Source organism: Roseobacter sp. TSBP12 (assembly GCF_009129705.1).
GTDB classification, from domain to species: Bacteria; Pseudomonadota; Alphaproteobacteria; order Rhodobacterales; family Rhodobacteraceae; genus Celeribacter; species Celeribacter baekdonensis_A.
In genome coordinates this window covers 1-57671 of sequence record NZ_PYIB01000056.1, presented here as the reverse complement: position 1 = coordinate 57671, position 57671 = coordinate 1, and the positions used below count along the sequence as shown (strand labels likewise).

The following is a 57671-nucleotide window of genomic DNA, read 5'->3' as shown; positions in this document are numbered from 1 at the left end:
AATGCGCTCAACAGAATCCCACACACCGGCAAGACCGCGCGGCCATGTGGTGACCATGGTCAGCGTGCGTTTGCCCTGTGCATACATCGGCGCGGCCAGTGTAGCGGCTGCGGCGGCGGATGCGCCCCCAAGAGCAGAAGTTTTCAAAAAAGAACGACGATCCATAGATGGTTTCCTCCCAAAATAGTCTATGGCGAATGGTAAGGGCCTTCAGACAGCATCAGGATCGGCACTCGCGGCTGACCGCGACACTCCCCCGTTTACCCCCCTCGCGCCCCAGATCCGGCCGAAACCGAACCGAGCTTGTTGGGCGACGTTAACGCCGTCACTCATGCGTTTGAATACCCAACTCTACGCAGCTAAGGTGGTTTTATGACGCGTCATCACCGGTTCAGCGCAATTTTCGTGCGGCCAAGCCAGAAAAAGCCTGATGATTGACCTGTCCCCTCGCCCCGCTATCCTTTGATTCGTTGCATGACCGCCCCTTGGCCCTCTTAGCCCTTTTTAGGACCTCCTTCTCAATGCCCCGCCTGATCCCCGAACTCACCTATGCGCGCAAATTGTTTTTGCTGGCGACCCTGCCGTTGTTGATGGCGGTATCGGCGATTGCTGTTTTGGTGGCGGATCAATCGCGCAACATGGCGGATCACGAGATTTCCGAACTGGAGGCACAACTGATTTCGGCCAAGCGGCAGGAGTTGCAAAACTACCTGCAATTGGCCCGCGCGGCCATCACTGCAGAATACAATCCCGCACCGCCCGATGACGAAGAGGCCAAGCTCAAAGTTACGCAAATTCTGTCGGCCATGACCTATGGCATCGACGGCTATTTCTTTGTCTATGACTATGATGGCACCAATCTTGTTGCTCCGCGCGACACACGGTTGATCACTCAAAACTGGACCGGATTGGCCGACAGCATTGGCACGCCCGTGGTCGATGAACTCATCACTCTGGCGCAACAAGGCGGTGGGTATCACAGCTATCTTTGGCCGAAACCTTCGACCGGAAAAGAGGCACAGATGATCAGCTACGTGGTCGGACTGCAAGACTGGCAATGGGCGATTGGCACCGGCGTGTTCATCGACGATGTGCTGACGTCAGTCGCCGCCGCGCGTGCCGAGGTCGAGGCGCGCATCCGCCGCACCTTCGTCTATATCGGCGCAATCACCATGGCCGCCACGCTTTTGGTGTTTATGTCGGGCGTCACGATCACCATTCGCGAACGCCGTTTGGCCGATGCCAAACTCAAAGAACTGACCCAGCGCATTTTCGACACCCAAGAAGAAGAACGCGGTCGGGTGGCGCGCGAATTGCATGACGGGATCAGCCAGATTTTGGTTGGCGTGCGCTATGCGTTGGAATTGGCGCGGCGGCAATTGGCCAAGGACGACCCGAACGCCCCCGTCAGTTTGGATCGCGGCGTCGAGATGTTGGGCGGGGCAATCACCGAAGTGCGCCGCATCTCGCGCGATCTGCGCCCCGGCGTCTTGGACGATCTGGGGCTTGGGCCGGCGCTCAAGGCCCTCACAGAAGAGTTCCAAACCCGCACCGGCATCAAAACCGAATTGGAAACCGTGGTGTTTCGCAACCGCTTGGACGAAGAGGCCCGCATCGCCCTGTTCCGCATTGCCCAAGAGGCGCTGACCAATATCGAACGCCACGCCGAGGCCACCGAGGTCACGATCAAACTGGCCGGGCACCGCACCGGGGCGACCTTGTTGATCTCCGATGACGGGCGCGGCTTTGACATGGCGGAGCGGGCCAAAGCCGGACGCGGGCTGGGCCTGCGCAATATGGCCGAGCGGATGGAGCAGCTTGGCGGCACGCTGACCATCTACAGCCTCTCGCCCGGCACCGCCATTGACGCCACCGTGCCGCTGAAGCATATCCTGACGCCCGCAGGATCAAGTCGTCCCCCAGCCCCAGTAGGAAGTGCCCGATGAGTGAAACACCGACCCGCGTCTTGATTGTCGACGACCATCCGATGGTGGCCGAAGGCATCCGCGCCCTTTTGGAAACCTTTGACGATCTCGATGTTGTTGGCACTCTCTGCAATGGCCAGGAGGCGGTGGATCAGGTGATGAACTTGGCCCCCGATGTGATCTTGCTCGATCTCAACATGCCCTGCATGGGGGGGCTGACGGCAACTGAACTGTTGCTGGAGCGTCGTCCAGAGACCCGTATCCTGATCCTCACCATGCATGATGGCCCCGAATACATCGGCGCGGCGCTGTCACATGGCGCGATGGGATATGTGCTCAAAGACGTACCGACCGAGGACGTGAAAGAGGCGATTGACGCGGTGATGAACGGTGAGAAATACCTTTGCACCGGGGCGCAGGCGGCGATCAAACCGACGAAAATTCGCGACGGGCGCGAACCGTTGACCGACCGCGAACAAACCATCCTGTTGGAACTGGCCCAAGGCAAATCCAACAAGGACGTGGCCATAGCCCTCGACATTTCCGTGCGCACGGTCGAAACCCACCGCAAAAACATCAAACGCAAACTGGGCATTTCCTCCACCGCGGGGCTGACGCGCTACGCGATGGAGCATGGGGTGTTGCAGGGCACGGGCCGGTTTTAAAGGGCCTATATCCCCGCCCCGGTCGTCAGGCCGACAACCAGCCTTCAAGTTTGGTTTTATCCGGCAATCCGCCCGCATGGACCAGCGTGCCGTCAATCTCGATCCCCGGCGTCGACATGACCCCGGCCATGGCGATGGATTTCGGGTCGGTGATTTTCTCGACCTCGACCTCAAGGCCCAATTTGGCCGCCGCATCGCGGACCATATCGACCGTGGTTTCACAGCGTTTGCAGCCGGGACCATAGACTTTTACGGATGTCATCAGATGTCTCCTTTCAGAAGATCAGCTTAGAAAATCAGATTGAACAGGAACCCCACGGCCAAAATACCGCTGCCGACGATACCGATAAAGACGGCGATGAGGCGATAGGTCAGCACCTGTTTGAGAATGATCATTTCAGGCAGCGAGAGCGCGATGACGCTCATCATAAAGGCCAAGACCGTGCCAAGCGCCGCGCCTTTGCCCAACAAGGCCTCGACAATCGGGATCACCCCGGCGGCATTCGTATACATCGGAATGCCCATGATCACGGCGGCGGGCACGGACCACCACGCCTCGGCGCCCATGATTTTCACCATGAAATCTTCGGGCACATAGCCATGGATCAACGCGCCCATCGCGATGCCCAATAAGATCCAAAGCCAGACCTTGCCAAAAATCTCCCGCACGGCTTGGGTCCCCGCCCGGTAGCGTTCGATCATCGTCATGCTTTCGCCCGCGATCTGGGTCGGAGCCGACGCGCCGGAATGAATGTCGCGCACCCAATCCTGCAACCAACCTTCGAGGTGCAATTTGCCGATGACAAACCCCGCGACAATGGCGATGCCCAGCCCAAAGGCCAGATAGGTCGCCGCCACTTGCCAGCCGACCAAGCCAAACAACAGCACAAGCGCCACCTCATTGACCATTGGTGCCGCGATCAGGAAGGAAAAGGTCACGCCCAAAGGCACGCCTGCGGACACGAATCCGATGAACAGCGGCACGGCAGAGCAAGAGCAGAATGGCGTCAAAATACCAAGCCCCGCCGAAAAGATATTGCCCACGCCCTCGCGTTTGCCGGACAGAAGCGCGCGGGTTTTCTCCGGCGAGAAAAAGCTGCGCACCACGCCCATGGCAAAGACGATCAGTGTCAAAAGCATCATCACTTTCGGCACATCATAAAGGAAAAACGCGATGGCTTCGCCGGTGTGGCTGTGACGCGCCACCGGCAACAGACCCGTGATCCACTCGGCCAGTGGGGCGAGCTGATGATAGAGTATCCACCACAGTGCGACCGCAGCGACAACGCCCAAATGCCAGAGCCAATCCGGGCGTGGCGGGTGCGACGGGTGTGTAAGATCTGAATTCATGCTGCACTCCTTTGAGCGCTCTGCGCGGCGTGACACACCGCATCCAGAACCGCCCTGACCTCGGGCGACAGGTCCGGGTTAACGCGATAGCGCACCCATTGCGCATCGCGCCGATCCAAAACCAGCCCCGCTTGTTTGAGCACCTGCATGTGTCGCGACATCCGGCTTTGCGTCGCCCCAACACGCCGCATCAATTCACAGACACAGTGCTCGCCGCCATCCGACAACAGGCGTATCGCCTCAAGGCGGGTGGGGTCTGCGAGAGCGGAGAGGATGGGCAGAATCATGAAAGCACTCCTTTATGCGCATAAGCGCATATCCGGTCGCCTCTCGCCTTGATCTGGATCACATCAGGACATTCAGACCGAACATTCAGAACGGTCTCTTGGACACATAAAAACGCGCACCCCTAAAGGGATGCGCGTCCATCATTTCAGAATGGATCAAGCGGGTTAAAGCAGACCCAAAACCCGGTTGCGTTGGGCGGTGTAAACGCTGTCCGAGCGCCCCGTCCAACCCGAAATCTCCCCCATCGCGGATTCATAGGCCGCGCGGGTTTCGGCGAAAATTTCGTCGCCCATATATTGGTCCAACACCTCTTTCGAGGCCGCGCCGTAAGCGTCCCAGACATCGTCGGAGAATTCCTTGATCTGGGTGCCGCCGCTGATCAACCGCCCCAACGCCGGGCCGTTGTTGGCGATGAACAAGGCGTAGTCGAACTGGTGACATTCGGCGGCGGCCACGTCGAGAATGCGCTGCTCGGCGGGGCTCAGGCTGTCGAACACCTCAAGATTGGTGTTGACCGACAGGGCAGAGCCCGGCTCGTGAAAGCCCGCCGGATAGAAGAACTGACAGACCTCTTGCAGGCCGAGTTTTTCGTCCGACCACGGCCCGACCCATTCGGTGCCGTCCAATGCGCCCGAGGAGAGCGCTTGGTAAATCTCGCCCGCCGCCATGACTTGAACCGAGGCACCGAGTTTGCCAACCACTTCGCCGCCCAAACCCGGCATGCGGAATTTCAGACCCTGAAAATCGGCAACCGATTTGATTTCTTTGCGGAACCAACCGCCACCTTGCGCGCCGGTTTGACCCGCAATCGAAGTGTGCAAACCAAAGACATCGCCCAACTGTTGGTGCAAATCCTTGCCGCCCATGCCGTAATACCAGCTCATCATTTCCGGCGCGGTCATGCCGAAAGGGGCCGTGGTGTAATAGGCCCAAGCCGGATGCTGACCGGTGAAATAGTAGTCTGCGGCGTGGTACATATCGGCCTGACCGGCGGTCACGGCGTCAAACACTTCAAGCCCGCCAACAAGCTCGCCCGCCGCACGTGCGTCGATCGCCAGCGAGCCACCCGACATGGTTTGCACGTTGTCGACAAAGCGTTCGACCGCATCCCACACCCCCGCCAGACCGCGCGGCCAGGAACACACCATGGTCAATGTGCGCGGTGCACCTTGGGCCACCGCCGGAGCGGCCAGACCGGCGGCGGCGGCAGACGCCCCACCCAGTGCAGAGGTTTTCAGAAAAGAACGACGATCCATAGGTATATCCTCCAAAAGGCGCGCGGGGGAAAACGCCCCACGTCAAATCGCGGGCAACCTACAAAGGCAGATCGAAAGATTGAAGGGGGCGAGCCGCGACATTTCGCGCGAATGTTGCGCAAGGATGCAGAAGGGGGGATGGATTATTGCGGAGGGGGATAGGGGGCTTGATCCACATATTTGTGTTCGGTAGCATCTACATAATTTTTAAAGGAATAAATCCATGGCGTTTGATTTAAAAAAAGCTCTTAGCCTACCAGACATTCATCGCTCTGTTCACAAACGTGATGAGGTATTGAGGCGCTTCGGGCCGCTTTTCCGCGATCCTTCTAGCCTAATGCATCAAGACTACCTTGATTTCCTGAGTCTTAAGCACAATCACCATTGGTCAGGGTTAGAGCGCCTCGGCCGCACAGCAGCAAATGACATGGACAACCTGCGTTCGGCTATCTCCATTCTTGTTGATGAAACTGCACTGCTTTCGGACAGGTTCGACACGGCTTTGTCCATGGTTGATGGCGTCGGCGCGGCCACACTCACGCCGATGTTGCTCCTAGCGTATCCTGATCGCTATGGCGTTTGGAATGGGACCAGTGAGCCGGAGATGCGTGATCGCGGCATTTGGCCCAGCTTCCCGCCAAACTCATCATTTGGGAAGAAATACGAAATCATCAATACGAAATTGATCGGCTTATCCAAAGATCTAGGCGTTGATCTGTGGACATTGGATGCTCTTTGGTGGGTTAGCAAGTTAGAGCGCCTTAATAATGGTGAAATCAAGGATGCAAGATTCAAGGCAATCTGGAGTATGGCAAACCAAGCCGAGCAAACCGCAAAGCAGTCGTATGGACAGACCATTGAGCGCACAGTTAAAAACAAAGACCTCCGGCTATCCAAAGAGGCCCTTATTACGCATCTAAACGAGTTACTAGACGAAACCGGCAATCATTGCGCAATCACGGGTCTCACTTTGCAGTTCGACGGTTCAGACGACCAGTTGCGACCGTCTCTGGATCGAATTGACAGCAATGGTCATTATGAAACCGGAAATTTACAGGTGGTGGCTCGTTTTATAAACTTCTGGAAGCGAGACACCGACGATATGGAGTTCAAAAGGTTGATCGCCATTGTACGACGTGAATAGCGTATCCCGATTATTAAGAAATCATCCCCAAAAAATAAGGGGCGCGGTTTTCACCGCACCCCCTTTCGATCCTAGGCCTGATACCCTAGAGGAACCGCTTACCCGATCAGCGCGCCGTCTTCACGCCACACGGCAATCACCGAAGAGCGCGGTTTGCCCGCGCCGTCCGGCCAGGAGCCGCCCGGGTGTTGGATGCCCACAAAGGCGACCTTTTTATCCGCAGACCAGCACAGGCCCGTAACCTCAGCGCCGTTCGGAGCGGTGAGGAAACGGCCGATGTCGCCGGTTTCGGTGTTGCCAACCAGCATCTGGTTGTTGCCTTGGCCTTCGAACTCGCCTTCGTTGCTGTCGTCACCATCCGTCTGGATCCAGAGGTAACCGTCGGACGAGAAGGCCATGCCGTCGGGCGAGTTGAACATGTTGCCCGCCGTGACGTTTTTGGAGCCGGCATAGGCGTTGTCGTAGACGCTCGGGTTGCCGGCCATGACGTAGAGGTCCCATGTGAACGCATCTGCACCGTGATCCGCGCCCGCTGGCATCCAGCGCACGATTTGACCAAAGTTGTTGCTCTCACGCGGGTTCGGACCACCGACCGGGGTGTCGTCACCACCGGCGTTCGGTTTCACGCCACGGTTTTTGTTGTTGGTCAGGGCGCAATAGGCCTCCACCTTGGACGGGTGCGCGGCGACCCATTCCGGGCGATCCATCGTGGTCGCGCCGACTTTGGAGCCAGCAATGCGGGAGAAGACAAGGATGTCTTCGATCGACATGCCGGTTGTTTCCGGCGTCAAAGCCAACCATTCGCCCGACATATCGTCGTTGAATTTGGCGACATAGAGCGTGCCGTCAGAAAGGAGGCCCTCGGTGGAACCGCCCTCGGTGTACACGCCATTGGAGACGAATTTATAGATGAATTCGCCACGCTCATCGTCGCCCATATAGACCACGACACGGCCATCGGCGGCCTGAACCATTTCGGCGTTTTCGTGTTTGAAGCGACCCAAAGCGGTGTGTTTGATCGGGGTGGACGCCGGATCAAGCGGGTTGATCTCGGTGACCCAGCCATGACGATGCGGCTCGTTCGGCTCTTTCGAGAGATCGTAACGCGGATCGAATTTTTCATAGGCGTAGCGACCTTCGCCGCCGATGCCGTAGCGTTTGAATTCGTCGGTCACATCATATTCGCCAGTGGCGCCGAAATAACCGTTAAAGTTCTCTTCGCAGGTCAGGTAAGTGCCCCAAAGCGTCTTGCCGGACCCACAGTTGTTCATCGTACCTTTGGGGGACATGCCCTCGGGGTCGGCATTGGTTTTCACCAGATCGGAACCCGCCGCCGGGCCGTCCATGGTCATCTGGGTCTCATGGGTGATGCGGCGGTTGTAGGGGCTGTCCACAACGATCTCATAACCGTTGCCCATGTCCGCCACTTCCATGACGGTCACGCCTTGCATGTTTTTGAGCAACATGACTTCGTCGGCATTTTGCGGCATGCCTTCAGAGGCAGCGGGCAGGTTGATTTTCGGGTTCACATATTCGGAGTTGACCGCGATGATTTGCTTGTCACCATCGGTGAACAGTTCCATGCCATCGGTGTTTTCACCAAAGACGCGGTCGGATTTCGACACGTCAACGCCGGTGTCCGGGGAATAGGCATCTTGCGCGTCCGAGAACAACGCATCGCCCCAACGTGCGAGCACTTTCCACTGATAGCCCTCGGGCACATGGATGGTGTGGTCGGTCGCGATGTCGATCGGTTTAAAGGCAAAGCCCATGCCTTCGGCGCGCGATGCAGTGGTGGAGGACAAAAGACCCGCTCCCATGGCCAAAGCGCCCGACCCAAAGGCCAGTGCACCGCCCAGGAACCCACGACGCGAAATGGCACGCTCGACCACGGCGTCAAAGCCATTGTCCTGCGGGCGCGGGTCGCGCATCTCGTCAAATTCATCCCAAGAGAGATCGGTGAAATCCTGATCATTCATTTTTGGCTCCAGTGCAGTCAATGTTGCTCTATCTGCGCAAACGTCTTGGGGCGTCGAAGACCCCCGCGCTCGCGTCCGGGCCACAGGTGCCGATATTCGGCAACAAAGCGATGACAGCCAGACGACAAAATGATGAAACCGCGCCTTGACCTTACGGCAGCGACCTTAGGCAGATCTGCGCGCCGGGGCCACGCCAACCGGACCTGCCCCCGCCGCGCCCTCGGCCCCATTCAACACATTGCACATGGATTGTTCTTGCCGCACGGCTCAGCTTTCGGCACAATTTGCCCAAGACTACGGACAAGACACGGGATCGGCGTCCAATGGGGTCCCCCCTAAGCCACGGACCGTGACATCGCAGGACTGGGAGGATCCGGCATGTTGGAAACGGCTCTTTTGGAGGACCGGCGCGGCGCGCCTTTGTTGCAGGATAAGTTGACCACAACCCGCGACTGGTCGGTGGTGAACGCGTTTTGCGCCACGACCTATATGCCCTTGTCGACCCGCCCCCTCACCCGCGGCATGGACCCAAATGCCACCATCCGAAATCTCAAAATCGGACAGATCACCTTTAGCCGCTTTTGTTTTGGCACCCCGACAAAAACCGATGATTTTGACCCGAGCTCCGGCAATATCATCGTCGTGAACACGCTGCGTGGCTCGGTGCGTCATCCGCTCAACGGCAATGACGCCGTCGATACCCGTCCGGGCGACAGCTATGTCGTCGATTGCAGCCGCACGAGCTATTGGAACCTTGCCGATGGCAATGATTTACAGCTCAACCTGACCATCCCTCATGCGCTGATGGAGGAAACCGCCGCGCGGTGGTACGGTTTTGTACCCGAGGATGATCTTTGGCAAAATCGGTTGATCTTTGGCGCCGGGCAGTCGGCATGGCTGTCGCTTTTGGATTACGCCACCCGCACCCTTGACGCCAAACATGACGGCATTGCGGATGCATTTATCGAACGGCGCATCGAAGAAACCCTCTGTCTTGATCTGCTGCGCAATTGGGCGGACTGTGCCGGGCTGAATCTGGACACGGGTGCGCGCGCCGCCGCGCCACATTATGTCCGCGAAGCCGAACGGTTGATGCAAGACACTGCCGCCCGCGCACCAACCATTGGCGAGGTTGCCGCCCAGCTTGGCATCACCGCGCGCAGCCTCTCGGACGGGTTTCGGCGGTTTCGTGGCATCACCCCGCATGAGTTCCTCACCGCACAACGGCTGGATGGCCTGCGCCGGGCGCTACAACTGGCCCAGCCGGGCGAAACCGTGACCAGCATTGCCCGCGCGCGGGGCTATGTGAACCTTGGGGCAATGACGGCGCTCTATCGCAAACGGTTCGGGGAAACCCCCGCCAACACGCTGCGCAATCGCCGCACCTGAGTCTGCCCTCCCCCTCTGTGCACTGTCCCTGAGCCGCAGTGTCTGACAAATCGAAACGTTATACTATAACCAAACCGCCTCCCAAACCACCCCGTTTCGGCAGTGCAGCGCAGTCCGCTTCCGATTTCGAACCGGAATTTCCGAACTGGATCAGGCTACGGTATACTGCGGTCTACTCTTCGCTCTCAGTCCAGTTAGGCTCCTGTCCGACACGTGCCGCGCATAGGCGTTCGCTCGTCTCACGCAACGACACTGTCGTAGACTTCTGGAGGAGAAACACAGATGAAAGCACTCGTATATCAAGGCCCAGGCGAGAAAGTCTGGACTGAAAAAGACAAACCCGGCATCGAAAAACCCACCGACGTGATCGTCAAAGTGACCAAGACCACGATCTGCGGCACCGATTTGCACATCCTCAAAGGCGATGTGCCCACCGTGACCCCGGGTCGCACCCTTGGCCACGAAGGCGTGGGCATTGTCGAAGCGGTCGGCGCCGCGGTACAGAATTTCAAACCCGGCGACGCGGTGTTGATCTCTTGCGTCACCTCATGCGGCAAATGCGCCAATTGTAAGCGTCAGCTTTACGCCCATTGCTCGGATGGCGGTTGGATTCTTGGCCATAAGATCGACGGCACACAGGCCGAATATGTCCGCATTCCCCATGGCGACAATTCGCTCTACCCGATCCCGGCAGGTGCCGACGAAGAGGCGCTGGTGATGCTCTCTGACATCATGCCCACAGGCCTTGAGATCGGCGTGCAATATGGCAACGTCAAACCCGGCGACACCATCGCCATCATCGGCGCAGGCCCGGTTGGCATGTCGGTTCTGTTGACGGCACAATTCTATTCACCCGGTCGGATCATCATGGTCGACATGGACCCAGCGCGGTTGGAATTGGCCAAAGAATTCGGCGCCACCGATACGATCCATGTCGGCAGCGAAGATGCGATTGCAAAGATCATGGAGATGACCGGCGGTCTTGGCGTCGATGTCGCCATCGAGGCCGTGGGCGTGCCTGCAACCTTTGATATTTGCCAAAAAATCGTCTCCGCAGGCGGCAACATCGCCAATGTCGGCGTGCATGGCACCTCGGTCGAGCTGCATATCGAAGACCTTTGGATCAAGAACATCAACATCTCGATGGGGCTGGTCAGCACCAACACCACGCCGATGCTGTTGAAAACGCTGGGCACCGGCAAGGTCAATCCGGGGCGGTTGGTGACACACCGCTTCAAACTGGATGAGATCATCGAGGCCTATGAGGTCTTTGGCAACGCCGCGCGTGAAAAGGCGATGAAAATCATCCTCACCGCCTGATTGTCGTGAAACCGCCCCGCCGGGACCGAGACGTTCCGGCGGGGTGCAACACCTGCGGCGCATCGCCTGCCCGCCTTGCCAGCCCCCAAAGCCCCCGGTTAAGATTGCGGTGATTTTACCCAAGAGGCTTTTAGCTCATGCCGATGTTCGCCGCTGTCCGTCATTCCCTACCGCTTTCCCTGCGTGCGCTGTCGCACAGCCTTGCCTTTGGCGCGGCCCTTTGGGTCTTGGCCCCTGCCCCCGCCAGCGCCGATCAGATGTTGGATTTCAGCACCTTGGACGAGATCGAGTCCTTGCTCAGGGGCTTTGGTTCGGTCGAACGCGACACCGATCGCGACGGCATCGCAATGTTTCGCGGCCGGATAGACGGCAAAAAATACAGCCTCTATTTCTACGATTGCGACGGTACAACCGATTGTAAAAGCGCCACGTTTTCCGCCTTTTTCGATGGCGGCGACTACATCACCGATCTCTCTGTGGTGAACGATTTCAACTATGAGTACCGTTTTGGCAAAGCCTCGGTCGATGCGGATGGCGATTTGCTGTTTGATTTTTCCTTTAGCCTGATGGGCGGGATGCCACGCAAAACCCTTGATGACACGATTGATTGGTGGCGGGAGATTTTGAACGATGGCGAGGCCTATTTTGACCCCGACACCCATGACGACTTTATGGCCGCACCACCGCCAGAGCCCGACACTTTGTCCCATGATTTGTGAGCATGATTTCGCAATCCCCGCCTAAACCCGCAAAAGTCGCAACTTTATTTCAACATACCATCGATCTACGACACTTTGTTTAATCAATATGCCGATTTTATGGTTGACGCCCTGCATCCACGACCATAATGTTCGCTGCACAGCAATAAAGGACCCCGAAAGGATCCACGCCATGAACGGCATTCTTGTAGTAGTAGGACAACAGCGCATGGGCCGGTGACGGTTGACCATATAGGTTCCCATGCGCCCCCGCCAAAACGGGGGCTTTTTTATTGCCTGAAACAGATTGATTTGTGAGACGGAGAGTAAGATGACACGTCAAATGACCGGAGCGGAAATGGTGGTTCAGGCCCTGAAGGATCAGGGTGTGGACACGGTATTTGGCTACCCGGGGGGCGCGGTCCTACCCGTCTATGATGCGATTTTTCAGCAAAACGACATCAAACACATCCTGGTGCGCCATGAACAGGCCGCCATCCACGCCGCCGAAGGCTATGCCCGCTCGACCGGCAAACCCGGCGTCGCACTGGTGACCTCGGGCCCCGGCGCGACCAATGCGGTCACCGGGCTGACAGATGCGCTCTTGGACAGCATCCCCTTGGTCGTGTTCTCCGGTCAGGTTCCGACCTTTATGATCGGCACCGACGGGTTCCAAGAGGCCGACACCATCGGCATCACCCGGCCCTGCACCAAACACAACTGGTTGGTCAAAGACACCGACAAACTGGCCGAAACCATCCATCAGGCGTTCCACGTTGCCACATCGGGCCGTCCGGGTCCGGTGCTGATCGACTTGCCGAAAGATGTTCAGTTCGCTGACGGCACCTATGTTGGCCCGGCCAAGGCCAAGGTCAGCCATTACCAGCCCAAGATGAAAGCCTCGATCGAGGACATCAACAACATCGTCCAAATGCTTGAAAAGGCTGAACGTCCGATCTTTTACACCGGCGGTGGCGTGATCAATTCCGGCCCAGCCGCCTCGCAGCTCTTGCGCGAATTGGTCGAGGCCACGGGCTTTCCGATCACCTCCACGTTGATGGGTCTGGGTGCCTATCCGGCGTCGGGCAAAAACTGGCTTGGGATGCTCGGGATGCACGGTCTCTATGAGGCCAATATGGCGATGCATGGCTGTGATCTGATGATCAACATCGGCGCGCGGTTTGACGACCGGATCACCGGACGTATTCAGGATTTCTCCCCGAATTCCAAGAAGATCCACATCGACATTGATCCTTCTTCGATCAACAAGGTCATCCGCGTGGACCTGCCGGTTCTGGGCGATGTTGGGCATGTGTTGGAGGATGTGCTCAAGGTCTGGAAATCGCGCGGCCGCAAGACCGCCATCACCAAAGCGTGGTGGGAACAGATCGACACATGGCGCGAGGTGCGTTGTCTGAGCTACAAGAACTCCGACACGGTGATCAAACCGCAATATGCCCTGCAACGCCTTGAGGCGCTGACCAAGGACATGGACCGTTATATCACCACGGAAGTTGGCCAACACCAAATGTGGGCGGCGCAATTCTTGGGCTTTGAAGATCCGAACCGTTGGATGACCTCGGGCGGTCTGGGCACCATGGGCTACGGCTTCCCGGCCTCCATCGGTGTGCAATTGGCGCATCCTGAAAGCCTCGTGATCAACGTCGCAGGTGAAGCGTCGTGGTTGATGAACATGCAGGAAATGGGCACCGCGATGCAATACCGCGCGCCTGTCAAACAGTTCATCCTCAACAATGAACGCCTTGGCATGGTGCGCCAGTGGCAGCAATTGCTGCACGGCGAACGCTATAGCTCGTCGTGGTCCGAAAGCCTGCCCGATTTTGTGAAATTGGCCGAAGCCTTTGGCGCCAAAGGCATCCGCTGTTCGGACCCTGCCGATCTCGATGACGCGATCATGGAGATGCTGAACTACGATGGCCCGGTGATCTTTGATTGCCTCGTTGAGAAACACGAAAACTGTTTCCCGATGATCCCGTCAGGCAAGGCCCATAACGAAATGCTGATGGGTGAGGCCTCGACCGAGGGCGCGATCATGTCCGACGGCGCGGTTTTGGTGTAACCCGATGAAACGGCTGATGAAAACACTGCGCACCGCCCTCGCCCTCCTGGTGGCGACATGGGGGCTTGCGGGGTGCCTGTCGGGCGAGGCCACCGAGGTCTCGCAAGACGGGTTCACATTTGCCGTTGAGGTCATGGGCGACACTGCCGTGGCCAGAAATTATCACACGGGGCGGCTTAATTTCGCCCAGCTCGAAGAGGCCGCCCGTGCCGCCATTGAAACCGCCTCCGGCTGTGCCGTGCGCACGTTGGCGAAACGCGGTGAGATCAACACATTCGATGCCACGCTCAATTGTGCGGGCTAAGGGAGAGAACACATGTCTGCTCTACGCATCCAACAAGGCTCCACCAGCCATTCCGCCTATGACCTTCGCGACTACCACGCCGAGGTGATTGAAAAACACACGCTGGCCGTTTTGGTCGACAACGAAGCGGGCGTTTTAGCCCGTGTGGTCGGGTTGTTTTCGGGCCGCGGCTATAACATCGAAAGCCTGACCGTAGCCGAGGTCGATCATGCGGGGCATCTGTCGCGCATCACCATTGTCACCACCGGCACCCGCGATGTGATCGAACAAATCAAAGCCCAGGTCGGGCGCATCGTGCCGGTTCATGATGTGCATGACCTGACCGTCGAAGGCCCGTCGATTGAGCGCGAACTGGCACTGTTTAAGGTGCATGGCACCGGTGAAAAACGTATTGAAGCGCTGCGTCTGGCGGAAATTTTCCGCGCCAATGTGGTCGATAGCACCTTGGAGAGCTTTGTCTTTGAAATGACCGGCACCTCGGAGAAAATCGACGCCTTTGCCGATCTGATGCGCCCGCTGGGCCTGATCGAAACCGCGCGCACGGGTGTGGCGGCGTTGGGCCGGGGCGGCAAAGACTAAGCCCCCTCCGCGACGAAAAAACACACAAAAGGGCCCAAAAGGGCCCTTTTCTATGATAAATAGGACCGCGTCAGAAGGATTTGGACAGGCCAATCCGCAGCCCGGCGTCATAAGTGCCTTCGGCCTGTTTGCCCGCATCCACATCAACCGATAGCATCATGCCATTGGCCATTTCGCTGTCAAAACCAACCCCGATCCGTGGCGCAACAAAGCTGCTGCTGCCCTCGGCGCGGGTCTTATGGCTCACTGCCTCAACCGCCCCGCTGAAATAAGGGGTCATGCCGTTCACCTCGGCAAATTCCATCCGCGCCCCCAAAGACAGGCGGGCGTTTTGGATATGCTCGGCGGCAACCGTGCCATAGGCGCGCTGACGTTCGTCAAAGGCGGTCAAACGACCAAAGGGCGACAAGATGCCAGAGGCCAGCGGAACGTCCCCCGACATCGCCAGACCAAGGGCACGACGATTGGCGGTGAAACTTTCGCCGCCGATTTCATACTCAGGCCGGGCGTGGGTCAGGAAACCATCAAGGCGAAGCGTACCGGTCTCAAGCCCAAAATACGGCCCATATGCCAGCGCCTTGCCGGTATCGTCACTGCCATCCACGTCAATTTTATTATAGCCCAGCATCGCGCCGACAAACAGCGTGTCAGACATCATCCGGTCGGCACCGATCACCAGATCATAAGAGGCCCCATCGTCGTCGCCCCAATAGCTGCGGCCTTCGGCATAGCCCCAAACGGTCACGCCTGTGCCCTCGATCGCGCCTGTGGCGAACCCGCCCTTACGGCTAACAGCGACCGTATTGGCATGGCCGCCAAACCGGTTCTGGGCCACCCCATCAAGGGCATTGTGCATGGCAAGGTTTTGGGTTGTGCCCATGATCCGCCCCAAGCTGGCTCCTGCGCCAGCATCCGCGTCAAGCCCGGCCCCCGGAACACAGCTTGCACTGGCGCGCAAGTTGGCCGTGCCAAGTGGCACCGCCTCCGATGGCGCCAAGGTGACACTGAGCGTCACCTCCCCATCCGACTGCGCCACATAGGTATGTGGCAAGGCCGTTTGATACGCCCCCTCCGGTGAGGTCACTGCCAAACTGTATGCGGCTTGCACATTGGCATTTATGCGCTCCAAGGCCTCGACCACGGTGATGGCATCGCCACGCTTCAAATCAAAATGGTAAACGAAATCACCATAGAAGCCGACATTTGTCGCCTCTTCACAGGTGTAAAGCTGACTGGCCTGTACGCCAGCAACCGCTCCAACAGCGATCCCTGTACTCAGTGCCAAAGTTCGAAAAACCGACATAACATCCCCCTCTCGCATGACCTGAACCCCATGCGGGACTCAACTTATTCCTATCTGTAAATGTTAGGCCCGTTCAGCGACGCGGCGTATGCGCTATGTCAATGCGAGCGCAATCAGCGGAAAATCTATAATTTTATGTGGTATTTTGAGATCACAAATGGACAGAACACGCACAATAGACGTTATGGCTCTGCTGTGTCTGTGTCTGTGCCTAAATAGTCCATGTTGCCTATCTCATTGGCGCATGTTTGTCGAAATAACCGCGCACCAAAGCCGGAAACCCTCTGCGCGGATGAATGCCAATGTCATGCCGCCGCCGGATCATCACCGCCAAACTCGGTTCGAGCCGCTCCAACAGCAAGGGCGAAGGCGCGCGCACATCTTGGGTCGAAATGGCGCTGCCGAACAGGAACCTGGGATTGCCAAGATAATTTGGTTCAAACCCGCCGAGATTCATCAATGGCACACGGTCCATCGCCGAAATAAAAGAAAACCCAAGCATTTGACGAAACACGATCCCGCGATAGCGGCGCATAGGCATCGCTTTGCCAAAGCCGACCCTTTCACTGGCGATACGCGAGATAAAGCCCGAGATTTGCATCACACCCATCTGATCCCGCTTGAGCGTGAACAAATGGCAACTCAGCGCGCTGGCGTCAAAATAGGACACCCGATAGTACAGATAGGGCCCGTCTGGCAGTTCCGCAGACGAGACCCCCACCTCGCTCAATGCGCCCAAGAACCCCGAAAGCTCGCGCACCGCAGCCCCTTTTTGAGCTTGCGATGTCAGGCTGTCCAAAGGCTCCAACAGAATCCGCGCATCCACATCAAAATATTGACAGATGCGATATAACACATCCGGGCGCGGGAACGCTTCGGCTTTGAGATAGCGATTGAATTGCGTACGATTGATGCCAAGGTCGCGGCACAGCTGAGAGACGGAGGTGGCGCGTTCCGACAGACGCGTTAAATTTTCTCCGAAAACATGCCTCAGCTGAGCAGGAGATACATCCTGTTTCACGTCATGGCCCCCCTCAGATTGCATTCTGTTGAAAAACAAAGCTGCGCGCTTCTCGGGGCGTGGCGAATACTTTGTATCAAATGAAAAACCGCCCTTATGACACAGAGTATGCGCAAAAATGGGGTTGGTTGATACAGTTTTGTGTAAAATCTTTGGCTACGCTGTCCGCTTGACGCCAAACAGCGTCAGAAGGATCGTATCATGACACATAAAGCCGAATGTTCTGCGCTTTCTGCTCATGATACGAGTATATGCTCAACGGATAACATGAATTCAAAAGGTTTCAATTATGGACGGAATCGTTCTTTGGTCCGATCCTGGCACACATACAGCCGTTATTTGGTGTAGTGATCACGGCGATCTCGCCTATGCCTGTGGATTGGATATTTTGGTTGGAGGGCTCTCGATGCCTGAAACGGGGACGATGGTTTCCATCAAGGCGCGCTATGAAAACGGCATTCGCATTTGCTATCAGATGATGCCCATCCAACGCTTTGCTGCCCCGGAAATTGCAAGTCATTTGCGGGAGTTATCCGAAGACGTCACAGCCGCATAGAGCCTGACCAAAACAGGGGCATCCGCGACGGTTCGCAGGTTTCATTTCGGGCGACCACGGCCGCGCCAACCCGGCGCACGTCCTCTCTCGCCCACCGCAGCGTTGGTCAAGTGCCGCAATTGGGTGAGGCGCACAGGCTGGACAAGGGAACGTCGCCTCAATAGATACAGGGGTGTGCTGTCACAATGAACTGCCGAGGAAGGCCCTTGCCCCCGTTATGAGCAACCCTGTCTTTCAGCTTCTCGAACAGCGTAACTCCTGCCGCGCCTTCCTGCCGGATGCGGTGCCTTTGGCCGATCTGCGTGACATAATTGCCGCCGCGCGGCGCGCCCCGAGTGGCGCGAACCTACAGCCCGGCGGGTTCCATGTGTTGACCGGCGCGCCGCTTGACCGGCTGCGCGCGGCACTTGCCGATGTTGCCCAAAGCCCGCCCGAGCCCTCCGAATACAGTTATTTCCCAAATCCGATGCCACCCCATCTGCGCGCGCGGCAACGCAGGGCCGGGTATGCGCTTTACCATGCCTTGGGGATCGAACGGCGTGACATCGCCGGACGGCAGGCGCAGTTTGCCAAGAACTACCGGTTCTTCGATGCTCCTGTCGGCATCGTTGTGACCATTGATCGCAACATGGGCGCGGGCTGTTTTATGGATCTGGGCATGGCGTTGATGGCCTTGATGCTCCATGCGCACAGCGTGGGCTACGGCACCTGCGGCATCGGGGCGCTGGCCAATCACGGGCGGTTGACGCATCAGACACTCGGTCTGGCGCAGGACGACATCGTGGTCTGCGGGATCGCTCTTGGCCGACCGGATACACAGGCCCCGGTCAATGCTTTCCGGACAGAGCGCGCGACGATTGAAGATTACGCGACATTCCATGGCTTCGAGGAAGATCACCCCGATGAGCGCAGTTGAGGTCTATCTTGGAGACAGGCGGCTTCGGGGCGATACCGAAAGCGATGAGGCGACGGCCCTGCGGCGCTTGTTGACGTGTCTCACCTCCGGTCAATCCTTTCGCGTGCAACCTCGCCCCCCCTTCGTTCTGGAGATCGCGGGCCGGGAGGCCATTGAATGTTGTACCTCAGGCAGCTCGGGACAGCCAAAGGTCATACGGCGCAGCCGAAGCTCATGGACCGCAAGTTTCGCCGTCAACCGTGCACTCTTCGCCTTCGCCTCTTGCGATCGGGCGGCGGTTTTTGGGGCCTTGAGCCATTCCCTGACGCTTTACGGCATCGCTGAATCCCATCACTGCGGGCTTGGTCTTCACCTGCTGCACGGGTTACGACCCAAAGCACAGATCGAACAGCTGAACCGTCATCAGATCAGCGTGATCTATGCGACGCCGACGCAACTGCGGATGCTGAGCGGCCCCCCTGCCCCTTCGGTGCGTGTCGTGCTGTGCGGTGGCGGGCACCTTGATGAGGCGACCCATACGCATGTCGCGCAGATGTTCCCCCGCGCGGAGCTTCGTGCATTCTATGGCGCCTCCGAGACCAGTTTCGTGACTCTGACCGACGCGCAGACACCCGCCGGGTCGGTCGGCCGCGCCTATCCCGGTGTGACGCTCGACATCCGCGCGGCGCAGGACGGTGTGGGCGAGGTTTGGGTGCAAAGCCCCTATCTGTTCGATCATTACGTCGATGGCGACAGTGCCGCAACGCGACGAGATGACGAGGGCATGACAGTCGGAGAGATCGGACGCCTTGACGAGAACGGCTATCTTTTCTTGATGGGGCGGCGTGATCGGATGGTCACAATCGCAGATCGTAACGTCCACCCCGAGGCGCTTGAAACACTCCTGGCCACACTGTTGCCGGACCGCCTGTCGGCCGTGACCACATGGCCCGACGCACGACGCGGGCATGTGCTGGTCGCCTATATCGAAACGGGCGCCACGACTCCCCCCGATGACGCATGGCTGCGCCAGGAAATCACCAACGCCCTCGGCGCGACCATGGTGCCCCGCAAGATCATCCTGACCGCGCAGTTTCCCCTGTTGGCCTCGGGGAAACCGGATCTCGCAGCCATGACGCAGGCCCAGCCATGGCCGTGATCATCGCAGCCCGCCGCACCGCAGTCGTACCCCGTGGGGGGGCATTTTCAACCTTGCAGCCGCATGAGCTCGCCGCACCTGTCATCGCCGCACTGTTGCGCGATACCGGCCTGAATCCCGGTGACATCGGGCAACTCTTTCTGGCAAACGCTCTGGGCGGCGGTGGCAATCCCGCCCGTATGGCCGCGTTGTTTTCGGGTCTTGGGCATGTGTCGGGCCTCAGCATCGACGCCCAATGTGCCGGGGGGCTTGATGCGATTGCGATGGCCGCGGCTTGGGTCGATGCCGGGTTTGCCCGCGCCGTCATCGCTGGAGGAAGCGAAAGCTTCTCGCAGCGCCCGCTGCGCGCAACGCAACCCGGTCAGGACGGTGCGCCGAGATTTTACACCCGCCCTCCCTTCAGCCCATTTCCCGAACAGGACCCGGACCTGACCGTTGCTGCGGACCATCTTGCGCGCAATTTGGGCCTTTCGCGGCAGGAACAGGATGATTTTGCCATCGAAAGCCATCGCAAGGCCTTGGCGGCGCGGGATGTTCTGAGGACCGAAATTGTTTCGCTCCAAGACGTTGACCAGGACGCCTTTACGCGCAGATTGACCTTAAAAACCGCAAGTCGTTCCAAAAGCTTATCTGGTTCGGTCAGTGCCGCCGCAACGGCGGTGGAGGCGGACGGGGCGGCTTTTTGTCTTGTCGTTTCCGATGACATGCGTGCCTTGGCGGATCATGCGGTGTCCATCCGCGCCCATGCCAGCGTCGGTGCGGATTCGGCAGTGCCCGGAATGGCTCCCGTCGCCGCAATCAAACGCGTGCTTGCCGCCTCCACACTGACGCCGAATGATCTGAACACCATCGAAGTGATGGAGGCCTATGCCGCGCAAGCCATCGCTTGCATCAGACTGGGCCACCTGCCCGAAGACAGAACCAATGTGTCAGGCGGCGCCCTGTCGCGCGGTCATCCGATTGGAGCCTCCGGTGCCATCTTGGTCTGCCGCGCCTTCCATGAGCTGACGCGACGCCCCGGCCCGGCCCTGTGCACAATCGCCGCGGCGGGTGGGATCGGCTCTGCACTGGTCTTGGAGACATCTGTGTAACGCTCCGCCGCCCTCCCCCCTCTGCGGTCATCGCGAACACTGGCCCAAAAAGTGCGAAGGAAACCCGGGTAAACTCAGCATTTCCTGAGCCACGTCAAGCACCCTGTCTCTCTCATACCAAACGGCCAATAAGAACAAACACGCCTGTGAATTTTACAAAAAACTCGAAAAGCAAGGTAGACAAAGGCGCGGCCTAAGGCCACCAATTCAATCGCATCGGAAAGCTGAGTGACAGCACCGGATTTGTGCATCTGTCATTTGCGAAACGCGTGGGGAAGAGCTTTGAGCAACCAATTGAAAGATTCTGCGATCATTCAAGCCTTCAAACACATGCAGGTCGCGCTTATGATTTTAGGATCAGAAGGTCAAATATTGCATAGCAATCACAAGACCGATCACTTGTTCGGTTATGACGAGGGCGAGTTGATAGCACGCAACATATGTGATGTTTTATGCGTTGAATCCTTGGCTGAGTTGAATGCTTTCATCGAACCTCCCGCCGTGGATACCCTCATTAAAAAAATAGCGGGACGCCATAAAAACGGGGATCTGCTCACTCTCTCGGTCCATGTCACGATATGGATTGATGCCGATCAGGGTCCACAGCATGCACTGGTTTTGAGAGATATTTCAAACGAATTGAAAAGCGAAAAATTGGTCAGGGACGAGTTGACGCGAGCGAACAATGCCATCGTTGGGGCTTATATTGGCGTTTTCGAATACAATCCCGTTGAGGACACCGTGATTGTGTCGGATATCTGGCGAGAGTTGCTGGAGTTGGGCCCCTCGGACGATGTGGACGTTCAGGTGGAATGGCGCGGGCGCGTGCATCCTGACGACCTGAATGCCGCACTGGAGCCAATCCGCCTTTGTCTCGAAGACACACACGAACGTGCCCGTTGCGAATATCGATTACGGTCGCGGGATGGATCGCAATGGCGTTGGATACGCACCGATATTGCAGTTTCGCAACGGGATGAAGCTGGTCAGCCTGTTCGTTTGAGTGGTGCAATGACGGATATTTCTGACATCAAGGCCACTGAAAGCGCTCTGCGATCGAGTGTCGAACAGTTCAGAGCCTCTTTCGAAAGCCCGGTCATTGGGAAAATCATTGTCGGCTTGGAAGGTGAGATCCTGCGTGTCAATGAGGCTGTGTGTAATCTTTTAGGGTATTCCACGGAGGAGCTTCAGGCCACCGATTTCCAGACATTGACGTATCCTGACGATCTGGAAGAGGACCTTCGTTTGTTTGCCCAATTGAAGGCCGGTAAAATTGCGCATTACGAGATGGAAAAGCGCTACATCCGTGCGAACGGTGCCATTATGTGGGGGCACTTAACCGTGAACATGATCAAAGACGCGGATGGCCATCCAGAATATTGCGTCTCCCAAATCATAGATATCACCGAACGACGGCGGCTGAGTGAACTTAAAAGCAGGTTCGTGTCAACTGTCAGTCATGAACTCAGAACGCCTCTGACCTCGGTTCTTGGCTCTTTGATGCTGCTGTCTTCCCTGGACGACGAACTCCTGTCGGATGAGGTTCAGCGGTTGTTGTTCATTGCGCAAAGAAACGGCGAGCGCCTGCGCGATCTGGTCAATAACATTCTGGATTTCGAAAAGTTTTCTGCCAAGCAAATGCGGTTCACCTTATCGCAAAAGCAACTCGTCTTGCTGGTTGAGGAAGCCGTTATGGCAAATTTGGTTGCGGCAGATATATCCGGTGTGCGGTGCAACGTCATCTGCCCGGACCGGACGGTGCGCGGTTTTGTTGATCCTAAACGATTTGAACAGGTGATGGCCAACCTCCTGTCGAACGCTACAAAATTTGCCGCCAAAGGGAGTTCAATTGACATTTCTGTTATAGAGCACAGCGAAGCCGTGCGTATTACAGTCACCAATAGAGGCGATGGCATTCCGGCCCCCATGCAGGCTCATATGTTCGAGCCTTTTTTCCAAGCCTCTCCCGGAACGACACAGACCAACGGTGGGACCGGTCTGGGCCTCAGCATCACCAAACAAATTGTTGAGCAGACGGGAGGGGAAATCGGCTTTGAAAGCATTCCAGACGAGACCACCACATTTTGGTTTACAGTTCCGACAGAGGACCCAGGCGGGAGTTCAACCCACTGATTTGTTTCGGATCACTTTTGAAAACCGTAGGCTGAGTAAATATTGATCGGTCTCGGCCCGTTCTGTTTCTCTTCAACGCGGGCCTCGGCACGCGCAATGGCGCGTTCAAAAGTCTGTTGGATCAAGAGCGCCACACTGGTGTTGGGGTGCAGCGGGCTTCCGGCGGACACTTCGATGTCAAGAGGATCACCATTGTCGTATTCGGAGTTCTTTTCGTCGAGAATGGTCTGAATGTTGGCTTCCAACTCTTCGGAGCTTTCAAAGCGCAGCCCGTTGGAGACAACAATATAGGCGCCGTGGCCGACATAAGACATCAGATGGCGGGTCGCGCCCAACACATTGGAAATCGCATCTATCACCTCCGTGAGCGCATATGAGAACTCTGCCACCGAGGCGCGGGAATGGATGGCTTCGATTTGGTGTATTTTGACAGCAAAGATATGTGAGCCCCCAAGACCCGCTCTCGAAAGCTGTTTCAGGTAATTTTCCAAGGCTCTTTCATCGACAAGGTTTTTGATACCCTCAATCATCACGGCTTCAGAAAGAGGGGATAGGGTATCGCCCCCAGCCGAGGGAGGCTGCGGCAAACGCTCGCCACTCGTGTGCAGGTTGCTTTTCCGGGCGACGAGGAGTTCCTTTGCCAGTCGCAAACGCGTCCGCAATTCAACGATGTCGAACGGTTTGCTGGCGTAATCTGTGGCCCCGGCTTCAAAGGCACGATCAATGTACTCCCGCTCCTTCATCGCAGTCAGCATGACTATCGGAACCTTGCGATAGGAGGGGATTGCACGGATATGAGTGCAAAGTTCGATACCATCCATCTCAGGCATGTTGATATCCAGAAGGAGACATTCGAATGGTGTCTCACTGTTTTTCAAAATATCCAACGCGGCGGCCCCGGAAGGTGCCGTCGACATTTTGGAAAACCCCGCCTTTAGCGCAATCATCGGAAGAAGTTCAAGTATGTACGGGTCGTCATCGACAGCCAGAATTCGCATGTATGCCTCTAAAGTTGAAATATGACAACCGTCGTTAACTCATACAGCGTATAGGATGATGGAAAACAACCCGGTTAAACCATTAGGGCACACCCAAATCGAATGCAACCAAATGCGATGACACTCAAAAACCCGCAGATAATGCGGTTCTCATTTCTTAAATCATCTTGAATACACAGTCCAACGTGATTTCTGCCTGTCATGCGTCCCCGGACATCAATATTGGCAATGCAAGAAATCGGTTGCAAATGGTTTCTTCAAAGCTCGCCGTATTGCGCAAAGTTTGGCGCAGTACTTGGGTGTTGAACAGGGTCCTTCGGTCAGCCTAAAGCGTCACGCCTTTCACCTGAGACAGGGGAAAGGGCGATGCTGCCAGACATATCAATGTTGTGGGCGTTTTACGCGCCACAACCGCCCGCCTGCCCATTTGATGAGCGGATGTTCGCAAGTCAGACATAGCGGGCGAACGCCTCCGACAGGGCGCTTCCCGATAGCCCAGCCCCCAGCAGAGCGGAAAGAAGCAATCGGGTTTTCACGGCGGACAGATCACCCGCCAGCAATGCGCCATGTTCAACCAGCGTCACCCCGCCACTGTCTTTGCCATAGACCGCGCGAGTACGCCCCTCTTGGCAACGGGACGCGACGGCGACGACACAGCCTTTTGCAACCAGACGCGCGACCTCTCCGGCAAAGCCTTTCGGCGCATTGCCGCGCCCAAAGGCGGACAGGACAATCCCTGAGGCACCATGATCCGCCGCCAGCCCCATCAGCCGTGGCGTACTGCCAAGACCGAGGCCAATCAATTCAACATCCGGGTCGAGCTTGGGCGTATCAAACGCCACACGCGCCTGCGCGGGACGCGTGTAAAGATGCACCTTGCCATGATCCACCTCGCCTAATTTCCCATGGCCAATCGAACGGAACGTATCCACGCGGGAGGTATGGGCCTTTGTCACATAGCGCGCACCATGAATGTCGCCCTCGAAGAGGATGACCGGCCCCACGCCTATCAGCTCTGTGCTGGCAGCGGCACAGATCGCATCGTGGATGTTGCGTGGCCCATCCGTATCCGGTTGACCGGCATGGCGCTGTGCGCCTGTGAACACCACGGGTTTGTCCGTTTTCGTGAGCACCCAAGCAAGGAAAGCGCTTTCTTCCATCGTGTCGGTCCCATGGGTGACGACGACCCCATCCACCGCATCGTCGGAGAGCACGGCATCAATGCGGCGACACAGGTGATGAATCGTGGCAAGGTCGAGCGCATAGCTGCCTGCGGCCTCGAAATTCTCAACCACGACAGAAATGCCATCCAGCGGATCGTGCAGACTGCGCAACAACGCTTCGCCGGTCAGCCCCGCGTTCACGGCACCCGCAGCTTTATCTGCAGAAGAGGCAATGGTTCCGCCGGTGGCGATGAGGGTTACATTTTTCATTGGGCCTTCTCTCGAATGGTGCGTTTCTTCTTTAGCTGGCGCGGCGATTGGTGCGCGCCTTGGACGCCGCCAAATCAACCAATTCATTCCACCGGCGCACGACATAGTTATGTTCGTCCATGGTGGAATTCCAAATCGCGATATGGCGACACCGGTCTTCGCGAGAGCCGCCCGAACGGGTTTCCCCCGCCCGTATCGCCAGACGTCCGGCCACATCCTTAAGACCATGTGCCGCAGGTTGGCCTTCGTACCAATACGCCCAATCGGCCTGTGGCAGATGCGCTTTCACCCGTTCCGGGACGGACATGTAATAGCCCTGTCGCGCCACCACAGCCCCCGCATAGCCATCAAGATACCAGTTCAACCACTCATAGGCGCGGTCGAGTTTTTCCCCCTCCAGCACGCGGGACAGACACATGCCGCCATGCCAGGCGCGGTAGCCTTCGCGCGGATGGGCCTGACGCACGCGGACACCTTGGCGTTTCATTTCGACAATGGTGGGTGACCAGATCGAGGCGAGTTTGAGTTCACACTCCAAAAACCGCTCCACGGGCTCATTCGCACGAAGCCAGAACGGACTCAAATGTCCGCTAAGGATCAGAGACCGGGCATGTTCGCTTAACACATCAATCTCTTCGACACTCATGTTGCCCATATTCTCGAAACTCATCTGCCCCGATGCCGCCAGTGCCATAGCGAGATCGAACAGGCCGATCGCCGGCTCATCCACCAATGCGACTCGACCCGCCCATTTCGGATTCAGCAGTTCCGCCCAACTCACGATGTCGCGGTCGACATCTACGTCAGTGGTTTCAACCGCAAAACTGTCAAAATTGTAAAAGGTGGGCAGCATGGATATCTGCCCTGTCGGACTGTTCGAGAGGGTCATGTCGTGTTGAACGAACAGACGTGAAGCAGGAACATCGCCCAGCGCCTGACGCCCCGGCGCGCCGGGCATCCGTGACAACTCACCCAAATCGTCCCAATGAGTAATCCGGCGGGTATCAATGGCCTGCACCGCACGCCAATACCAGACAATGTCGAGATTGTGAAAACACTGATCATAAACATCATAGCTTGCCGGGTCGAGCGCGGCGGAACGTTGCGCGCTGTTGAAATCCATTTCGATGAATTCAAGAGGGAACCCAAGATCACTCTCGGCGCGGTCTTTCAGAAAGCGCCAAGGCTGGATTTCAGTTGTCAGGATGCGAAGCGGCTCTGTCATTCCGCCGCAGTCCTGGCCTCAGAAATCCCCATGAATGCTGTAAAGGAGCGGCGAATTTGGTCCGGCGCAAGCCCTTCAAGGATAAAGACGATCCGCGACTGGCGTGGTCCCTTTGGCCAATTCGCCATATGGGTCGGAGCATGAACGAGATGTTGAACACCGTGTATCGCAATCGGACTGTCTTCGCCCTCGATCGCTAAAATACCTTTCACTCTGAAAATCCTCTCACCGTGCTTATGCAGTAGAAGTGTAAGCCAAGTCCCGAACATAGTCCAATCGATCTCCTGTTCGATCACCAAGGAAAAGCTGGTGACGCCAAGCGCGTCGTCATAGTGATGCGCGTGGTGGCGGTTGTGTGAATGATCATGGTGGTGGGTATGTTGGTGCTCTGCGTGATCACAGGTGGGGCCGCAAAGGGGATCGCCTCCTCCCTCGCCGGCAAGAGTATTGGCAAAAGCGGTCGAGCCGAACCCCTCAAGGATCACGTCAACAGAAGCCTCTGTCGTCAAAATGAGTGCGCCCGGATTGATCCGCGCGAGACGCCGCCGCAGCGCCTGTTCCATCTCTGGCTCCGTGAGATCCGTCTTGGTCAACACGATCCGGTCCGCCGCCGCAATCTGACGCACGGCCTCTGAGCGATGCTCGACCTGAAGCACAGCGTTGACCGCGTCCACTGTTGTGAGAACGCCGCCATTGGTAAAATGTGACCGCAGCACAGGATGCGCCGTCAGCGTTTGCAAGACGGGATATGGGTCCGCCAGCCCTGTCGTTTCAATCACCACCCGATCAAAGGCGATCTCCCCGCGCGCCCTTAGGCTGTGGAGATTGGACAGTGCATCGGCCACTTCACCCCGAACGGTGCAACAGATACAACCGGATTTCAACACCACCACGGTGTCATCAATGCGATCCAGCAGCGCGTGATCCAACCCAACCTCGCCGAACTCGTTGATCAGCACAGCCGCGCCTTTCATCGAGGGATCGGTAAGCAGGCGTTGCAGAAGCGTCGTTTTGCCAGACCCAAGAAACCCGGTGAGCAGGATGACAGGAGTCATAGGCTTGTCCTCTCTTCCATCCATTCAATAAGATCATCGTCGAGCGGATCAAGATCGCGGCCAGATAAGGCCTCCGCCTCCGACCACAGATGAGACAGGGCCTCAAACACGCTGGAGCCACCGGTGGGGGACGTCATGACATAGGACCGCCCTTGCCAGACATCGAGTTTAAGACGGCGATATGAGAGGACTGCATTGGCAGACTTCAGGCGTCGCAGGCCCTCGGCCCGGCGCGATTGCGTGTCATGATTACGGGTGTAGACACCTGGGCGCACAATCGCGTTGGTCCAGTGATCATCACAGCCAAGAATACCGCAAAGCGAACACATGCCTCTCTCCTTCGTCTCGTTAAATGGCGGACGGTGCCGGGAATTGCCCGTCCGCCAAAGGCACAGCGAGGTTTAGCCGCGCGGGAACTTTTGGTCGTAGTTGTCGGCCATTTCATCCATGGTGACGAATTTCACGCCCTCATGCGAGGCCATATGTTTGAACAAACGTTCCAGCATCAGCAACACTTGCGGACGGCCAGAGACATCCGGGTGAATGGTGATCGGGAAAACGGCGTAATCCATGTTCTCATAGACCCAATCGAACTGGTCCTGCCACATCTGTTCGATGTCGCGGGGATTCACGAAACCGTGGGAGTTCGGGGATTTCTTGATGAACATCATCGGCGGCAGGTCGTCGAGATACCAGTTGGCAGGAATTTCGATCAGATCGGTTTCCTCACCGCGCACCAGCGGCTTCATCCAGTCCTCGGGCGTGCCGGCGTAGTCGATCTTGGTCCATGTGTCGCCCACACGCACGCGGTACGGCTCAAAATCCTTATGCATCAAAGAGTGATCGTACTTGATACCCTTTTTGAGCAGAAGCTCGTTGGACACGGCAGAGAATTCCCACCACGGCGCAACGTAGCCGGTCGGACGCTTGCCCGAAAGTTCGGTGATCAGGTCGATACACTTGTCGAGCACCGCCTCTTCCTGTTCAGGCGTCATGGCGATCGGGTTTTCATGGCTATAGCCGTGGATACCGATCTCGTGACCGCGCTTTGCGACTTCTTTCATCTGTTCGGGAAAGGTCTCTGCGGAGTGGCCAGGAATGAACCAGGTGGTTTTGATCCCGAACTTGTCGAACAGATCGAGAAGACGCATAGAGCCGACTTCGCCTGCGAACAGACCGCGGGAAATGTCATCGGGGCTGTCTTCGCCACCATAGGACCCGAGCCAGCCGGCCACGGCGTCAACATCAATCCCGAAACCGACGAGAATTTCTTTTGCCATTGGATTTGTCTCCTGTTGGGGGGTTAAGCATGAATAAGAGTGACCGAGGCCGGATCGACCCCGAGGGTGATCGGTGCGCCCAGTTCAAGCGCGCGCACTTCGGGACGATCCGCGCTCACTTCGACGGCAATCTCACGGCCCTCTGAAAGACGCACTTTGAGATGACCGACGGCGCCGACCAACTTGCGCTCGGCCAAGTGGCCTTCGAACCGGATTTCGCCCGGCGTATTTTGCGGTGTGATGCGGAAAGCCTCGGCGGGCACGACAGCAAGGGTCTCATTGCCCTGCCCGACGCCCTCGATCAGACCGAAGGGTGTCTCAATCCGGCCAAACCCTTTGTCCGCCGCCCCTTTCGGTGTGCCCTCGAATACCGTGTTCGAGCCAATGAACTCCGCGACAAAGGGCGTTCTCGGCCTGCGATACAAGTCGCGCGGCGGGGAGATCTGTTCCACCACCCCGTTGGACATGACCACGACGCGGTCCGAGAGACCAAGAGCCTCGGATTGCGCATGGGTCACAAAAATAAAGGTGATGCCCAGTTCGCGCTGTAAAAGTTTCAATTCGTTCTGGATGATCCGTCGCAGGTTTGCGTCCAGCGCTCCGAGCGGTTCGTCGAGCAAAAGTATTTCCGGCTCAACGACCAGACCACGCGCCAGCGCGATCCTCTGACGCTGCCCCCCCGATAGTTTATCCGCCTTGCGATCTGCGAAACGTTCGAGATCGAACATATCGAGGATGCGATCCACCTTGCGGTCACGTTCCGTTTTTGGGGTGCCTTTGACATCAAGCCCGAAGGCGACGTTCTCGCGCACCGACATATGCGGGAACAGCGCATAGTTCTGAAAAATCATAGAGGTCGGGCGTTTCTCAGGCGGGACATCTGTCACATTCTGCCCCATCATCAAAACGTCGCCATTGGTGATATGCTCAAACCCTGCGATCATCCGTAAAGTCGTGGATTTGCCGCACCCGCTTGGTCCAAGAAAGGCCACGAATTCGCCCTTCTCCACTTTCAGGTCGAAATCGGAAACAGCAACGGTGCCGTCAGGATAGGTTTTACCAACGGAAATAAGTTCGAGGTCGTGGACCATGGCACTCAACTTTCGGTTTTAAGCATTGGAAATGGGTGGGCGTCCGAAGAGGCATCAGACGCCCACTGTCACATCAGGCGTTCAGGAACTCGTCCCAACGCATGATCAGGTGATCGTACTCATCCGGCCACTGGTGCCAGTAGGCGACGTTGGACGCGCGCTCCTCAAGAGAGCCGCCATCGCGCAGATCGCCCGGATTGATGCCCCGCTCCGCTTCGCCTTTCCACGGCTGGCCCTCATACCAGAAGGCGTATTTGTCAGGGTCCATCGCCTCTTTGATGTTTGTGGACGGCGAATAGTAGCCCTGTTCCGTCACGGCGATGCCCGGTTCCCCCGACAACCAGAAGTTCGCATATGCGATGACCGCCTCGCGGTTCGGCGTCCCCTTGAGCATTGACGGACCGATGGCCCAGCCGCGATACCCTTCTTTTGGTGTCGCGTATTTGGCGGGCTTGCCCTGTGCCTTCACCGCCATGACGGCGGGCTGCCACGCGTCACAGACGACCATTTCCCCCGAAGCCATAAGGTTCACCAACTCACCGAAATCGCCCCAAAGCGCACGGAACTGACCAGCTTTCTTCTTGGCGATAAGAAATTTGGCGGCTTCGTCGATTTCGGATTTCGTCGGGTTGCCGGGGTTTTTCGCCTCAAGCAAACCGAGCGAATTCATTGCGAGGACGGCCTGACCGATGGCGATGAGCGGGTCAACGTTCAGGCCCGACTTCCCTTGCCATTTTTCATCGAACAGCGCGGTCCAGGTGTTGGCCTCCTCGGCGCTCAACACGTCGGGATTATAACCAATGGAGTCGTAGTTGTAGACCGCTGGCACCATGTAGAGCTGTGTCTGCGCCTCGTCCGCCCAAATCTGGCCGGAGATCTGCTCCTGCGGCTGCCATTTCGGATCGGTTTTGGTAAAGGTGTCGCGGATCGACGCCCAGTTCGGAAGCTCCGCTGCCGGAATGGTTTCCACATTGTCGGTCGCGATCAGCGCCGGAAGGCGCTCGCCGATGATTTCCCAGCAATCGTAATCCGAGGAGCCAGACAGGATTTTGGTCTGGGCATCCGGAAATGTGGACGGCGTGCCAGAGGTCGCTCCGACGCCCGTCTGGGCCTTGAACATTTCAAGAATGCGATCCTGAACGGTCGTGGACAGACCGGTGGTGCGCAATTCCAGATCGGAGAGGTTCGCGGCATAAGCCATGCGCGACCAAGGGTGCAAACCGGAACCGAGGGCGGCAGCCCCCGCAGCGGCACCGTATGTCAGAAAGGTACGGCGGTTGGATTTCAAAGTCATAGTGTCTTTCCCTGTTGCTGGCGTATTGACGTTGATCGAAAGAAAACGAGGCGTTATTCGCCTCTTATCATTGGCGACTTCAGTAGCGGCCGGGGGTGAGGCCCCCATCCACCGTCACGACCTGACCGGTGAGGTAGGACGCGTCAGAAGACGCAAGAAACTTGATGACATTGGCGATTTCAGCGGGTTCACCCAGTCGCTTCATCGGGATGTAAGGCGAGGCAATCTCGGCAGCATCCGGCCCGAGGCTATGCCCCGGATTGAGAAGCTGCGCGGTGCGGATGTAACCCGGAGCGACGCCGTTGACGCGTATGCCCTTCTGGGCATATTCCACCGCCAAACCGCGGATCATACCGATCACACCGGATTTCGCGGTCGAGTAATGCACATGCTCGTCCCAACCGTAATTCGTGCCCATGATGGAAGAGAGGCAAATGATTGACGCGCCCTCTTTCATCGCGGGCAAAGCCGGACGGATCACCCGCAACATGCCATAGAGATTGATGTCGAGGGTCTCATGCCAGGTCTCGTCGGTCATCTCCGACATCGGAACCCGCAGGGCGATGCCCGCATTGGCAACGATCACGTCGATCCCGCCGAAACGGCTGTTGAGATCACCGACCAAGGCATCCGCCGCCTCGGTAGAACGCACGTTCAGTGGGTGGAACTCTGCACTGCCGCCGGCATCCTCGATCTCTGCGACGACGGCTTTGCCTTTGTCTTCGAGCACATCGGTCACAACGACATGATCGCCTTGGGCGGCAAAGGCCAGAGCGGTGGCACGGCCAATGCCGATGCCTGCGCCGGTGGTGAGAACAATACGTTTATCCATTTGATTCATATCCGTTTGAAGAGGTCAGAGCATGACGTCGCCGGAGTTCGGCCCGAGCGTTTGTCCAACGAAAAGCGCCGCATCGTCGGAGACGAGGAAAGAGACAACACCGCCCACTTCGGCCGGACTGCCAAAGCGTCCCAAAGGCAATTCGGCGCGCTTGGCGGTTTTCCAGTCTTCGGACAAAGCCTCGACCAGAGGTGTATTGATCGGCCCCGGCGCGACGGCATTGACACGCACGCCCTTGGCGGACACCTCACGGGCAAGAGATTTGGTCATCCCAATCACAGCGGCCTTGGCCCCTGCATAATGGGTCAGTTCAACACCGCCGATCTGGCCAAGCTGCGAGGCGATATTGACGATATGCCCCTGCCCTTTCGCGAGCATCGCGGGCAGGCAGGCACGGGTGCAAAGGTAGTTGCCACGAACATGCACGGCGAAGATTTTGTCGAACATCTCGGGCGTGATCTCGGTGAAAGGTGCTTGGTGGCCGAAGCCCGCGTTGTTGACCAAAATCTCCGGCGCGCCGAAGTCTTCGGTGATTGTGGCGACCATTGCGTTCACCTCAGATTCGTCACTGACATCAGCGGCATAGGCTCCGGCAACACCCCCGGCGGCATGGATTTCTGCGACGGTTGTTTTGGCAACCTCAAGCGAAAGATCGTTGACGGCGATGGTATGCCCGTCGGCGGCGAGACGTTGGGCGATGGCGGCCCCGATGCCGGAGCCTGCTCCGGTGACAAGCGCAATCATCATGCGTCCTCCTGGCCTTTGTAGCGCGAGGCTTTGGACGTAAACCGCTTCATCAACAGGCCGTAGACGACCAAAAGCGTGAAGCTGAAGAGCGTGGTGAGAACACCGAAGGCAAAGAGATTGGGATAGATTTCCACCGAAAAGGTGCCATAGATCGCCAGCGGCAGGGTCAGGTCACGGCCAGCCGTAAACAGCGTTCGCGCAAATTCGTCATAGCTGAGCGTGAAAGAGAACAGCATGGCGGAGAGCACCCCCGGAAAAATGATCGGGAACGTCACACGGCGGAACGTCTGGGCCGGGCTGACACCGAGCGAGAGGGAGGCTTCTTCGACCGTCCGGTCAAACCGATTGAAAATGGCGAGCATGACAAGGAAAGCAAAGGGATAGGTGTAGACGACGTGCAGGACGAAAGACGTCCCCCACCAGGCCCGTCCGAGATCGAGCGTATTGGACAAAAGCGCCATCCCGAGACCGACCAGAACCCCCGGCACCATCATCCCGAGGATGATGAGGTAAAAGGCAGGACCGGAGCCTTTGAATTTTGTGCGAAAGGCTTCGGCGCTCATAACACCAAGAACCGTGGAGACCACCGTGGTCATAAAGGCCAGGACAATAGAGCGGATCAGGCTCTCGCCCACTGGAAGTTGGGACACGCGAGAGGTCTCGGCCAGCCCCAAAAGGTGCTCATACCAGTAGATCGACCAGTCGCGGATCGGAAATTGTGGACCGCCGTCGATGCTTTGAAAGGAGAGGATCGCGAGGACGATCATCGGCCCGTAGAGAAACAGCAAAAAGCATGCCGTATAAAGAGCGAGGGTCGGACGAAGGATACGAGATTCCATGGCTCACATTTCCTTGCGCAGATCGACGAGACGCAAAGCGAGCGCGATCACGGCGGTGATGATGATGGTGAGCACGACACCTGCGACGGCAGCGAAGGCCCATTTGAGCGAGCCGACCTGGCTCACGATGATGTTTCCGAGAAGGTTGACTTTGCGGCCCGAAAGCGATGCGGCGGTCGCGAACTCACCGAGCACCATGACGGAGACAAAGATTGCACCGACAATGACCCCCGGCAGCGACAGCGGAAGAATGATCCGGCGAAAAATGGTGCCGAAGGAGGCGCCGAGATCGCGCGCGGCTTCGATCACGGAGATGTCGATCCGCCCCAGCATGAAGGTGATCGGTCCAACCATGAACACGCAGTAAATCTGGGTCATGCCGACAAGCACGGAAAACTCGGAAAACAAAAGAAAAGTCAGAGGTTCAGAGATGATCCCCAGTTTCATCAGGATCACGTTGATCGCCCCTTCGGTTCCCAACATCGGACGCCACGCGATCACCCGGATCAGGAAAGAGGTCCAGAACGGGATCACACAGGCCACGAGGAGAGCCGTTTGCAGCGTCTTGTTGCGCACGAAAAGCCCGATGAAAAGCGCCACCGGATAGCCGACCACAACGGTCGATATCAAGACGATGAGCCAGATGCGCAGTGTGGTCCAGATCGCACTGAGATAGGTCGCAGAACTCAGGAAGTGCTTCCAGCTTGCAGTGGTCAGGGTCGAATTCACCGAGAATGTCGTCTGGGTCCAGAAGGACACATAGATCACCATGGCCATCGGCAGGACCATGAAGAAAAACATCCACAACAGGCCCGGAGTCAAAAGGCTGATCGCGCGGCGGCGATCCTTTTTCTCGCGTAATTCGGCGGGGGAATGGGGGGTGGCGAAGTGAGTGTCGGTGGACAGGGCTGACATCAGGCGGCTCCGTGAAATTGGCGCAAGGCTTGCGGGGCAAAATGAATATCGTAGCGCTGACCTTCTACCAGATCGGGCAAGCGGGGCTGGCTCAGGTGATCAATGACCTGCAAAAGCGTGCCGTCATCCGCGCGAAAAAAGGACAGCGCGGTCGGCCCGTTGAATTCTCCAGTGAGATATTTCGCGCCCAAAGCGGGACGCCCTTGCGGCGCGGCGCCTTCTGCGCTCACATCCATCTGGTCAAATCGCACAGCGATTGTGCCCGAAGAGAAATCACCGCGACACAGCCCGGCCTCAAAGATGTTCCATGCATTGAGGTGCCGCGCTGCCTCGGCATTCCCAGGTTGATTGAAAAGCATATCTGGGGCGTCGGACTGCATAATGCGTCCGTCTGCAAGGACGGCCACCTTGTCGCCCATGGTGAGAGCTTCTGTTTCGGAGCCGGTCACATGCAGGAAGCTTACGCCGAGACGTTCCCGGATTGCTTTCAACTCGTCGCACATCCGTGCTCGCAAGTTGGCGTCAAGCGCCCCAAGCGGTTCGTCAAGCAGAACAATCCGAGGTTCACACACCAGCGTTCGGGCGAGCGCAACGCGCTGACGCTGCCCGCCTGAAATCGCACTGACCGCCCGGTGACCAAAGCCCGACAGCCCGACAAGCGCCATCATGTCTTCGGTCCGGTCTTTGATTTCGGCCTCTTTGGTCAACGGCGCATGGGCGCGATAACGCAACCCGAACGCCACGTTTTCGGCCACGGTCAGATGTGGAAAAAGAGCGAAGTTCTGGAACACAAACCCAATGTCGCGCAGATGAGAGGGCTGGCCGTCGATCCGGTCGCCATCAATGGAAATCTCTCCCTGATCGGGTTCCTCGAACCCCGCAATCAGGCGCAAGAGAGTCGTCTTTCCCGAACCGGACGCGCCAAGGAGCGACATATATGTGTTTTCCGGGACGACAAAATCCACGCCGCTCAAGGCGACAGTTTCGCCGTATCTGCGGCTTACTCGGCTTAGCGTCAGCACTGATTTTCCCCTGTTTCGATATTTTTGATTTTGTTGATACAAACATCGATTCTTGCGTCCCGTAAAGTAAATAAACGATTTTTGTATTCTAAAAATCGTTTTAATGAACTTCCTTAAATGCGGTAAAACGCATTATTATTGTACTTTTAAAGACTTAAGTCGCATTTGCCTAAATTCATGGCACCCAATTATTTTTGATCTTTGCACACAAAAATAATTTGCTTTCATCACTTCCTCCCACCTCTTATTGTCAGGGAAAGAAACCAGACGAGGCAGAAATGGCCATTTCAGAAGACCCCGCGCCCACCACTGAAGACAACGACAAGCGGGCACCTCTTTTCGAGGTTGCCGCTGAATTCATTCGCCACAACATCGCGCTCGACCACCTCTGCCCTGGTCTGGTTTTGCAAGAGAGCGCCCTGGCCGAGCGACTAGACATGTCGCGTGCCACAGTCAAAAGAGCGCTTGAAATCATCGAAGCCGAAGGGGCAATCCAAAGGTTCTCCGGGCGTGGTTTTCTGGTGGCTGGCAGAGACCTCACGCCAAAACGTGTGGACCTGCGCCAGATCGAACTGGATCACAGCACCCTGTCCGAAAGCGTTGGAAAGCCCAGCTGGCTCCGGATTTACGATGACGTCGCTTATCATGTGACACGGTGTCCTGTGTTTGGACGTTACCGTATTTTCGAAGCGCAGATGGCGGAGGAGTATAACGTCTCCCGCACAATCATCCGCGACGTTCTTGGACGCCTTCAGGAGCGTGGCTTAGTCCAAAAAAACCGCACCTCCCGCTGGGTCGTAGAGCCTCTTACATCAAAGAAAATAAAGGACAAATTTGAACTACGAAGCATCCTTGAAGTGGCCGCACTCAAATCAGCGACGCTTCCGACCGAAAAGCTTCGATCCCTTGCAGAAGAAATCCGCACATTCTCGACACAGTCGACGCTGACGCCGGCTCAGTGGTTTTCTCTTGACCAGCGCTTTTTTGAAATGGTTATTCTAACAACGTCAAACGCGGATCTTTCCGCATTTGCTTCAAGCAACCGCATCGAATTGGAGGCCTGCCAATCCGCGCTCTTTGCCCTGGGTCTGCCGCCGGACACGCAATCGAGTCTGGAACTCGGACAAGTGATTGAACTCTCCCTTTCGGGCTCCATTACCGCCGCTGCAAGCATGCTCGCGATGCATCTCGAAAAGGCGCGCGACCGCACCATTGCACAGCTCAAAATCACCGCCATCATCCCTCCCCCCCGCGACTTCCCGCCCTACCTCCAATTCACCTGAATCGGTCCCCACGGCAACCGGCGGCGTAAATCGGCCAGTGGCGGGCCCGGGCACCACGGAGCGTCCTTTCCCTCCAAAGAAAGGACCGCACCCTCAAAACGTGGGATCAAAGCGCTAGCGCTGAACAGAATTGAGAAGTTCCAATATGTCCGGTGCGACGTTCTCGCTGTCGCGAAAAAAAAACACCGCAAGCGCGCATGTCATCTTTTCGGATACGATCCGCGTTGAGACGCTGAAAGACAATGGGTGTTGAATATATCGGACGGTTTCGGGCGTTGTTCGTCGTCATGAGCAAACCGGTCAGGTAATCGGCCTGCGGAAAAGAGCTGGGATAGAGTGCAATGGATTGAATGCGCGCATTGGGCTGTCCTACGTTTTGAGCATCCAGTATGTATATTCTCTCACCAAGATAAAGCGCGATCCCATTGATTTTGATCGGTCTGCGGGGTTTGTTTTCTGCGCCATACGGACTGGCGAACATGATCGTTTTGACGGCAGTAAAATCGCCATGTCGTTGAATGACTGTATAGGCCCGCCCGATCTTGTTCGGATGTGTGAGCAAGTTGATGTAGGCGTGATAGAAACCACAAATCTCGTCCATGTCCCCATGGGTCCGGTGCATATGGTACAAAATATCCTGAACAGTCCCTTCAAGCTGAGGCGGCAAACCTTCAACTTTTGCCGGAGGGCTCCACCGCTTTTTAAAATCGCGCTGTGGCAGGAACATATCGTCCGGTTCGACCCCGAAATACGAGGCGATGGTTCGAAGAGTGGCAAGTGAAGGGGTGCTTGTCCCGCTCAGATATTTCGTCAACTGTTGGCGATTGATGCCAAGTTTGCCCGCGGCCTGAACGACGCTTGGGAAATACCCGACGACATGCTGCAAATTTTGCACGAACGTGTGATTGTCTTTAGGCATAGTTATGATCTTATTCCATTATATGAACGACAGGAGAGGACATATCATTCCCGCACAGGCGATGGGCGATTTCGGAGTGACGCAGAAGAGCGTCAAAAGACAACAAACCACAGTTCAGAAGATCGCTCCGTCTGATACGGTCCACAGGCAGGCGCTCCAACGCCACGCTTGCCGAAAAGATCGGGCGGCGCCCAAATGCAAAGCTGCCAAGAAGAAACCCGCTGAGATATTGCACCCCTTTCATGTAAGTGGGGTAGAAGATCGTAAAATTCGGCGAGGCTTTTTGATTTCGTACAGTTGGTAGTTCGATACACTGAATCCGGTCCCCATTGAAGGAGAGGAGATGCTGGCTGCGACGGATATGAGCTATTTTCCACGGCTCACCGGCATTCGAGAACCGTTCGATGAAGCGTGCAAAGGTAAGCCCGTCTTTCTGGTAGATCATGGCATAGGAACGCAGCACCTGATTGCCGGTAGAGGGGAGCGCGTAGTAGCGAAAGTAAAGACCGCAATAGGGCCGTAACGCCTGGCTGCTGGAGATCGCCTGATCGGTCAGCTCAGAGGTCAGAGACTGTTGTATGCTGACTTGTTCAAGTTCACGGAATTTGTGCATTTTGCGCGCGAAGTCCGGAGGCGGCAGCGTAAGATCTTCGATCGCAACATCAAAGGCCTCGGCCACTCGGCGCATTGTCCGCAAAGACGGTTGGCTGCTTCCGTTCAAATATTTATTCAACTGCTGACGGTTGATACCGATGTCTCGGGATGCCGTTGCAATGGAAGGCATCAGGCTCACGAGATAGCGAATATTTTCCGTCAGATGTACATCCTGATCCTGTACCTTCTGCTTTTCTTCCATTTGCCCCCCCCTTTTATTCGTCTTTTGTTTCGTATTCTGATTTTCCGTTCACCAGCGGCCGACCCGCCCTGATGTCGTGCAAGCGACGTCTGAACACACAAGATAAAGGCTACAGGAATGTCCAACAGTTCGCTCCAGAGCATCAGTTTTCAATATGAAAATACTTCAAACGCTACTGGTTCGGTTTTGGAGCGACATATTTTGATGGTTTTCCGCGAAGATAGCGCATGGTTTTCTTGCCACAAGGGAATAATTGCACCCGCGTTGCGAGAGCCATTTCTATGCGGAAAAGGTTATATTCAAAGCGGCTGTGACGGCCCTTATGGCGGGCACGCCACCCCCATTCTCTCCTTACTGTTGCGGAAATATGAGGTAGGCCATCCTCCAAGACACATCCATTGGTGTGACCGCAGACATAACATGCGGGGTTTGCCGGAGGCATTTTGACACAATGAGGCCTCTCAAACGCTGGAATGCGGCGGCGATACCTTTGAGATTTTCAGACGCGCTGCGAGGGCCATGATGAGAAGACTCGACAGGCAAATGAAACCGCCGGTCGTCCCCATGGCGACAGCTCCCTTCACTTCCCCCAAACCCGCCAGGGCAGGCAGAGCGAAAAGCGACAGCATGGCAATCATCGGATAGGCAAGTGCGGCGTCAGGATGGGCATCACTTTTTTGCTCTGGATCGACCATACGCAAGAGCACAAGCCCGCTGACATAGACGCCCGTGCCGGTTCCGTACATCAACAACGCCCGCTCCAGCCAAGAGGACGCATGAAACACTTTTGCAGACACCGCCAGAACAAGAAACATCGTTCCGATGAGGCCTGCGGTGGCGATGATCAGAACCGGCTTGAGCATCGGCCCCACCTGTTCGTACGGCAAGGCGGTGATCGCCGCGATCACTGCAATATCTGAGCAATATGCGGTTACGTTGTGGGAACTGTCACGGTCTACATGACGCCCGACAGCCGTGTTGCGCAGGCCCTTCCAAAGCAGCCATGCACAGAGCAAAGCATAAATCCATGGCGGCACCACACTAAGCCCGGCAATGCCGAGCCGCATGCATGTGATCTGGAAGCCCAATCCAAGCAGAGAGGCGAGGAGGATCAGAAACCCGGTGGCAAGCAAGCGCACCCCTTGTGTTTTGCGCCGCTGCGGCATGGATATTCCGTCTTGTTCCATTTTGATGGGGTGAGCTCGGGTCTGGCCGTCCCGGCCTGGACGTCGAAAAATTTTTATAAGAATGAGGCCTGTTACGATGCTCATCACGAGGCCGTAAGTGGCATAGGTAATCGCCAGGGCCTGTGCGAGCGTCCATTCGCTATGCCCCATATCGTGCAGAACCCTGCCAAGCACACCGGAGGTTGCATGACCGCCAAAGAAGCCGGCCGTCATTTCAAGACCAAGGCTGCCATAGGCAGGAAGGTCTTTGTAAAAGAGGCGCAAAACCTCGGCAAGGTAACCGCCGATCATGACTTGCAGCCCGAAAACGGCAATGCCTATGAGCAACATCATCATAACGTTGCGTTTTATACTGCGTGTGGCGGCCGACGGGCGGTTCCCGAGCGGAATACCGGCCAGCAGCGGGACAAGCATCAGCCCTGGCAACAGCATGAAGTACCCCACTGCGGATTGTAACAAGGGCCAGTCCGGAAAAAAATGCTCGGCAAAAAGCCGTATTCCAAGGCCCAGTGCACCGGCCAGAACCGCCGGGGGAACAGCCATGGTCCAACTGGTCGGACCGGCCCGGAGTATCAAGCGCGATAAGATAAGCAAAAGGTTTATGAAAAGTGCGAGCGTCAGTAGCGTCACCAACTTGTCCTCCAAATGTCGTCGTTTGGTAAAGTTTTCCCGAAAAGTGCGTCTCTCGCGTCAGTCGTTCTTGCCTGTGTTTAGATTCTTGCGCTCGTAAGGGGGAATTAGAGTGCGAAATCCCCCCTAAATCGACGCTTTATACCGCCTGCCGATGCAAAAAAACGACCGAAAACAGCGTTGAATCGCAAAGGCATTCGCTCTCAGGCGTCACTCACTGTTGGTCACTAGAGAAATTCCGCCCCCCCTAGGCTTGTGCTCCTCTGTTCGAAACACGTTGATCGATTCCCAAGGAAATTTTCCCTGATGCTTGGAATTTCGCAGTTATTTGGACCTGGCTCAAGTGTCGCGTGTTTGGCAGGCGGCGGCGTGCACGGCGAACTCGGGTGTGAAAGCCAAGCACGGCTGCGGAAGTCAATTTTGACCGGGGCGTCTCGCATGGGGGGAAGGCACGTCACAGCACTTTAGGAAATGCAGAAGCCATAGCGCACTCCACGGGCGCTAAAGGGTGGCTTGAGAAGGGTTAGAGGCGACACGAGGCAGTATCTTACAACACCTTAAGTCTTTTTCTTAGGGCAATTCGGGAGATATGGAATGGCTACTCTTGATATGTGGGCGTGGTATGGGCAAGGCCTCATACCTCAAAACGGCGCGGCTGATCTCGATGGAAGTTTAAACGGGGCAGAATTCACTGCAGGCGTGGATTTCGATTACTACAATTACGGCGACCTTCAGATGGTGGACGCTGACGGAAATGATGCGATCTGGGATGCAGACGTAGACGACGGCACCGTGAGTGGGGGGGATGGTATCATCACTCCTGACGGGGTTCAGCGTCAACTGAATGAAGTCGCCCTCTATGAAAATACAGTTATTACCTATCTTGATTTCAACGGAACGGAACAGACCTGGACGATGACCCTTACGGTCTGGCAGTTGGGAAATGGGGATGCGGTCCTTCGGATCAATGAGAGCATCAACGCTCAATGGCCAGCTGATTTCTATCCCGGAAATATCACCAGCATCACAGTGGGAACATGGGACGGTGTTGAATATGGTGCGGGTTCCGTATCGGCAAATGACGACCAAGCTGTCGTGGTCTGCTTCACCTCCGGCACGCAGTTCAAAACGCCATACGGGGAGGCCATGATTGAGGATATCCAAGTCGGCGACATGATCCTGACGCTGGACCACGGGTATCAACCGGTTCGCTGGATCGGATCTCGGACGCTCTCGGCAACGGAACTTGACATCAGCCCGAACCTGCGTCCGATCAGCATCCGCGCGGGGGCTTTGGGGCACGGTCTGCCGGAACAGGATCTCATCGTCTCACCGCAGCACCGTGTTCTGGTCCGCTCGCAGGTGGCCGAACGGATGTTCGGGACCAAAGAAGTCCTCGTGGCTGCAAAACATCTTGTGACCCTCGATGGCATTGAGGTGGCGGCTGACATGACGGAAGTGACCTATTGGCACTTCCTTTTTGACCAGCATCAGATCGTGTTTTCGAATGGGGCTGCCACCGAGAGCCTGTTCACGGGGGCCGAAGCCTTGAAAGCGGTGAGCCCGGAGGCGCGTGATGAGATTTTAACAATATTTCCGGCCCTGCGTGCCGATCCTGAGGCAGGCACCGCAGCTGTACGTCTTTTGGTGCCTGGGCGTCGGGCACGCAAATTGGCCGAGCGCATTAAGTGCAACGGCAAACTTCTGGTGGCTTAAAAAGGACGGATATGTTCGGCCTTAACTCTTGTGTAAATGGTTTTTTGGTTTCCCCCCCTCTCTTCATGCCCTTGCGAGAGAGGGGATACAGGCCGGGATCGGCAGGCTTTCCGCCGTATTCCCCCAATATGAAGCGGTTACTGGCAGCACTGCTTGGTCCCGGTCTGTATTTATATGTCGTGTGTTGTGCGCCGTGTCCGTAGACGCAGGCCCTCACCTGACCCGGAGCTTGGGGCCTTCCCTCTGCGTTCCGGATCTTCGTTCAAGTCCTAGGACAAGGACATCCGCTTCGAAACAAGGTTCATCGTGTGACGTTTTAACAATCAGGAGCAAAAATGGGACATACAAACACAAACTGGACGCTGCGAAAGCGCCCGTCACAAGAACACATCCCCAGAATGATACGCAAGATATGGCTGGCCCGCGAGTGTTTCGACGAGTCCAAGGCGGGTGTGCAAGAGCACTCCGAACAGCATGTGGCCTTCTGTGGTAAAGAGGTGTGCGTCCTCCATGGGCGGGAGCCTCTTCGTATCCGTTTGCACCCAAGCCTGCCTGCGATCGAAGGAGAAATGCGGGCCATCAACCTGATCCGTCGGGTGTGGTTCGACGTGCCCTTTGAAGTGCCGCCTTCGGTATCGCTTCACCTCCCGGTGCATGTGCCCGGATGCCGGTTGAAAGCAACTGACATCACTGGTGATGGATTCGATATTTCTGCTGAAGTGTCACGTTGTCACGATGTCGAAGAGATCGTGGTCACATGGAAATCCGTCGGTTTTTCTATAGCCATCCCGGATGCGGAGATCGTCGATGCCCGAACCTCTTAGTGGCGCCAGACTGCAGCCGGTTTGCGAAGGAAGTGCCGCAAAAGCGCTTCGTAAATTGCGCTTTGTGCAGTGCGGTAGAGAAATTACAACTTCCGCTTTTCGACGTAATTTGATGAGGCGTCGCTGTGCGCAGCACGAAGGTTACAACACATCCCGCCGTTTTCGATGATCCGGCGTACCGGGTTGAGAGGACGCGGGCAACGAAGTGCTCTGATCGCAAAGTCTAAAAATTAATGAGTAAAGGATATACACATATGCTGAGTGCTGCCCGTACTATTGTCGCCTCTCTAGCTCTGATCGGCCTGTCTGGCTGCGGGTCAGAATTCTTAGTGGATTACACGCCGGTTTCTTCAGAAACGTCCAGAGCATGGACCGTGAAAGCCATTCATGTTGACGTGCCGGAGGCGCTTGAGGTCAATCGGATCAATGTGGTGATCCCGCAAGAAGACATCGTTTGGTACGGCGATGGTGAAGGCGACAAGCGTGTGCAGGTTGCTGCAATTCTCAAAGAAGGGCTTGCGCAGGGGAGCAAGGGGCTTAGAGGACCGGTTCCCGTTGTCTTCGATGTGGAACTGATCAGGTTTCACGCTTTGACACCTAAGGCGTTCCACGTCGCCCCGGACGGCACTGGCGTAGAAAGTGTGCGCTTCAAAATCGAAGTCAGAGACGCCCGTACAAACACTGTTCTGGTGCCCGAACAGATCGTTGCATCGGATGGGCGTGCGCTCACCGCAGTGAACGGGGGCACCTTGGGCTCCGGGGAACGTTTGCGTATCGTCAACAAGATTGCAGAAACAACGCGGGGCTGGCTTGGCACAGGTCCTGACAACCGCGGAGAGTTCTGGCGGATGGGGCGTTAAAACCCCGCATCCCCGGTTTCGCAACATTCAGAACAGAGCGGGAAAAGGGAGGGGCCAAGATGACCGATTTGCTTGGAATTCAAGAGCTTGGCCAACGCTTAGTGACACCTGTCCTGCCGGGGTTGATCTCTGAAGGTGCGATGGTGATGACCCCGACTGGGGCCATCTTGATCGAAGATCTGAGCGAAGGGGATCGTGTCCTCACCTATGATCGGGGCGCAGCCGTCCTGGAAGGCTTCCTTCATGTGACGGTTTGCGCCAATGGCGGGCGGGACGTTCCGATAGAGATCAATCCGTATGGCAAAGGAAGTGTTTGTGTGTCGCCGCATTCGTTACTGCTGGTAGACACGCCGCATTGTCAGAAGATTTTCGGTTCTTCCAAAGCATTGGTCCGCGCAGCGTCTTTGAGCGAAGATCGACTGGCGCGCGGCTCCGATCAGACTGAGTGGCGCTTTATCGCGCTTTGTCTCAATCAGCCGGGGCTGATTTACGTAAACGGCTTGATTATGGAAGCACTCGGAGCGCGGGACAAAACCAGTGGGCCAGACGCTGGACATTTGAAAATGATCCGAAACACTCCCTCGGGCCTTCTGTTTCTCAGCGATGAAGAGGCGCGGTTTTTGTACAAACACGCAGGTGGGGCGGTGAATGCCGTAAAATTCGTCGATCTGGGAACGGGACATGCCCCTGATGTCGAGGCGGTGTCACCCTGCCAGTCTGGGCTCTGACGAATTTTTCTTCGTCGCAGGTGACGCGACGCAAGGACAGGGTCAATAAAGGACAGGCGCAATAAATGATGAATGGGCACCTCGTCTGCTCGTGTTGAATTGGTGCCGCCTGTCAAACCTGATTTAGACATTGGAGGGGAGTGAATGGCATTGGCCGTAGTTCCTGTCGGTTTTGATCTGCCCGACGGTCCGCACCTGAGTGAATTGCGAAAAATTGGTGGGCGGACACTTTTGGAGATTTGCCTGAAAGAGCTGTCTGACGCCGGTCAGACGGAACTTGTTGTCCTCGTTGGGCCTCATTCTGGGGTGGAAATTGGCGGTTACGGGGCAGAAACAGGTTTGCATGAAGTGTCCATCAGGCACGCTATTGAGGCGTTCGGCGCCGAGGTGTCAATTGCATATGCGTCAAGGCTGGAACAGGGTATATCAGAGCTGTCGAACCGGGACATTCTGGTCGTTTGGCCGACTGATCTCTGGAGAGATGAGAGCCCGGAGACCGTTCTCACAGAGGCAGAAATGAAGGACTCCGTACGTTCGGAGACAAACAAACAGACTTGTATCCGGCATGTTGCCGAACTGATGGCATTCCTGTGCCATCCAGTGGTCGTGGTTGAAAATGGCGTGGACTGGGAGATATCTCTACATGCCTGTGCCGTCGAACGGGATGCGTCCAATCACATTGTCCGGATTCTGGACCCGGACATATGTCGCGCGATGCCTGAAACGCTCGATATTATCCGCATGGTGGCGGGCATTCCGGCAGGATCGTTCCGGAAACTCAGGCCGGACAACACGTTCGTCGGTTGGTATGGATCTCAGGCCCTTTTCTACCATCTGCTTTCTGACAATGGAAAAATCATAGCATTTTCTGAGGAGGGAAAATGCTATGACGCGCGGTTCGAAAGCCAATTCAACGCCTATCTCGCCTCTTCGGCCAGCAAAGAATAAATGCGCAAAATGTTGACCCGCGCGGAGGACCTTGGAGGGCTGGGGCAGCATGGCCTCCGGTTCTCACCTGGCGCGCCCATCGCGCACCTGTTGCTGGTGAAAGCTTCAGACGCAACGCTGCCGCTCGCCCGCTTACCCCTTCTTCAATCAATCTCTGGAACCGACCTCTGAGTGCCAATGGCAAAGGTGCTGACATGATCCATCCGCCCAAAACAGATGAATCACATCTGACACCTCATGAGAATCCCCCGCGATTCAAGTTCAAGCCGAAACGCATTAGGGCGCCGTTGCGGCACCGGTTCGCCTCAAATACATGTGGTGTCTTCCGACCCCGCATTACGGTAAGTGCATAATTTCCTGCATTTCACCTCGTTCCCGGCCCAAACCTGCTGATCGTCCATTATATATGATGCGGCAATGCGGTCCGTCATTCCGGACTTTCGCTGCAGGCGCGAAATAAGAGCATGCGCGAATTCACTCCGTACGGGACGAAGCCGCCGCTCGTCCGTCGCTGGAGCCTCCGTTACAGCGCGTACGGACAAGATCGCTCCAACACCCCAGCATGGCCAAAGCGGGACTGCCAAGACGCTACCAGCAGCCCTTATGCTATCTGGGCTTACCACCGTTTCGCCCTCAGCCTGTGCGGCGTTGAGGATTTTCTGGCTGAACGCTGCATCACGGTCCGTCATGAGACGATCCGAGATTGGGTGGCGAAATTTGGCACACAGATTGCGGCCAAGATCCGACGTGAACGCCCCCAGTCCGCCGACAAATGGCACCTGGACGAAGTTGTGGTCACGATCCGTGGGAAAAAGCAGGCTCTGGCGTGCAGTCGATGGCAATGGAGACACCCTCGAAATCCTTATGCAGTCGCGCCGAAACGCTAAAGCCGCCAAACGTTTCTTGCGAAAACTCATGAAGCGTTGGGGCACACCTCGGGTTATCGCAACGGACAAATTGCTCAGCTATGGCGTCGCTACGCGCGAGCTTTGTCCTCGCGTTGATCACGTATCACACAAGGGATTGAACAACCGCGGCGAGGCGTCTCGTCGGCACACCCCTCGACGAGAGGAGATTTTCGGCCGGGTTAAATCAGCAAGACAGGTTCAGATGTTCTTGTCGGTCCATGGTCAAACCGCCGTTCTCTTTCGCCCGAAACGCCACCGTATTCGCAATGAGGCACATCGCCTCTCGGGGCGCTACGTGCAAAGCGCGCAGCCGTAGCCGCCTCATACCAAAGCGACCCCGCTGCGCCCTGCCAAACGGCTGCGCTCCAACAAAGTGGCGATCAGGGTGGCGGCAGCGGAAATATCCATGCCGCCGGTACGTATGTTGGACACGCAATAGCGCTCGGCATCGCGCGTATCGGCGCGCGGGTGCCATGTCACATAGGCCCCAAGCGAGTCGGCCGCCGACAGGCCCGGGCGTTCTCCGATGAGCGTTAGAACGGCCTGCGCCTTGAGCGCCAACGCAATACGATCACCCGCAGCCACCCGCCCGTTGCGCAGCAAAACCGTGCCAACAGTCAGCCCCGCAGGCAGGCATGGTCGCAGCGCCTCGATGAGCGGCACAGCGTTGCGGTTGACCGCCAGTGCCGACAATCCGTCGGCCACAACAAGGCACAGATCGCAACGCAGCGCGCTCTGCAAAAGCCGCGTCTGAGATGTGCCCGAGAGGAGACGGCCAAGGTCCGGACGCGTCAGATATTCTTCGCGCGATGTGACAGCGCTCTCGACCACCAAAGGCCAAGCGCCGTCTTTGAGCGCCCGCGAAAGTGCCGAGACCTCAAAGGCCGAGGAAATCGCATCGCGCGCCCGCGCATGGTCGAGGGAAAACCGTAAAACGGCCTGCGTTGGCAGTCCTGAACCCGCTTGGCCCAGACCAATACGCGCATCCGTAAACCGCTTGAGATTTGTCATCACATCCGCCGTAAGGACGCGGCGCAAAACGGGCCTGTCATCACTCATGCGCCAAACTCCAATAACTTGGCCCCTGCGCCCTGCAACCACGTTTGCGCGCCAGTGACACGTCCCGCACGATCAAGGATGTCGTGTTGCGCCAGCCATGCGGCAAATTCCGGCGCGGGGGTAAGGCCCAGCGTTTCGCGCAACTGCGCAAGATCATGGTGCGCGAGGCTTTGGTAATTCAGCATGACATCGTCGGCCCCCGGAACGGTAATGACAAAGTTCACCCCTGCATTCGCCAGACTGTGCAGCAAAAGATCCATGTCATTTTGGTCGGCCTCGGCATGGTTGGTGTAACAGACATCACAGCCCATCGGCACGCCCAGAAGCTTGCCGCAGAAATGGTCCTCAAGCCCCGCACGGATGATCTGCTTGCCGTCGTAGAGATACTCCGGTCCGATAAAGCCCACGACGGTGTTCACCAGCAAACAGTCAAAGGCGCGGGCAACCGCATAGGCACGTACTTCCATGGTTTGCTGGTCGACGCCGTGGTGACCGTTCGACGACAGGGCCGCGCCCTGCCCCGTCTCAAAATACATCGCGTCTTGGCCCACCGTGCCGCGTCCGAGCGCACGGGCGGCGTCCTGAGCCTCGCGCAGGATCGACAGCGAGACGCCAAAGCCTGCATTGGCCGATTGCGATCCTGCGATGGATTGAAACACCAGATCGACCGGCGCACCAAGGTTGATCGCCTCAATCGCAGTCGTCACATGGCCAAGCACGCAGGATTGAACCGGCAGGTCATAGGTGAGCCGCAGCTCGTCAAGCAACCGCGTGGTGCGAATATAGTCACTGACGCTATCGGTGGCTGGATTAACGCCGATCACAGCATCGCCCGAGCCATAGATCAGCCCATCCACAGCACTGATCGCAATACCCAACGGATCGTCAGTCGGATGGTTGGGCTGATTGCGCGCCGCGATCGTCCCCGGCAGACCCACCGTGGTGCGAAACGCACGCACCACATTGATTTTGCGCGCCACACTGATCAAATCGGCGTTGCGCATGAGTTTGCTGACGGCAGCGACCATGTCTGGCGTCAGGCCCCAAGCGACCGCCGCAATGGCAGGGCCATCTGCGCCCAAAAGCCATTCGCGAAACGCTCCCACAGTCAGGGAGGCGACCGGCGCAAAGGCATCAGAGGCATGTTGGGCCGCAATCAGATCACTCACCTCATCGGCCACTTCGGGCATAAGAGCATCTGCGAGAAAGGCCTTAAGCGGCACATCCGCCAGACAATATTGTGCAGCAATCCGTTCCTCGGCACTGCGCGCAGCAAGCCCCGCCAAAACATCACCCGAACGGTGCGGCGCTGCTCGCGCCAGCAGCATGCGCAGGTCCTCAAAATGCCAGCGCGTGGTGCCGAAAATATGCGAATAGCTCATGCGATGGGCTCCGGTTCCGTTTCAACTGGGCCTTTAAAAAGCGCACGTTGCCCTATGCCCGCGCCCTTCGCCTTGCCCAACCTTCAATCTTGGTCCGCGTCGAGCGTTTGCCATCGTGTCAAATGCACCTCGATGATGTCCTGCAAAGCGCGTGCATCGCCCGTCTCTATCGCATCGACCATGTGCAGGTGGTCAAGGCTGGACTGACGAACTTTGGCCGTCGTGGCCCAATTCGACCAGTCGCCCGGCAGGTCGCGTTCGCGCAACTCATGGATCAAGCTCGCAAGTGTTGAGTTCTGCAGGGGAGCGACCAACGCGCGATGGAACGCATGGTTGAGGCCGCGCATCTGCTGAAATGGCAAGACATCCACACCGGCATCAAAAGCCAGAGCCGCCGCCCGGATGTCAGCGATGTCTGCATCACTGGCATTGGCCACGACCTCTGCCGCGGCGGGCAATTCCAACATCAAACGCACGTCGGTGATTTCCACGCGCGCCTCGATCGAGGGCAGCACCACGCGGAACCCACGATTTGGCGTGTGCTCCACGATGTGCGCATTTGCGAGCGTTGCCAAAGCGGTACGCGCAGCGCTACGTGTGCAGTTGTAGCGGTCCTGCAAGTCGATCTGGCGCAGCCACTCGCCCGGACGTAGCGCGCCCAGAACGATGTCGCTGCGCAGACGCTCGGTCACGTCATCCGGCATATGGTCGATCAAAGAAGGGGCCTCCGCGGTCATATCAGCGCCCTCATCCGTCTACCCCAAACACAACGGCATCTTGCGCCCGCACCCAAATCCGGCCTGCACCGCGCGGCTGTGGTGTGTCGATGCTCAACCGGATCGTGGAGCCTGCCACATGGGCCTCCTGTTCAAAGTGATCCCCAAGGTAGCTTTCGGGACCGAACTCAACCTTGATTTCTGACGCATCATCGGTTGGGACGCAACGGATCAGATGCGGTCGGATGGCCAAAAGCTGCGCGCCCGCAGACAAATCCGCAAGTGGCGTGCGCGCCCGAACGACCTGACCGTCGCCCAAAGTAACGTCGCAGGGGCCGACATGCGACGTGGCGCTACCTGTCACAGCCAACAGATTGGCATTGCCGATAAAGCTTGCGGCAAAGGGATGGATCGGGTCACGGTAGATTTCCTGCGGCGTACCAAGTTGCACAATCTTGCCACCACGCATCACCACGATGCGGTCAGACATGGCCAGCGCCTCGTCTTGATCATGGGTCACGTAGATCGTGGTAAGCCCCAGTTCCTGTTGGATATCCTTGAGCCAGATGCGGGCCTGTTGGCGCAACTGCGCATCGAGGTTGGACAGCGGCTCGTCCAGCAACAACAACGGCGGGCGAAACACAATCGCGCGCGCCAGTGCCACACGCTGTTGCTGTCCACCGGACAATTCACCGGGATAGCGTTTGGCCAGCGATCCCAGCTCGACCAGTTCCAGCGCCTGCGCGATGCGGGCGCGCCGCTCGGCCGCGGGCACTTTGCGCAGTTTCAGCGCCATACCAACGTTGTCTTCGACGGACAGATGCGGCCACAGAGCATAGCTTTGGAACACCACACCAAACCCGCGCGCCTCAGGCGGCAGGAAGGTGCCGGATGCAGCATCCACCAACACCTGCTCGCCAAAGGAAATGCGCCCACCTGTGGGTTGGTCCAGCCCCGCGATCGTCGAAAGTGTCGTAGATTTGCCGCAGCCGGAGGGGCCCAAAAGGGTCAGGAATTCACCGTCTGTGACACTCAGGTTGATGCCGTCGATGGCGAGGGCTGTGCCGTATCGGCGCGAGACGTCTTTGAGCACGAGTTCAGTCATAGATCTTAACCTTGAAAAGGAGACGTGAGAGGATCAGCAGGACAGCGATCATCACGATCTGAAGGGTTGCAAAGGCTGCCAGTTCACCGACATCGCCGTTGGTCCACAAGGACAGCATCGTCACGCCCATGATTTCGAGACCGGGGGCGATCAGGAAAATGGCGATGATGTAGGATTTGAGGTGGAACACAAAGAGCAGGATGAAACTGCCCAGCACCGCGGGTTTGAGCAGGGGTACCATGATCAGACGCATGGAACTGACCCAGTCAGCCCCCACGGTGCGCGCGGCCTTGTCGAGGTCGCGCCCGATCTGGACAATCGCAGGTTGGATCACCCCCAGCGCCAGCGGCAGGGTCGCCATGACATAGGCCACGACCATGATCCCGATATTGCCGCGCAGCCATCCCATCGGCGGCAAAATGATCGCCGCATAAAAGATCCCCAACCCCGTGATCATCCCGGGGATGACACGCGGCGAATAGGCCAGCGCCTCAAGTGTACCGGCGAACTTGAACGACGAGCGTTGGATGACCAACGCCACAGCGACGGCAAGCACGGTTCCAAGCGCCGCTGACAGCAGCGAGATTTGGACCGTGTTGCCAATCGCGCGCAGGTTGGCAGGATTGCCAAACAGGTGCTCGAAATTGGCGAGGGTCAGAACCTTGGTGAACGGCACCAGAGGCGAGAGGAACGAGGTAAAGGCCCGCAACAGGATACCCGCGATCGGCACAACCACCGCGACGAGAAGAATGAGACCCGTCAAGAGTGCCAGAGGCCAACGCAGCGTACCAAGGCTCAGGACCATCGGACGTGATCCTTTGCCTTTGACGGTTTCATAGCGGTGCCCCTGGCGCAACAAGATGCGCTGCACCACAAGCGCGGAGCCCACAAGCAACATCAAAAGAAGCGACGAGGCAGCAACGAGCCCGTGGTTCGGGTTCGAGGCGGCAATCCCTTCGGCGTAAAGAAACGTCGACAGCGTGTCGATCCGCGCCGGCCGCGCCAGAAACAGCGGAATGGACAGGGTCTCGACGGCAATCACCAGATTGAGCGCCGACGAGGTGATGATCGAGGGCACCATGAGCGGCAAAGTGACCCGACGCAGCACTTGCAAAGGCCCCGCACCGACCGTGCGAGCGGCACTTTCCAACGTGGAATCGACAGAGCGAACAGCACCATAGAGACAATAGAGATAGGCCAATGGCGCCTGCGAAATCCCCGCAACAAGCGACATGCCAGCAATGGAATAGAGGTTCCACGGCGCGCCGTCTGTCTGCTGCGCGATGGTCTGCGTGACAAACCCTGATGGGCCGTACATGACCACCCAGCCGAGCGCAAAAATCAGGTGGGACAAATAGAGTGGCCACATCAGGACATCGCCCATAATCTGGCGGCCCGGCAAATCAGTCCGTCCAATGAGTAGCGCCGCGCCGATCCCCAGCACTTCGGCGATGATCACACTGAACAGGGCAAAAATGCCAGTTGTGAGCGCGATGCGCCCAATCCGTTCGGACTGCACAATGTCGCCAATATTGGACAGGGTGAATTGCCAGCCATCTGCGTAAAGCGGGCGATCAACAAAGACCTGAAGCAAGATCGGCAGAGCCGGTGCCAGCATCAGCGCAGCGGTCACGATAAAAATCAACCATTGCGCCAGACGCGCCCGGTCAAAGGACCGCTGAACGCCGCCACCGCGAGATGCTCGGTCCGAGAGGGTCGCATATGTCATGTAATATCCTTTTCGGTGGGGACCGGTCCGCACCCGTTGAGCAAACCGGTCCTGTCCGGCTTACATCTTGAATGCAGCGCCCCAACGGGCATTGAAGGCCTCGAAATTCTCGACCATCTCGGCATCGTAGTCGATCAGGATCAGCTTGTCCTCGGACCCAACGGCCGCGATAACCTCATCCAGCGAATAGGCATTCTCACCCTCGGGCGTGACCCCCGGACGGTAGGCCGTCAGATTGCCGTCCGCGACCGCATATTGGCCGGGTTCGGAGAGGACATAATCAAGGAACACGCGGGCGGCGGCCTGATGAGGCGCATCCTTGGTGATGCCCATACCGCGCAGGAAAACCGGCGTGCCGTCAGAGGGGAATGTCCAGCCCAAAACCTGCTCCAGCGCGGGGTCCATACGGCTCAACACGACCGGTGCGGAGACAAAGAACGAAGAGGCCAGCTCGCCTGTGAGCGTGCGTTCGATCATGCCACCTGCCCCGCCGCCGGGACGGGTCATCGGACCTGCGGAGGCAAACCAGTCCCACGCCGCATCGCCATGGAATTTGGTGAAAGCATAGCCAATCGAACCGCCAAAGGCGTAGCGCCCATCATAGGTCCCAACCTTGCCCTCAAACACCTCAGGATGGGCAACGAGATTGGCAAAATACTCTTTCATTGAGGACACTTGAAGGTCTTCTGACACCGTCAGCTTATTGTAGATCGTGACCATCGGATCGGTCGAAAACGTATAGAGACCTGCCTCTGGATAGGACCATTGCGGCAGGTTGGCCTGTTCGGGCGACGCATAGTCATCCAGCGTTCCCGCATCGACCGCGCGCACCCAATCGGGGATCGAATTCGCGATGATCAGATCGGCGCTCTGTACCCCAGTGCCAGTTTCAGCATCATAGCGCGAAAAGGTCTCGGACGGGCCCATCTCGATCATTTCGACCTCAATATCGGGATAGGCCGCGTTAAAGGCTTCGATGACCGGACCGAGGTTGGAGCTCGACAGGTTGGTGTAGATAAGCAGCGAGCCCTCCGTCTGTGCTTGTGCGATCAGATCGCTGTAGTCGGCGGGGTAGCCTTCGGGCACGGCTTGCGCCTGTGCCGTTTGGGTCATCAGCAACGCGCAGGCGCTGGCAATCCAGAGATGTTTCATTTGGAACTCCTGTTGAGGGTATGAACGGTGCTTGCTTGTTGTTGATCAAGCCAGTTTCGCAAAACATGCGAAGCCGCTTCGGCGCAGGGGGCAAGCGTATGCCCCACACCTGGAATGAGAGTTAGGGTCACAGGCGCACCCAGAGCCGTGAGGCTATCGCGCAGCGCATGGACCTTATCGATGCGCGTCGCTCCAGCGAGGCCTGCTTGTGCCGATCCAAAGCGTGTGCCGGGACCGCGATTGACGACCCCTTTTGCGCGATCCTCGCCGCCGACGAAAAGCGCCGTGCGCAGAGTGATAAGAGCCTCCCTGTCAAGCTCTGCACCCGTGGCCGCCTCAGCACCGTCAAGACCAGGCCACCACGCGACATCCTCGCGCAGCAACGTCACGCCGCCCGGAGCCGCAAGGAGCAACCCGTCCAGTTCGGCGGCGCGAAACAGGGCGTAACGTTGGGCAAACTGCGCCCCGCCGGAAAAGCCAAAGAGCCAAATACAGCGCGGCTTATGGCCCAGACGCCCTAAAGCTTCGGCCAGAATACGGTCCATGAGGTGCAGGTAGTCAGTGCCGCCGCCGATCAGGAATTTATAATCATCACTTGCATCGTGATCGTCAATCTGCGCCGGAAACAGCGGCGCAAGAAGGGACACGGCACCGCCAAGGTCCAGACCTGTGAGCAGGCCATGAACATCCCTGTCACTGCCATGGGCCGCGATCAGCAGCGGGGCCCCCGGAGCCTCGGCGGGCCGCAAGGCATAGCGCCAATCGGTGCCTGACAGAGTGACAGCAGGCAGGCCTTCCAGAGGATCGGGTGAAGGGTTAAGGCTGGTTTTTCCGCGCGCACATGGGTTGGACATCATCGCGAATCCTTCGGTTTAGACGCACCATAGCCTTTGGTCAAAAAAGGCACCATAATCGGCGCTAAAATTGGCGCCAATTTTTGACATGTGATATTTTGCGCCGTATTCGACGCGTTAAATGGCCCCTCAACTGGCATAAGTGACCTTCCCAATCTCACGGGTTTGCGACAGAACTGGCAAGCGGCGGCGTGTACTGGCAACAGTCTCCGCGACAATATCCGCCAAAATCACACAGGGGACATCCCCGGCAGAGGCCAAAACCTCGCCCATCGGGGAAATGATGCGCGACTGCCCGAAGGTCGCGACGCCGTCGCGCATCCCGCATTGCGCAGCGGCCACCACATAGGCACCTGTTTCAATCGCACGCGCCTTAAGCAACACCTCCCAATGCAACGGGCCTGTGATCGGCGAAAAGGAGGCTGGAATCATCAGGACATTGGCCCCCGCCGTCGCCAATGCTCGGAAAAGATAGGCAAATCGCAAATCGTAGCAAATTGACAAGCCAAGCGTATGCCCCGCCGCATCGCAGATCACCGCGCCTTTTTCGCCGGGGGACACGGCGCGACTTTCAATAAAATCCCCTGCCCCGCCGAGAGCCACATCAAAGGTGTGCAACTTATCATAACAGGCGATGATCCGACCCTCGGGCGAAATCACATGCGCGCGGTTCCACACCCGAGTGCCATCTTCAGTACGCACCAGCAAGGAGCCTGTGTGCAGCCAGATGCCCAACTCCGCAGCGAGCGACACGCACAACGCCAGCGTCGTATCTTCGGCCTCGGGCAGGCAGAGGCGCGGATAGGCCATCTGATCTTTCAAAAGAATATTGGCGGCCTCTGGAAGACTGACGACCTGCGCGCCCTGACGGGCCGCATCGCGCACAAGCGCCTCGATGGTGGCGTTGTTCTGTGCCACATCGGCGGTCGAACACAGTTGGAGGGCGGCAAAAACAGTCATTTGGTGCTCCGGTTCAGGAAATCAGCGACAACAGACATGCACAGATCGTGCTCTTCGACATGCGGCATGTGGCTCGACTTGCCGAGGATCAGCCACTGCGCGCCGGGGATGTTGTTGGCATAGGCCTCGGTTGCGCGTGGGGTCGCTTCGTCAAAACGCCCCGTCAGGACCAGAGTCCGGGCCTTAATCAGGTGCAAGCGATCCTCGATGGTCCAGTCTTTAAGCGTGCCGATAACATGGAATTCCGTCGGCCCGTTCATCGTGTGATAAACCGTCGGATCAGCCGCAATCGCATCAAACGTCGCCACCACTTCCGCAGGCCAAGGGTCCATACGACAGACGTGGTTGCGATAAAACACGTCCGTTGCCGCAAGATAGGCGGGATGGTCAAATTCGCCTTTTCCCTCGTAGGCCAACAGCGTTTCATGCAGGCCGTCTGGCAGATCGTGACGCAGGCGCAGGGCTTCCTCGACCCATGTGCGAAACGAGCTGGGCGAATTGGCAATGATGAGCGCCTTAAGCCCTTTCGGGCGCAAAACAGCATGCTCTGCCGCAAGCATTCCGCCCCAACTTTGCCCGAGCAGGCAATAGTCGTCCTGAATGCCCAAATGACACAAAAGGCCATCCAACTCCGCCAGAAACAGCTCAACAGTCCAGAAATCGGGGGAGGCATCCGGCAAATGCGTCGAGCGCCCATTGCCAAGCTGGTCATAAAACACCACAGCGCGCCCGGTTTGCGCGATCGCTTTGTAGGCATCCACATAGTCATGCGTACATCCCGGACCGCCATGCGCCACCACGAGCGGCGCAAGTCCGCTGCGCAGGTTTCCAACCACCCGATACCAGGTCATGTGATCCCGAAAGGGGTAAAGGCCGTCTTGGGTAGAGGAATGTTGGATGTCGGGGGCAGCAAGCATAACTGGGCGTCCTTGGTCGTCTATGTCTCTGCACTTTGCCGCAGCTCAAGCCCCCCACGTAAGCTGCAACATCTTACACCCTGCCAACCCTACACGTCGGCTTTAGAACGGAGTCAAAATGGAGCCTGCACATGAAACCCCTGCGCCAAACCCTTTTGTCCGGTGAAAAGCTGCCCGCAGCCTTTCTGTTCCTCAACCAGCCCGATGTGGCCGAAATCATCGGACTGGCGGGCTTTCCCCTGATGATCGTCGACCGCGAACATGCGGCCACGGACCTTGGCAGTTTGCTGCACAGCTTGCGGGCGATCCGCAGCACCTCGGATGCTTTTGTCATGGCCCGCGCACAGGACGGCTCGCCAGCCGCGATCAAACCGCTGCTCGATGCGGGGTTTGACGGAATCATGGTGCCGGATGTCCGCTCGGGAGACGAGGCGCGTGCCATCGCGCAGGCGGCCCGCTATGCGCCTATCGGACGGCGTGGCGCGCAGTTCACGGTCTCACGAGCGGCGCGTTATGGCGCGGATACGTACCATGCAAAGCAGGCGAATGAGAGCCTTTTGGTCGCGGTCATGATTGAAAGCCGCGCAGGGCTTGAGGCCATCGACGTCATTGCCGCAACACCCGGTATCGACATGCTGTTTCTCGGGCCGCTTGATCTGACCACCGATTATGGCGCCTTTGGAGATCTTGGCTCTCCAGAACTGTCAGAAGCGTTGCTGAAGGCCGAACAAAGCATCCTCGCGACAGGGAAACTTTTGGGCGGGGCGGCGTTGCCAAATGAGGCCCCGTCAGCTCTGTTCGCGCGCGGCTATGCGCTAGTCAGCGCAACCTCGGATGTCGGGTTGATACGGGACGCGGCGGCGCGGGCCTATCAAGAGATCCAGCGCTGACGTGTGGCGATGGCGACCGCGTGACTGCGGTTGCGCGCTCCCAATTTCACCCCCGCCGCCTGAAGATGCTTGACCACCATGCTCTCGGAGCGATCCAATGCATAGGCGATTTGTTTGGCTGACAACCCATTCGCCGTCAGCGACAGGCACTCTGCCTCGCGCGGGCTCAGCGG

At 57.3% G+C, this 57671-nt stretch carries 55 protein-coding genes and 1 pseudogene (1 of these 56 running past the window's edge); 22 read left to right on the top strand and 34 right to left on the bottom strand.

From position 1 onward, the window contains the following. Positions 1-165: the 5' end (the start) of a TRAP transporter substrate-binding protein gene (locus C8029_RS16915; RefSeq protein ID WP_009571627.1), read on the bottom strand. Its footprint begins 930 nt before the window's first position; 165 of the gene's 1095 nt are visible here — the first part of the coding sequence; it begins with the start codon at positions 163-165; its stop codon lies beyond the left edge, outside the window. 356 nt (positions 166-521) lie between these two features. Between C8029_RS16915 and C8029_RS16910 the strand changes: the two genes are divergently transcribed. After that, entirely contained in the window at positions 522-1946 is a 1425-nt protein-coding gene (locus tag C8029_RS16910) for a cache domain-containing protein (protein ID WP_009571626.1), read from the top strand. Next, entirely contained in the window at positions 1943-2590 is a 648-nt protein-coding gene (locus tag C8029_RS16905) for a response regulator transcription factor (RefSeq protein ID WP_009571625.1), read from the top strand. The genes C8029_RS16910 and C8029_RS16905 overlap by 4 nt, the downstream gene beginning before the upstream one ends. Positions 2591-2615: 25 nt before the next feature. On the opposite strand, the gene C8029_RS16900 is transcribed toward C8029_RS16905, so the two are convergent. From C8029_RS16900 to C8029_RS16885, 4 genes are all read right to left on the bottom strand, one after another. Continuing rightward, positions 2616-2852: a thioredoxin family protein gene (locus tag C8029_RS16900; RefSeq protein WP_152003350.1), complete on the bottom strand. Its 237-nt coding sequence runs from the start codon at positions 2850-2852 to the stop codon at positions 2616-2618. A 26-nt stretch (positions 2853-2878) separates the two neighbouring features. After that, entirely contained in the window at positions 2879-3940 is a 1062-nt protein-coding gene (locus C8029_RS16895; protein WP_152003349.1) for a permease, read from the bottom strand. After that, positions 3937-4227 (bottom strand): ArsR/SmtB family transcription factor, encoded by a 291-nt coding sequence (locus C8029_RS16890; protein WP_009571622.1) that lies wholly within the window; start codon positions 4225-4227, stop codon positions 3937-3939. Before C8029_RS16890 ends, C8029_RS16895 begins: the two co-directional genes overlap by 4 nt. A 165-nt stretch (positions 4228-4392) precedes the next feature. Further along, on the bottom strand, positions 4393-5484 hold the full coding sequence (locus C8029_RS16885; protein WP_152003348.1) for a TRAP transporter substrate-binding protein: 1092 nt from the start codon (positions 5482-5484) through the stop codon (positions 4393-4395). Between the two features lie 223 nt (positions 5485-5707). On the opposite strand from C8029_RS16885, the gene C8029_RS16880 reads away from it, so the two are divergent. Continuing rightward, positions 5708-6628 (top strand): hypothetical protein, encoded by a 921-nt coding sequence (locus C8029_RS16880; protein WP_009571620.1) that lies wholly within the window; start codon positions 5708-5710, stop codon positions 6626-6628. 98 nt (positions 6629-6726) lie between these two features. Here C8029_RS16880 and C8029_RS16875 read toward each other — a convergent pair whose 3' ends face one another. Then, entirely contained in the window at positions 6727-8607 is a 1881-nt protein-coding gene (locus C8029_RS16875) for a PhoX family protein (RefSeq protein WP_009571619.1), read from the bottom strand. 378 nt (positions 8608-8985) lie between these two features. Between C8029_RS16875 and C8029_RS16870 the strand changes: the two genes are divergently transcribed. The 6 genes from C8029_RS16870 to ilvN all read left to right on the top strand — a co-directional run bounded on the left by C8029_RS16870 (position 8986) and on the right by ilvN (position 14977). Next, positions 8986-9996, top strand: a complete 1011-nt coding sequence (locus tag C8029_RS16870; RefSeq protein ID WP_009571618.1) for a helix-turn-helix domain-containing protein — start codon at positions 8986-8988, stop codon at positions 9994-9996. Between the two features lie 282 nt (positions 9997-10278). Then, positions 10279-11316 carry a zinc-dependent alcohol dehydrogenase family protein gene (locus C8029_RS16865; protein ID WP_009571617.1) on the top strand — a complete coding sequence of 346 codons (1038 nt, stop codon included), beginning with the start codon at positions 10279-10281 and terminating at the stop codon, positions 11314-11316. A 137-nt stretch (positions 11317-11453) separates the two neighbouring features. Further along, positions 11454-12035 carry a YbjN domain-containing protein gene (locus C8029_RS16860; protein ID WP_009571616.1) on the top strand — a complete coding sequence of 194 codons (582 nt, stop codon included), beginning with the start codon at positions 11454-11456 and terminating at the stop codon, positions 12033-12035. Between the two features lie 310 nt (positions 12036-12345). Continuing rightward, a complete protein-coding gene (locus C8029_RS16855; protein ID WP_009571615.1) occupies positions 12346-14094 on the top strand; it encodes an acetolactate synthase 3 large subunit in 1749 nt (582 codons plus the stop codon). Positions 14095-14110: 16 nt separating this feature from the next. Further along, positions 14111-14398 (top strand): hypothetical protein, encoded by a 288-nt coding sequence (locus tag C8029_RS16850; protein ID WP_152003347.1) that lies wholly within the window; start codon positions 14111-14113, stop codon positions 14396-14398. 12 nt (positions 14399-14410) lie between these two features. Further along, positions 14411-14977: an acetolactate synthase small subunit gene (gene ilvN, locus C8029_RS16845; protein ID WP_009571613.1), complete on the top strand. Its 567-nt coding sequence runs from the start codon at positions 14411-14413 to the stop codon at positions 14975-14977. A gap of 70 nt (positions 14978-15047) precedes the next feature. On the opposite strand, the gene C8029_RS16840 is transcribed toward ilvN, so the two are convergent. Both C8029_RS16840 and C8029_RS16835 read right to left on the bottom strand, forming a co-directional pair. Next, complete coding sequence (locus C8029_RS16840; protein ID WP_193217675.1) at positions 15048-16280, bottom strand: autotransporter domain-containing protein; 1233 nt, start codon at positions 16278-16280, stop codon at positions 15048-15050. A gap of 229 nt (positions 16281-16509) precedes the next feature. Then, positions 16510-17301: a helix-turn-helix domain-containing protein gene (locus C8029_RS16835; RefSeq protein WP_226946376.1), complete on the bottom strand. Its 792-nt coding sequence runs from the start codon at positions 17299-17301 to the stop codon at positions 16510-16512. 289 nt (positions 17302-17590) lie between these two features. Here C8029_RS16835 and C8029_RS16830 point away from each other — a divergent pair, with 289 nt between their 5' ends. From C8029_RS16830 to C8029_RS16810, 5 genes are all read left to right on the top strand, one after another. Further along, complete coding sequence (locus tag C8029_RS16830) at positions 17591-17857, top strand: hypothetical protein (protein WP_009571610.1); 267 nt, start codon at positions 17591-17593, stop codon at positions 17855-17857. A gap of 217 nt (positions 17858-18074) precedes the next feature. Further along, positions 18075-18773, top strand: a complete 699-nt coding sequence (locus C8029_RS16825) for a nitroreductase (RefSeq protein WP_152003345.1) — start codon at positions 18075-18077, stop codon at positions 18771-18773. Then, positions 18760-19911 carry an AMP-binding protein gene (locus C8029_RS16820; RefSeq protein WP_193217674.1) on the top strand — a complete coding sequence of 384 codons (1152 nt, stop codon included), beginning with the start codon at positions 18760-18762 and terminating at the stop codon, positions 19909-19911. The genes C8029_RS16825 and C8029_RS16820 overlap by 14 nt, the downstream gene beginning before the upstream one ends. Then, positions 19902-21002: a thiolase family protein gene (locus C8029_RS16815; RefSeq protein ID WP_152003343.1), complete on the top strand. Its 1101-nt coding sequence runs from the start codon at positions 19902-19904 to the stop codon at positions 21000-21002. The genes C8029_RS16820 and C8029_RS16815 overlap by 10 nt, the downstream gene beginning before the upstream one ends. Positions 21003-21284: 282 nt before the next feature. Further along, positions 21285-23135: a sensor histidine kinase gene (locus tag C8029_RS16810; protein ID WP_009571606.1), complete on the top strand. Its 1851-nt coding sequence runs from the start codon at positions 21285-21287 to the stop codon at positions 23133-23135. An 11-nt stretch (positions 23136-23146) separates the two neighbouring features. Here the strand turns inward: C8029_RS16810 and C8029_RS16805 are convergent, their stop codons facing one another. From C8029_RS16805 to C8029_RS16745, 13 genes are all read right to left on the bottom strand, one after another. Continuing rightward, entirely contained in the window at positions 23147-24133 is a 987-nt protein-coding gene (locus C8029_RS16805; protein ID WP_152003342.1) for a response regulator, read from the bottom strand. 449 nt (positions 24134-24582) lie between these two features. Then, on the bottom strand, positions 24583-25566 hold the full coding sequence (locus C8029_RS16800) for an asparaginase (RefSeq protein ID WP_152003341.1): 984 nt from the start codon (positions 25564-25566) through the stop codon (positions 24583-24585). 31 nt (positions 25567-25597) lie between these two features. Further along, positions 25598-26791 carry an ABC transporter substrate-binding protein gene (locus C8029_RS16795; protein ID WP_009571603.1) on the bottom strand — a complete coding sequence of 398 codons (1194 nt, stop codon included), beginning with the start codon at positions 26789-26791 and terminating at the stop codon, positions 25598-25600. Next, positions 26788-27846 (bottom strand): CobW family GTP-binding protein, encoded by a 1059-nt coding sequence (locus C8029_RS16790; protein ID WP_009571602.1) that lies wholly within the window; start codon positions 27844-27846, stop codon positions 26788-26790. The genes C8029_RS16795 and C8029_RS16790 overlap by 4 nt, the downstream gene beginning before the upstream one ends. Then, positions 27843-28175, bottom strand: coding sequence for a hypothetical protein (locus tag C8029_RS16785; RefSeq protein WP_009571601.1), 333 nt, complete (start codon positions 28173-28175; stop codon positions 27843-27845). Before C8029_RS16785 ends, C8029_RS16790 begins: the two co-directional genes overlap by 4 nt. 72 nt (positions 28176-28247) lie before the next feature. After that, positions 28248-29126 (bottom strand): polysaccharide deacetylase family protein, encoded by an 879-nt coding sequence (locus C8029_RS16780; RefSeq protein ID WP_009571600.1) that lies wholly within the window; start codon positions 29124-29126, stop codon positions 28248-28250. A 23-nt stretch (positions 29127-29149) separates the two neighbouring features. Continuing rightward, positions 29150-30217, bottom strand: a complete 1068-nt coding sequence (locus tag C8029_RS16775) for an ABC transporter ATP-binding protein (RefSeq protein WP_152003340.1) — start codon at positions 30215-30217, stop codon at positions 29150-29152. Positions 30218-30290: 73 nt separating this feature from the next. Further along, on the bottom strand, positions 30291-31511 hold the full coding sequence (locus C8029_RS16770; protein WP_152003339.1) for an ABC transporter substrate-binding protein: 1221 nt from the start codon (positions 31509-31511) through the stop codon (positions 30291-30293). A 79-nt stretch (positions 31512-31590) separates the two neighbouring features. Beyond that, positions 31591-32343 carry an SDR family NAD(P)-dependent oxidoreductase gene (locus tag C8029_RS16765; RefSeq protein WP_226946375.1) on the bottom strand — a complete coding sequence of 251 codons (753 nt, stop codon included), beginning with the start codon at positions 32341-32343 and terminating at the stop codon, positions 31591-31593. A 24-nt stretch (positions 32344-32367) separates the two neighbouring features. Beyond that, a complete protein-coding gene (locus C8029_RS16760; RefSeq protein ID WP_226946374.1) occupies positions 32368-33099 on the bottom strand; it encodes an SDR family NAD(P)-dependent oxidoreductase in 732 nt (243 codons plus the stop codon). Then, positions 33096-33938, bottom strand: coding sequence for an ABC transporter permease (locus tag C8029_RS16755; RefSeq protein ID WP_152003337.1), 843 nt, complete (start codon positions 33936-33938; stop codon positions 33096-33098). Before C8029_RS16755 ends, C8029_RS16760 begins: the two co-directional genes overlap by 4 nt. 3 nt (positions 33939-33941) lie before the next feature. After that, positions 33942-34853, bottom strand: coding sequence for an ABC transporter permease (locus C8029_RS16750; protein WP_009571594.1), 912 nt, complete (start codon positions 34851-34853; stop codon positions 33942-33944). Further along, positions 34853-35818, bottom strand: coding sequence for an ABC transporter ATP-binding protein (locus C8029_RS16745; RefSeq protein ID WP_226946377.1), 966 nt, complete (start codon positions 35816-35818; stop codon positions 34853-34855). Before C8029_RS16745 ends, C8029_RS16750 begins: the two co-directional genes overlap by 1 nt. Before the next feature lie 335 nt (positions 35819-36153). Between C8029_RS16745 and C8029_RS16740 the strand changes: the two genes are divergently transcribed. After that, positions 36154-37158: a GntR family transcriptional regulator gene (locus C8029_RS16740; RefSeq protein WP_152003336.1), complete on the top strand. Its 1005-nt coding sequence runs from the start codon at positions 36154-36156 to the stop codon at positions 37156-37158. A 106-nt stretch (positions 37159-37264) separates the two neighbouring features. On the opposite strand, the gene C8029_RS16735 is transcribed toward C8029_RS16740, so the two are convergent. From C8029_RS16735 to C8029_RS16725, 3 genes are all read right to left on the bottom strand, one after another. Then, complete coding sequence (locus C8029_RS16735) at positions 37265-38077, bottom strand: helix-turn-helix domain-containing protein (protein ID WP_226946373.1); 813 nt, start codon at positions 38075-38077, stop codon at positions 37265-37267. Between the two features lie 10 nt (positions 38078-38087). Beyond that, entirely contained in the window at positions 38088-38933 is an 846-nt protein-coding gene (locus tag C8029_RS16730) for a helix-turn-helix domain-containing protein (protein ID WP_152003335.1), read from the bottom strand. A gap of 461 nt (positions 38934-39394) precedes the next feature. Then, the gene (locus C8029_RS16725) at positions 39395-40750 is read right to left on the bottom strand and encodes a sodium/glutamate symporter family protein (RefSeq protein WP_152003334.1); all 1356 of its coding nucleotides are present in this window, start codon (positions 40748-40750) and stop codon (positions 39395-39397) included. Between the two features lie 594 nt (positions 40751-41344). Between C8029_RS16725 and C8029_RS16720 the strand changes: the two genes are divergently transcribed. From C8029_RS16720 to C8029_RS22110, 6 genes and pseudogenes are all read left to right on the top strand, one after another. Further along, complete coding sequence (locus C8029_RS16720; protein WP_152003333.1) at positions 41345-42466, top strand: Hint domain-containing protein; 1122 nt, start codon at positions 41345-41347, stop codon at positions 42464-42466. Positions 42467-42864: 398 nt separating this feature from the next. Further along, a complete protein-coding gene (locus C8029_RS16715) occupies positions 42865-43290 on the top strand; it encodes an H-type lectin domain-containing protein (protein ID WP_152003332.1) in 426 nt (141 codons plus the stop codon). 254 nt (positions 43291-43544) lie between these two features. Beyond that, positions 43545-44150, top strand: coding sequence for a DUF6778 family protein (locus C8029_RS16710; RefSeq protein ID WP_009571586.1), 606 nt, complete (start codon positions 43545-43547; stop codon positions 44148-44150). 59 nt (positions 44151-44209) lie between these two features. Next, positions 44210-44878 carry a Hint domain-containing protein gene (locus C8029_RS16705; RefSeq protein WP_009571585.1) on the top strand — a complete coding sequence of 223 codons (669 nt, stop codon included), beginning with the start codon at positions 44210-44212 and terminating at the stop codon, positions 44876-44878. A gap of 144 nt (positions 44879-45022) precedes the next feature. Beyond that, on the top strand, positions 45023-45826 hold the full coding sequence (locus C8029_RS16700) for a hypothetical protein (protein WP_009571584.1): 804 nt from the start codon (positions 45023-45025) through the stop codon (positions 45824-45826). 602 nt (positions 45827-46428) lie between these two features. Then, a pseudogene (locus tag C8029_RS22110) lies at positions 46429-47050 on the top strand (IS6 family transposase); the annotation flags it as partial. 5 nt (positions 47051-47055) lie between these two features. On the opposite strand, the gene eutC reads toward C8029_RS22110, so the two are convergent. The 9 genes from eutC to C8029_RS16645 form a co-directional block, all read right to left on the bottom strand. After that, positions 47056-47793 carry an ethanolamine ammonia-lyase subunit EutC gene (eutC, locus tag C8029_RS16685; protein ID WP_009571583.1) on the bottom strand — a complete coding sequence of 246 codons (738 nt, stop codon included), beginning with the start codon at positions 47791-47793 and terminating at the stop codon, positions 47056-47058. After that, positions 47790-49175 (bottom strand): ethanolamine ammonia-lyase subunit EutB, encoded by a 1386-nt coding sequence (locus tag C8029_RS16680; RefSeq protein ID WP_009571582.1) that lies wholly within the window; start codon positions 49173-49175, stop codon positions 47790-47792. The genes eutC and C8029_RS16680 overlap by 4 nt, the downstream gene beginning before the upstream one ends. 83 nt (positions 49176-49258) lie before the next feature. Further along, on the bottom strand, positions 49259-49912 hold the full coding sequence (locus tag C8029_RS16675) for a GntR family transcriptional regulator (protein ID WP_009571581.1): 654 nt from the start codon (positions 49910-49912) through the stop codon (positions 49259-49261). Between the two features lie 10 nt (positions 49913-49922). Further along, the gene (locus tag C8029_RS16670; protein ID WP_009571580.1) at positions 49923-50996 is read right to left on the bottom strand and encodes an ABC transporter ATP-binding protein; all 1074 of its coding nucleotides are present in this window, start codon (positions 50994-50996) and stop codon (positions 49923-49925) included. Then, a complete protein-coding gene (locus tag C8029_RS16665) occupies positions 50989-52725 on the bottom strand; it encodes an ABC transporter permease (RefSeq protein WP_152003331.1) in 1737 nt (578 codons plus the stop codon). The genes C8029_RS16670 and C8029_RS16665 overlap by 8 nt, the downstream gene beginning before the upstream one ends. A gap of 60 nt (positions 52726-52785) precedes the next feature. After that, the gene (locus tag C8029_RS16660) at positions 52786-53877 is read right to left on the bottom strand and encodes an ABC transporter substrate-binding protein (protein WP_152003330.1); all 1092 of its coding nucleotides are present in this window, start codon (positions 53875-53877) and stop codon (positions 52786-52788) included. Beyond that, positions 53874-54734, bottom strand: coding sequence for an alpha/beta fold hydrolase (locus C8029_RS16655; protein WP_009571577.1), 861 nt, complete (start codon positions 54732-54734; stop codon positions 53874-53876). Before C8029_RS16655 ends, C8029_RS16660 begins: the two co-directional genes overlap by 4 nt. Positions 54735-54860: 126 nt before the next feature. Then, positions 54861-55691, bottom strand: coding sequence for a carbon-nitrogen hydrolase family protein (locus C8029_RS16650; RefSeq protein ID WP_009571576.1), 831 nt, complete (start codon positions 55689-55691; stop codon positions 54861-54863). Further along, positions 55688-56608, bottom strand: a complete 921-nt coding sequence (locus C8029_RS16645; RefSeq protein ID WP_009571575.1) for a proline iminopeptidase-family hydrolase — start codon at positions 56606-56608, stop codon at positions 55688-55690. The genes C8029_RS16650 and C8029_RS16645 overlap by 4 nt, the downstream gene beginning before the upstream one ends. 131 nt (positions 56609-56739) lie before the next feature. Here C8029_RS16645 and C8029_RS16640 point away from each other — a divergent pair, with 131 nt between their 5' ends. Continuing rightward, positions 56740-57498 carry an HpcH/HpaI aldolase family protein gene (locus C8029_RS16640; RefSeq protein WP_009571574.1) on the top strand — a complete coding sequence of 253 codons (759 nt, stop codon included), beginning with the start codon at positions 56740-56742 and terminating at the stop codon, positions 57496-57498. Here C8029_RS16640 and C8029_RS16635 read toward each other — a convergent pair. Continuing rightward, the coding region (locus C8029_RS16635; RefSeq protein WP_193217673.1) for a response regulator transcription factor at positions 57480-57671 on the bottom strand (192 nt) is incomplete at its 5' end. The two genes, C8029_RS16640 and C8029_RS16635, sit on opposite strands and share 19 nt — an antisense overlap.

Bases quoted from the DNA above. Each gene is read 5' to 3' on its own strand.
- C8029_RS16910 (WP_009571626.1), top strand. From the start codon at position 522: ATGCCCCGCCTGATCCCCGAACTCACCTATGCGCGCAAATTGTTTTTG.
- C8029_RS16905 (WP_009571625.1), top strand. From the start codon at position 1,943: ATGAGTGAAACACCGACCCGCGTCTTGATTGTCGACGACCATCCGATG.
- C8029_RS16900 (WP_152003350.1), bottom strand. From the start codon at position 2,852: ATGACATCCGTAAAAGTCTATGGTCCCGGCTGCAAACGCTGTGAAACC.
- C8029_RS16895 (WP_152003349.1), bottom strand. From the start codon at position 3,940: ATGAATTCAGATCTTACACACCCGTCGCACCCGCCACGCCCGGATTGG.
- C8029_RS16890 (WP_009571622.1), bottom strand. From the start codon at position 4,227: ATGATTCTGCCCATCCTCTCCGCTCTCGCAGACCCCACCCGCCTTGAG.
- C8029_RS16885 (WP_152003348.1), bottom strand. From the start codon at position 5,484: ATGGATCGTCGTTCTTTTCTGAAAACCTCTGCACTGGGTGGGGCGTCT.
- C8029_RS16880 (WP_009571620.1), top strand. From the start codon at position 5,708: ATGGCGTTTGATTTAAAAAAAGCTCTTAGCCTACCAGACATTCATCGC.
- C8029_RS16875 (WP_009571619.1), bottom strand. From the start codon at position 8,607: ATGAATGATCAGGATTTCACCGATCTCTCTTGGGATGAATTTGACGAG.
- C8029_RS16870 (WP_009571618.1), top strand. From the start codon at position 8,986: ATGTTGGAAACGGCTCTTTTGGAGGACCGGCGCGGCGCGCCTTTGTTG.
- C8029_RS16865 (WP_009571617.1), top strand. From the start codon at position 10,279: ATGAAAGCACTCGTATATCAAGGCCCAGGCGAGAAAGTCTGGACTGAA.
- C8029_RS16860 (WP_009571616.1), top strand. From the start codon at position 11,454: ATGCCGATGTTCGCCGCTGTCCGTCATTCCCTACCGCTTTCCCTGCGT.
- C8029_RS16855 (WP_009571615.1), top strand. From the start codon at position 12,346: ATGACACGTCAAATGACCGGAGCGGAAATGGTGGTTCAGGCCCTGAAG.
- C8029_RS16850 (WP_152003347.1), top strand. From the start codon at position 14,111: ATGAAAACACTGCGCACCGCCCTCGCCCTCCTGGTGGCGACATGGGGG.
- ilvN (WP_009571613.1), top strand. From the start codon at position 14,411: ATGTCTGCTCTACGCATCCAACAAGGCTCCACCAGCCATTCCGCCTAT.
- C8029_RS16840 (WP_193217675.1), bottom strand. From the start codon at position 16,280: ATGTCGGTTTTTCGAACTTTGGCACTGAGTACAGGGATCGCTGTTGGA.
- C8029_RS16830 (WP_009571610.1), top strand. From the start codon at position 17,591: ATGGACGGAATCGTTCTTTGGTCCGATCCTGGCACACATACAGCCGTT.
- C8029_RS16825 (WP_152003345.1), top strand. From the start codon at position 18,075: ATGAGCAACCCTGTCTTTCAGCTTCTCGAACAGCGTAACTCCTGCCGC.
- C8029_RS16820 (WP_193217674.1), top strand. From the start codon at position 18,760: ATGAGCGCAGTTGAGGTCTATCTTGGAGACAGGCGGCTTCGGGGCGAT.
- C8029_RS16815 (WP_152003343.1), top strand. From the start codon at position 19,902: ATGGCCGTGATCATCGCAGCCCGCCGCACCGCAGTCGTACCCCGTGGG.
- C8029_RS16805 (WP_152003342.1), bottom strand. From the start codon at position 24,133: ATGCGAATTCTGGCTGTCGATGACGACCCGTACATACTTGAACTTCTT.
- C8029_RS16800 (WP_152003341.1), bottom strand. From the start codon at position 25,566: ATGAAAAATGTAACCCTCATCGCCACCGGCGGAACCATTGCCTCTTCT.
- C8029_RS16795 (WP_009571603.1), bottom strand. From the start codon at position 26,791: ATGACAGAGCCGCTTCGCATCCTGACAACTGAAATCCAGCCTTGGCGC.
- C8029_RS16790 (WP_009571602.1), bottom strand. From the start codon at position 27,846: ATGACTCCTGTCATCCTGCTCACCGGGTTTCTTGGGTCTGGCAAAACG.
- C8029_RS16785 (WP_009571601.1), bottom strand. From the start codon at position 28,175: ATGTGTTCGCTTTGCGGTATTCTTGGCTGTGATGATCACTGGACCAAC.
- C8029_RS16780 (WP_009571600.1), bottom strand. From the start codon at position 29,126: ATGGCAAAAGAAATTCTCGTCGGTTTCGGGATTGATGTTGACGCCGTG.
- C8029_RS16775 (WP_152003340.1), bottom strand. From the start codon at position 30,217: ATGGTCCACGACCTCGAACTTATTTCCGTTGGTAAAACCTATCCTGAC.
- C8029_RS16770 (WP_152003339.1), bottom strand. From the start codon at position 31,511: ATGACTTTGAAATCCAACCGCCGTACCTTTCTGACATACGGTGCCGCT.
- C8029_RS16765 (WP_226946375.1), bottom strand. From the start codon at position 32,343: ATGGATAAACGTATTGTTCTCACCACCGGCGCAGGCATCGGCATTGGC.
- C8029_RS16760 (WP_226946374.1), bottom strand. From the start codon at position 33,099: ATGATGATTGCGCTTGTCACCGGAGCAGGCTCCGGCATCGGGGCCGCC.
- C8029_RS16755 (WP_152003337.1), bottom strand. From the start codon at position 33,938: ATGGAATCTCGTATCCTTCGTCCGACCCTCGCTCTTTATACGGCATGC.
- C8029_RS16750 (WP_009571594.1), bottom strand. From the start codon at position 34,853: ATGTCAGCCCTGTCCACCGACACTCACTTCGCCACCCCCCATTCCCCC.
- C8029_RS16740 (WP_152003336.1), top strand. From the start codon at position 36,154: ATGGCCATTTCAGAAGACCCCGCGCCCACCACTGAAGACAACGACAAG.
- C8029_RS16735 (WP_226946373.1), bottom strand. From the start codon at position 38,077: ATGCCTAAAGACAATCACACGTTCGTGCAAAATTTGCAGCATGTCGTC.
- C8029_RS16730 (WP_152003335.1), bottom strand. From the start codon at position 38,933: ATGGAAGAAAAGCAGAAGGTACAGGATCAGGATGTACATCTGACGGAA.
- C8029_RS16720 (WP_152003333.1), top strand. From the start codon at position 41,345: ATGGCTACTCTTGATATGTGGGCGTGGTATGGGCAAGGCCTCATACCT.
- C8029_RS16715 (WP_152003332.1), top strand. From the start codon at position 42,865: ATGATACGCAAGATATGGCTGGCCCGCGAGTGTTTCGACGAGTCCAAG.
- C8029_RS16710 (WP_009571586.1), top strand. From the start codon at position 43,545: ATGCTGAGTGCTGCCCGTACTATTGTCGCCTCTCTAGCTCTGATCGGC.
- C8029_RS16705 (WP_009571585.1), top strand. From the start codon at position 44,210: ATGACCGATTTGCTTGGAATTCAAGAGCTTGGCCAACGCTTAGTGACA.
- C8029_RS16700 (WP_009571584.1), top strand. From the start codon at position 45,023: ATGGCATTGGCCGTAGTTCCTGTCGGTTTTGATCTGCCCGACGGTCCG.
- eutC (WP_009571583.1), bottom strand. From the start codon at position 47,793: ATGAGTGATGACAGGCCCGTTTTGCGCCGCGTCCTTACGGCGGATGTG.
- C8029_RS16680 (WP_009571582.1), bottom strand. From the start codon at position 49,175: ATGAGCTATTCGCATATTTTCGGCACCACGCGCTGGCATTTTGAGGAC.
- C8029_RS16675 (WP_009571581.1), bottom strand. From the start codon at position 49,912: ATGACCGCGGAGGCCCCTTCTTTGATCGACCATATGCCGGATGACGTG.
- C8029_RS16670 (WP_009571580.1), bottom strand. From the start codon at position 50,996: ATGACTGAACTCGTGCTCAAAGACGTCTCGCGCCGATACGGCACAGCC.
- C8029_RS16665 (WP_152003331.1), bottom strand. From the start codon at position 52,725: ATGACATATGCGACCCTCTCGGACCGAGCATCTCGCGGTGGCGGCGTT.
- C8029_RS16660 (WP_152003330.1), bottom strand. From the start codon at position 53,877: ATGAAACATCTCTGGATTGCCAGCGCCTGCGCGTTGCTGATGACCCAA.
- C8029_RS16655 (WP_009571577.1), bottom strand. From the start codon at position 54,734: ATGATGTCCAACCCATGTGCGCGCGGAAAAACCAGCCTTAACCCTTCA.
- C8029_RS16650 (WP_009571576.1), bottom strand. From the start codon at position 55,691: ATGACTGTTTTTGCCGCCCTCCAACTGTGTTCGACCGCCGATGTGGCA.
- C8029_RS16645 (WP_009571575.1), bottom strand. From the start codon at position 56,608: ATGCTTGCTGCCCCCGACATCCAACATTCCTCTACCCAAGACGGCCTT.
- C8029_RS16640 (WP_009571574.1), top strand. From the start codon at position 56,740: ATGAAACCCCTGCGCCAAACCCTTTTGTCCGGTGAAAAGCTGCCCGCA.